50 protein-coding genes and 1 tRNA gene (1 of these 51 cut by a window edge) are annotated in these 56082 nt (G+C 62.8%); 34 read left to right on the plus strand and 17 right to left on the minus strand.

The genetic code is table 11. The features are described 5' to 3' along the window. The 3 genes from OIS53_RS09360 to OIS53_RS09370 form a co-directional block, all read right to left on the minus strand. A protein-coding gene (locus OIS53_RS09360; RefSeq protein WP_264682137.1) for a phosphatase PAP2 family protein crosses the window boundary here: on the minus strand, nucleotides 1–332 show its beginning. It extends 343 nt beyond the left edge of the window; only the first 332 of its 675 coding nucleotides appear in the window; the start codon lies at nucleotides 330–332; its stop codon lies beyond the left edge, outside the window. 123 nt (nucleotides 333–455) lie between these two features. Then, a tRNA-Leu gene (locus tag OIS53_RS09365) sits at nucleotides 456–537 on the minus strand. A 132-nt stretch (nucleotides 538–669) separates the two neighbouring features. Then, a complete protein-coding gene (locus OIS53_RS09370; protein WP_264682138.1) occupies nucleotides 670–1386 on the minus strand; it encodes a phosphatase PAP2 family protein in 717 nt (238 codons plus the stop codon). Between the two features lie 275 nt (nucleotides 1387–1661). On the opposite strand from OIS53_RS09370, the gene OIS53_RS09375 reads away from it, so the two are divergent. From OIS53_RS09375 to OIS53_RS09385, 3 genes are all read left to right on the plus strand, one after another. Further along, nucleotides 1662–2345: a class I SAM-dependent methyltransferase gene (locus OIS53_RS09375; RefSeq protein ID WP_264682139.1), complete on the plus strand. Its 684-nt coding sequence runs from the start codon at nucleotides 1662–1664 to the stop codon at nucleotides 2343–2345. 53 nt (nucleotides 2346–2398) lie between these two features. Beyond that, entirely contained in the window at nucleotides 2399–3592 is a 1194-nt protein-coding gene (locus OIS53_RS09380) for a porin family protein (protein WP_264682140.1), read from the plus strand. A 78-nt stretch (nucleotides 3593–3670) separates the two neighbouring features. Next, nucleotides 3671–5503, plus strand: coding sequence for a M61 family metallopeptidase (locus OIS53_RS09385; RefSeq protein WP_264682141.1), 1833 nt, complete (start codon nucleotides 3671–3673; stop codon nucleotides 5501–5503). Nucleotides 5504–5630: 127 nt separating this feature from the next. On the opposite strand, the gene OIS53_RS09390 is transcribed toward OIS53_RS09385, so the two are convergent. After that, a complete protein-coding gene (locus OIS53_RS09390) occupies nucleotides 5631–6362 on the minus strand; it encodes a Bax inhibitor-1/YccA family protein (protein WP_413775184.1) in 732 nt (243 codons plus the stop codon). Between the two features lie 272 nt (nucleotides 6363–6634). Between OIS53_RS09390 and OIS53_RS09395 the strand changes: the two genes are divergently transcribed. Further along, complete coding sequence (locus OIS53_RS09395) at nucleotides 6635–7849, plus strand: MFS transporter (RefSeq protein WP_264682142.1); 1215 nt, start codon at nucleotides 6635–6637, stop codon at nucleotides 7847–7849. Nucleotides 7850–8055: 206 nt separating this feature from the next. On the opposite strand, the gene OIS53_RS09400 is transcribed toward OIS53_RS09395, so the two are convergent. Beyond that, on the minus strand, nucleotides 8056–8724 hold the full coding sequence (locus OIS53_RS09400) for a hypothetical protein (protein WP_264682143.1): 669 nt from the start codon (nucleotides 8722–8724) through the stop codon (nucleotides 8056–8058). Between the two features lie 157 nt (nucleotides 8725–8881). On the opposite strand from OIS53_RS09400, the gene OIS53_RS09405 reads away from it, so the two are divergent. After that, nucleotides 8882–9436: a hypothetical protein gene (locus OIS53_RS09405; RefSeq protein WP_264682144.1), complete on the plus strand. Its 555-nt coding sequence runs from the start codon at nucleotides 8882–8884 to the stop codon at nucleotides 9434–9436. Nucleotides 9437–9535: 99 nt separating this feature from the next. Here OIS53_RS09405 and OIS53_RS09410 read toward each other — a convergent pair whose 3' ends face one another. Next, nucleotides 9536–10711: a glucose-1-phosphate adenylyltransferase family protein gene (locus OIS53_RS09410; RefSeq protein WP_264682145.1), complete on the minus strand. Its 1176-nt coding sequence runs from the start codon at nucleotides 10709–10711 to the stop codon at nucleotides 9536–9538. A gap of 214 nt (nucleotides 10712–10925) precedes the next feature. Continuing rightward, nucleotides 10926–11963 carry a cyanophycinase gene (locus OIS53_RS09415; RefSeq protein ID WP_264682146.1) on the minus strand — a complete coding sequence of 346 codons (1038 nt, stop codon included), beginning with the start codon at nucleotides 11961–11963 and terminating at the stop codon, nucleotides 10926–10928. A 227-nt stretch (nucleotides 11964–12190) separates the two neighbouring features. Between OIS53_RS09415 and OIS53_RS09420 the strand changes: the two genes are divergently transcribed. The 9 genes from OIS53_RS09420 (at nucleotide 12191) to OIS53_RS09460 (ending at nucleotide 23622) form a co-directional block, all read left to right on the plus strand. Continuing rightward, nucleotides 12191–13207 carry an MBL fold metallo-hydrolase gene (locus OIS53_RS09420; protein WP_264682147.1) on the plus strand — a complete coding sequence of 339 codons (1017 nt, stop codon included), beginning with the start codon at nucleotides 12191–12193 and terminating at the stop codon, nucleotides 13205–13207. 174 nt (nucleotides 13208–13381) lie between these two features. Then, nucleotides 13382–14884: a sodium:solute symporter gene (locus tag OIS53_RS09425; RefSeq protein WP_264682148.1), complete on the plus strand. Its 1503-nt coding sequence runs from the start codon at nucleotides 13382–13384 to the stop codon at nucleotides 14882–14884. A 120-nt stretch (nucleotides 14885–15004) separates the two neighbouring features. Then, the gene (locus tag OIS53_RS09430) at nucleotides 15005–15487 is read left to right on the plus strand and encodes an energy transducer TonB (protein WP_264682149.1); all 483 of its coding nucleotides are present in this window, start codon (nucleotides 15005–15007) and stop codon (nucleotides 15485–15487) included. 112 nt (nucleotides 15488–15599) lie between these two features. Next, nucleotides 15600–17435: an ABC transporter ATP-binding protein gene (locus tag OIS53_RS09435; RefSeq protein ID WP_264682150.1), complete on the plus strand. Its 1836-nt coding sequence runs from the start codon at nucleotides 15600–15602 to the stop codon at nucleotides 17433–17435. A gap of 94 nt (nucleotides 17436–17529) precedes the next feature. Continuing rightward, the gene (locus OIS53_RS09440) at nucleotides 17530–18024 is read left to right on the plus strand and encodes a hypothetical protein (RefSeq protein ID WP_264682151.1); all 495 of its coding nucleotides are present in this window, start codon (nucleotides 17530–17532) and stop codon (nucleotides 18022–18024) included. Between the two features lie 3 nt (nucleotides 18025–18027). Beyond that, nucleotides 18028–18543, plus strand: coding sequence for a YcxB family protein (locus tag OIS53_RS09445; protein ID WP_264682152.1), 516 nt, complete (start codon nucleotides 18028–18030; stop codon nucleotides 18541–18543). 114 nt (nucleotides 18544–18657) lie between these two features. Further along, complete coding sequence (locus tag OIS53_RS09450) at nucleotides 18658–19131, plus strand: hypothetical protein (RefSeq protein ID WP_264682153.1); 474 nt, start codon at nucleotides 18658–18660, stop codon at nucleotides 19129–19131. A gap of 679 nt (nucleotides 19132–19810) precedes the next feature. Further along, entirely contained in the window at nucleotides 19811–22567 is a 2757-nt protein-coding gene (locus OIS53_RS09455) for a TonB-dependent receptor (protein ID WP_264682154.1), read from the plus strand. 161 nt (nucleotides 22568–22728) lie between these two features. Continuing rightward, complete coding sequence (locus tag OIS53_RS09460; protein WP_264682155.1) at nucleotides 22729–23622, plus strand: DUF2911 domain-containing protein; 894 nt, start codon at nucleotides 22729–22731, stop codon at nucleotides 23620–23622. A 281-nt stretch (nucleotides 23623–23903) separates the two neighbouring features. Here the strand turns inward: OIS53_RS09460 and OIS53_RS09465 are convergent, their stop codons facing one another. The 3 genes from OIS53_RS09465 to OIS53_RS09475 form a co-directional block, all read right to left on the minus strand. Beyond that, nucleotides 23904–25589: a sodium:solute symporter family protein gene (locus OIS53_RS09465; protein WP_264682156.1), complete on the minus strand. Its 1686-nt coding sequence runs from the start codon at nucleotides 25587–25589 to the stop codon at nucleotides 23904–23906. A 204-nt stretch (nucleotides 25590–25793) separates the two neighbouring features. Next, nucleotides 25794–26501, minus strand: coding sequence for a phosphatase PAP2 family protein (locus tag OIS53_RS09470; protein WP_264682157.1), 708 nt, complete (start codon nucleotides 26499–26501; stop codon nucleotides 25794–25796). Nucleotides 26502–26773: 272 nt separating this feature from the next. Continuing rightward, complete coding sequence (locus OIS53_RS09475) at nucleotides 26774–29416, minus strand: PIG-L family deacetylase (RefSeq protein ID WP_264682158.1); 2643 nt, start codon at nucleotides 29414–29416, stop codon at nucleotides 26774–26776. Between the two features lie 391 nt (nucleotides 29417–29807). On the opposite strand from OIS53_RS09475, the gene OIS53_RS09480 reads away from it, so the two are divergent. Beyond that, complete coding sequence (locus OIS53_RS09480) at nucleotides 29808–31445, plus strand: S8 family peptidase (RefSeq protein WP_264682159.1); 1638 nt, start codon at nucleotides 29808–29810, stop codon at nucleotides 31443–31445. A 141-nt stretch (nucleotides 31446–31586) separates the two neighbouring features. On the opposite strand, the gene OIS53_RS09485 is transcribed toward OIS53_RS09480, so the two are convergent. After that, on the minus strand, nucleotides 31587–31952 hold the full coding sequence (locus OIS53_RS09485) for a DUF805 domain-containing protein (protein WP_264682160.1): 366 nt from the start codon (nucleotides 31950–31952) through the stop codon (nucleotides 31587–31589). A gap of 242 nt (nucleotides 31953–32194) precedes the next feature. Between OIS53_RS09485 and OIS53_RS09490 the strand changes: the two genes are divergently transcribed. From OIS53_RS09490 to OIS53_RS09500, 3 genes are all read left to right on the plus strand, one after another. Then, a complete protein-coding gene (locus OIS53_RS09490; RefSeq protein WP_264682161.1) occupies nucleotides 32195–33022 on the plus strand; it encodes an MOSC domain-containing protein in 828 nt (275 codons plus the stop codon). Between the two features lie 250 nt (nucleotides 33023–33272). Then, the gene (locus OIS53_RS09495; RefSeq protein WP_264682162.1) at nucleotides 33273–34073 is read left to right on the plus strand and encodes a DUF547 domain-containing protein; all 801 of its coding nucleotides are present in this window, start codon (nucleotides 33273–33275) and stop codon (nucleotides 34071–34073) included. 109 nt (nucleotides 34074–34182) lie between these two features. Then, entirely contained in the window at nucleotides 34183–34860 is a 678-nt protein-coding gene (locus OIS53_RS09500) for a DUF2461 domain-containing protein (RefSeq protein WP_264682163.1), read from the plus strand. 189 nt (nucleotides 34861–35049) lie between these two features. Here the strand turns inward: OIS53_RS09500 and OIS53_RS09505 are convergent, their stop codons facing one another. Continuing rightward, nucleotides 35050–35673: a deoxynucleoside kinase gene (locus OIS53_RS09505; protein WP_264682164.1), complete on the minus strand. Its 624-nt coding sequence runs from the start codon at nucleotides 35671–35673 to the stop codon at nucleotides 35050–35052. A 146-nt stretch (nucleotides 35674–35819) separates the two neighbouring features. Between OIS53_RS09505 and OIS53_RS09510 the strand changes: the two genes are divergently transcribed. Continuing rightward, nucleotides 35820–36290, plus strand: a complete 471-nt coding sequence (locus tag OIS53_RS09510) for a hypothetical protein (RefSeq protein WP_264682165.1) — start codon at nucleotides 35820–35822, stop codon at nucleotides 36288–36290. A 114-nt stretch (nucleotides 36291–36404) separates the two neighbouring features. Here the strand turns inward: OIS53_RS09510 and OIS53_RS09515 are convergent, their stop codons facing one another. Beyond that, nucleotides 36405–37058 (minus strand): DUF6565 domain-containing protein, encoded by a 654-nt coding sequence (locus OIS53_RS09515; RefSeq protein ID WP_264682166.1) that lies wholly within the window; start codon nucleotides 37056–37058, stop codon nucleotides 36405–36407. Between the two features lie 140 nt (nucleotides 37059–37198). On the opposite strand from OIS53_RS09515, the gene OIS53_RS09520 reads away from it, so the two are divergent. Beyond that, nucleotides 37199–37723: a GNAT family N-acetyltransferase gene (locus tag OIS53_RS09520; RefSeq protein WP_264682167.1), complete on the plus strand. Its 525-nt coding sequence runs from the start codon at nucleotides 37199–37201 to the stop codon at nucleotides 37721–37723. Nucleotides 37724–37961: 238 nt separating this feature from the next. After that, nucleotides 37962–38252, plus strand: coding sequence for a CDGSH iron-sulfur domain-containing protein (locus OIS53_RS09525; RefSeq protein ID WP_264682168.1), 291 nt, complete (start codon nucleotides 37962–37964; stop codon nucleotides 38250–38252). Nucleotides 38253–38524: 272 nt separating this feature from the next. Here OIS53_RS09525 and OIS53_RS09530 read toward each other — a convergent pair whose 3' ends face one another. Further along, nucleotides 38525–38785, minus strand: a complete 261-nt coding sequence (locus OIS53_RS09530; protein ID WP_264682169.1) for an acyl-CoA-binding protein — start codon at nucleotides 38783–38785, stop codon at nucleotides 38525–38527. A 164-nt stretch (nucleotides 38786–38949) separates the two neighbouring features. On the opposite strand from OIS53_RS09530, the gene OIS53_RS09535 reads away from it, so the two are divergent. The 4 genes from OIS53_RS09535 (at nucleotide 38950) to OIS53_RS09550 (ending at nucleotide 43084) form a co-directional block, all read left to right on the plus strand. Next, complete coding sequence (locus OIS53_RS09535; protein WP_264682170.1) at nucleotides 38950–40248, plus strand: amidohydrolase family protein; 1299 nt, start codon at nucleotides 38950–38952, stop codon at nucleotides 40246–40248. Nucleotides 40249–40436: 188 nt separating this feature from the next. Beyond that, the gene (locus OIS53_RS09540) at nucleotides 40437–41693 is read left to right on the plus strand and encodes an APC family permease (RefSeq protein ID WP_264682171.1); all 1257 of its coding nucleotides are present in this window, start codon (nucleotides 40437–40439) and stop codon (nucleotides 41691–41693) included. Between the two features lie 123 nt (nucleotides 41694–41816). Then, entirely contained in the window at nucleotides 41817–42485 is a 669-nt protein-coding gene (locus tag OIS53_RS09545; RefSeq protein WP_264682172.1) for a hypothetical protein, read from the plus strand. A gap of 95 nt (nucleotides 42486–42580) precedes the next feature. Beyond that, nucleotides 42581–43084 carry a CinA family protein gene (locus OIS53_RS09550; RefSeq protein WP_264682173.1) on the plus strand — a complete coding sequence of 168 codons (504 nt, stop codon included), beginning with the start codon at nucleotides 42581–42583 and terminating at the stop codon, nucleotides 43082–43084. Nucleotides 43085–43351: 267 nt separating this feature from the next. Here OIS53_RS09550 and OIS53_RS09555 read toward each other — a convergent pair whose 3' ends face one another. Continuing rightward, nucleotides 43352–44383: a hypothetical protein gene (locus OIS53_RS09555; protein ID WP_264682174.1), complete on the minus strand. Its 1032-nt coding sequence runs from the start codon at nucleotides 44381–44383 to the stop codon at nucleotides 43352–43354. Between the two features lie 473 nt (nucleotides 44384–44856). On the opposite strand from OIS53_RS09555, the gene OIS53_RS09560 reads away from it, so the two are divergent. The 3 genes from OIS53_RS09560 to OIS53_RS09570 all read left to right on the plus strand — a co-directional run bounded on the left by OIS53_RS09560 (nucleotide 44857) and on the right by OIS53_RS09570 (nucleotide 48382). After that, a complete protein-coding gene (locus OIS53_RS09560) occupies nucleotides 44857–46128 on the plus strand; it encodes a zinc dependent phospholipase C family protein (RefSeq protein WP_264682175.1) in 1272 nt (423 codons plus the stop codon). A 359-nt stretch (nucleotides 46129–46487) separates the two neighbouring features. Further along, complete coding sequence (locus OIS53_RS09565) at nucleotides 46488–47393, plus strand: manganese catalase family protein (RefSeq protein ID WP_264682176.1); 906 nt, start codon at nucleotides 46488–46490, stop codon at nucleotides 47391–47393. A 236-nt stretch (nucleotides 47394–47629) separates the two neighbouring features. Continuing rightward, nucleotides 47630–48382, plus strand: a complete 753-nt coding sequence (locus tag OIS53_RS09570) for a peptidylprolyl isomerase (RefSeq protein ID WP_264682177.1) — start codon at nucleotides 47630–47632, stop codon at nucleotides 48380–48382. Between the two features lie 112 nt (nucleotides 48383–48494). Here OIS53_RS09570 and OIS53_RS09575 read toward each other — a convergent pair whose 3' ends face one another. Together OIS53_RS09575 and OIS53_RS09580 are read right to left on the minus strand one after the other, a co-directional pair. After that, entirely contained in the window at nucleotides 48495–48848 is a 354-nt protein-coding gene (locus OIS53_RS09575; protein ID WP_264682178.1) for a hypothetical protein, read from the minus strand. A gap of 130 nt (nucleotides 48849–48978) precedes the next feature. Beyond that, the gene (locus tag OIS53_RS09580; protein ID WP_264682179.1) at nucleotides 48979–51090 is read right to left on the minus strand and encodes a M13 family metallopeptidase; all 2112 of its coding nucleotides are present in this window, start codon (nucleotides 51088–51090) and stop codon (nucleotides 48979–48981) included. 400 nt (nucleotides 51091–51490) lie between these two features. Between OIS53_RS09580 and xseA the strand changes: the two genes are divergently transcribed. From xseA to OIS53_RS09610, 6 genes are all read left to right on the plus strand, one after another. Beyond that, nucleotides 51491–52975: an exodeoxyribonuclease VII large subunit gene (gene xseA / locus OIS53_RS09585; protein WP_264682180.1), complete on the plus strand. Its 1485-nt coding sequence runs from the start codon at nucleotides 51491–51493 to the stop codon at nucleotides 52973–52975. 23 nt (nucleotides 52976–52998) lie between these two features. Beyond that, nucleotides 52999–53229 (plus strand): exodeoxyribonuclease VII small subunit, encoded by a 231-nt coding sequence (gene xseB / locus OIS53_RS09590; protein WP_264682181.1) that lies wholly within the window; start codon nucleotides 52999–53001, stop codon nucleotides 53227–53229. A gap of 165 nt (nucleotides 53230–53394) precedes the next feature. Continuing rightward, the gene (locus OIS53_RS09595; RefSeq protein WP_264682182.1) at nucleotides 53395–53787 is read left to right on the plus strand and encodes a hypothetical protein; all 393 of its coding nucleotides are present in this window, start codon (nucleotides 53395–53397) and stop codon (nucleotides 53785–53787) included. An 11-nt stretch (nucleotides 53788–53798) separates the two neighbouring features. Beyond that, on the plus strand, nucleotides 53799–54482 hold the full coding sequence (locus tag OIS53_RS09600; protein WP_264682183.1) for a hypothetical protein: 684 nt from the start codon (nucleotides 53799–53801) through the stop codon (nucleotides 54480–54482). A 278-nt stretch (nucleotides 54483–54760) separates the two neighbouring features. Further along, a complete protein-coding gene (locus OIS53_RS09605; protein ID WP_264682184.1) occupies nucleotides 54761–55573 on the plus strand; it encodes a sensor histidine kinase in 813 nt (270 codons plus the stop codon). Continuing rightward, nucleotides 55570–55998 (plus strand): response regulator, encoded by a 429-nt coding sequence (locus OIS53_RS09610; protein WP_264682185.1) that lies wholly within the window; start codon nucleotides 55570–55572, stop codon nucleotides 55996–55998. Before OIS53_RS09605 ends, OIS53_RS09610 begins: the two co-directional genes overlap by 4 nt. The last annotated feature ends 84 nt before the right edge of the window (nucleotides 55999–56082 follow it).

Here is a 56082-nt window from a genome sequence, read left to right on the forward strand (position 1 = left end):
CCGGCCACGGCCAGGAATACGGCCAGCGCGGCGCGGGCCGCGCCACGCCGCCGCAACCACCACGGCAGCACCAGCGCTGCCACAACCAAAAAGGGCAGGGAGGCAAAAAACGTTACTGCCTGCATTACGGCCGTGAGGCCGGGTACTGCGCGGCGCAGCGCATCCATCTGGGCAAAGGCCCAGGTGTCGAAAGCCACGGTGGGGGCGCCGAACACCACCCGCACCAAGTAGAAAAACAGGGCAAACGAGGCCAGAAACACACCGCCCAGCAGCAGGGCCTCCAAACTCAGCAGCTTCAGCGCCGCCACCACGCGGGCGGTTAGTTTTTTCATGAGACAACGAGGGCGCCGAGTTACGAAAGCTCGGCTTCGGCTTGTACGGCCCAGCTGAAGCAAGAGCAGCACCATACCGCACAACAAAAAAGCCGGTCCATTGCTGGACCGGCTTTTTTGTTGTGCGCTCGGAGAGACTCGAACTCTCACACCTTTCGGAACTGCCGCCTGAAGACAGCGCGTCTACCAATTTCGCCACAAGCGCATCTTATGTGTATCGCCTGACGCCGTAGTGAGTGTCGTTTGATGCTGCAAAGATAGACGCCTTTTCCGACGTATGTCAAGCTTTCAGGCAAAAAAACCCGCAAAAAGATTAGCATCGGAGGCCGAATGCGCGCTATACGGGCTGTTTTTCAGCTGCTTGCAGCTGGTCTTTGAAACGGTTTCTGACGCGCGTTTCCAGCTGCCGCAGCAGCGGAATGGCCACCAGCAGCCACACGGCCCCGGCCATGAAGCCGGCTAGCACGTCGGTGGCGTAGTGCACCCGCAGGTACACCCGCGTGAGGCCGATGAGTAGTATCAGCACGGCCAAGCTGGCCGTGAGTGCGTAGCGCAGGGCCGGCCGCTGCACGTGGGTCCAGGCCAGGTACATGAGCAGGCCGTAGAACGAGGCCGATATCATGGCGTGGCCGCTGGGGAAGCTCAGGCCGCTGGCCGAGGTGAGCGGCAGCAGTGGGCGGGGCCGCTGGTAGAACTGCTTCAGCAGCAGGTTGAGCGTGATGCTGCCCAGGGCCACCACCGGTACCAGCAGCGAGTACCAGCGGTGGCGGCGCCGGAGCAGAAAAACCAGGCTCAGCCCCAGTCCGGCGGCCGTAATAAAGTAGCGCGAGGCCAGAAACGTCAGGGCCTCTACCCATTGCTGCCGGCCGGGCCCCAGCAGCCGGCGCACCCAGCGAAAAGCTCCGGCGTCAAAGGAAGCGGCATCCTGGTCGAACACCTCCCGGCCCAGCGCCAGAAACGCCACTACGCCCAGCGTACCGAGCACCAGCGTAATGGCAAACTCCGTGGCAAAAAGGGTGAGGCCGGCCAGCAGCCGCCGAAACGTGGTGGTCATGTGGGCAATGCAACAGACGAAGGCAACGGGTGCCCCGCGAGGTAGCCTGTACGGGAAATAAGCCAGGCCGATGAAAGGGAAGCTGGCCGTGACGAGTATAAAGCAATATGCAGGAAAATAGCCGGTCCTGCTGCGCTAACCGAGGCATCCTTACCGCGTCATCAGAGCTGTTCGATGAAACGCTAAAACTGCTTTGGCTAGTGCAGCAGGACGTTCTGGCCGTAGAAAATTTCTGGGCAGCTTCAAAGACAATGTTTGATGTTACACCCCCGCTTATGAACGGCACCCATTCCCGGCCAAGCCCCCGGCAGCCTGCCGCCTTGGGCCGCGACGCAGGCTTTGATGCAGTAGCTGGCTGGTACGATGCGCTGGCGGCGCTGGTGTTTGGCCGGAGCCTGCGCCGGGCTCAGCAGACGGCGCTGGACGCAGGCTTGCCGGCCGGGGCGCCGCGGGTGCTGATTATCGGAGGCGGCACGGGCTGGGTGCTGGGCCAGGTGCTGCGCCGGCACCCGGCGGCCCGCATTCTGTATCTGGAAGCTTCGGCCGGTATGCTGGGGCGGAGCCGGGCCTGGCTCCGCCGCCACCTGCCGCAGCACGAAGCGCAGGTAGAGTTTCGGCTGGGGACGGAGCAGGACCTGGCAGGCTACGGGCAGTTTGATGCGGTAGTGGCTTTTTTCTTTTTTGACTTGTTTACCGCCGCCCGGCTGCGCCAGCTGCTGGCGCAGCTGCACGCCACGCTGCTGCCCGGCGCGGCCTGGCTAGTAGCCGATTTTGGCACGCCCGGCCGCTGGTGGCACCGGTGGCTGTTGGCGCTGATGTACTGGTTTTTCCGCCACACCGCCGGTATCGAGGCCCGGCGGCGCCCTCCCATCGAAGCCGGGCTGTTACGCCTGGGCCTGCGGCCCGCTCCGGCAGGCACCTTTTTTGGGGGCCTGGTAGAGGCCGTGGTGTGGCGGTAGTGCAGCCATCTGCCGGGCTTATCTTGCGGCGCCTTTTCACTTTTTCCATTAGTATGTCTCGAACGTTTACGGTCTTCTTTTTACTGCTTGGTGGCTTATTGGTAGGTGGTTCGCGGGCTGGACTAGCGCAGTACCGCTGGCAGCCGGCCCGCCTCGTACTTCGGGCGGCGCCCACCGATACGCTAGCGGCCTGGGCCCGCTACTACGCCGGGCAGGTAGAGGTGCTGCCGGCCGCCGGCGGCTCCCGGCGCTCCGTGCTGCTTCCGGACCTGGTATTGTGGCAGACAGCGGCCGGGGCCGTGTACGAACCCACTCCGGCCCGGCTGGCTCGCCATACCCCGGCGCCGGTTGTGCAAAAGCTGGTCGGCGGCCCGGCTTCGCTGTTTATCGACGAAAGCAGCTCTCAGCAGCGCTACCTGGTGCTGACGGCTGACTCCGGCTACGCGCTGCCGCGCAACAACTACTTGCAGCAGCTGCACTACGCTTTACCCGGCTGTCCGGCTACTTCGCCCGACTCCCTGGAGGCTGGGGCCCGGCGCCTCCGCTACACCGGCCGCAGCCTTGCGCCCCTGGTAGCCCGCTACGGAAAATGCCGCCCGCCCGCCAGCCCGGTGCAGGTGCTGGAGCCGCGCAGCGGCGCCCGGCTTCAGCTGGGCCTTTGGGCTGGGGCGCAGCACATTCAGCTACGGTACGCCTACTCGGGTCTGCTGCAAGACACCCGATTTGCCAACCGCACCGGGCCCACGGCGGGCCTGCTGGCCCGGCTGACGTTCAATGAGCGGCTTTATTTTCAACCGGAGCTTACCTACGTTTCCCTGCAAGGCCAGGGCAGCTCCGCTCTGCCAACGGGCACCACGGCGTTCAGCCGCACCACTACTTCGGCGCTGAAGCGCCAGATGCTGCTAGGCAACCTGCTGGCGCGCTTTCACTTCGGGGTGCCGGCGGGCCGCAGGGTGCGCCCGGTGCTGCTGGCTGGTGCCGCCGCCGGCTACGCCCTGGCGTCTCACCTCACCATCAGCACCACCACGCGGTTTGCCGATGGGCGCTCCGTGGAAGTCAGTGAGCCAGCCACTGCCGCGCCGTGGGCTGGCGGCTACGTGCTGGGCACAGGCGTTGAGCTGCCCCTGCTTCGGCGCCGCCCCACGCTGGAGCTGCGCTACCAGGCTGTTACGGTAGCCACCAGCGGCTTGGTGGAGCGGCCACTCCAGGCGCGCTTGCTGCAGTTTCAGGCCAGCTGGTACTGGTAGCAGCCTTCGTGCAGTCGGCCCGCGAATTTGCCGTAGGTTAGGGCCTTCGTATCGAAATCCACTTCCTGCTTTTCCTCTATGAACCTGCGGAACTCCGCTGCTTCCCTCCTGCTGGCGTTGCCGCTGGCGTTTAGCCAGCCGGCCCAGGGCCAGGCGCCCGTGCGCTACCAGGTGGCTTTTCCCAATGCCGTGCACCACGAGGCGCGCATTACCGTCACGTTTGCCGACCTGCCAGCCGGGCCCCTGCGCGTGCGCATGGCTCGCTCCTCGCCCGGCCGCTACGCCCTGCACGAGTTTGCCAAAAACGTGTACGATGTGCAAGCCACCAACTCGAAAGGCCAGCCGCTGACTGTGAGCCGCCCCGACCCCTACGGCTGGGACGTGCCCCGCCACGACGGCACCGTGCGCTTCAGCTACACCCTGTTCGGCGACCGGACCGATGGCACCTACGCCGGTATCGACGCCCGCCACGCCCACCTGAACATCCCGGCCACGCTGGCCTACGCCGAAGGCCTGGAACAGCGCCCGGCCGAGGTGAAGTTTGACTTACCCGCGGGCTGGTCGGCCGCTACCCAGCTGCAACCCGCCGCGGGCGGCACCTACACCGCCCCACACCTGCAGTACCTCATGGACTCGCCTACTTCGCTGGGCCCGCAGCAGGTACGCACCTGGCAGCAGGATGGGCAAACCATTGAGCTGGCCGTGCTCCACGACGGCACCCTGGCCCAGCTGGACGCCTACGCCGAGCAAGCCAAGAAAGTGGTGCGCGAAGCCGCCGCCATCTTCGAGGGCCTGCCGAAGTTCGACTTCGGGCGCTACACTTTTGTGGCCAATTACCTGCCCCAGACCAGCGGCGACGGTATGGAGCACCGCAACTCCACCAGCCTCACCAGCAACCGCCCCCTGGGTGGCTCCGGCGCCCTCGACAACCTGGGCACCGTGGCCCACGAGTTCTTCCACGCCTACAACGTGGAGCGCATTCGTCCGCGCGACCTGGAACCGTTTGATTTTCAGCGGGCCAACATGAGCAACAGCTTGTGGTTTGCAGAAGGCTTCACGCAGTACTACGGCGACTTGCTGCTGCGCCGCTCGGGCGCCTACACCGACGCGCAGTACTGCCAGGAGGCCGTGGGGCCGCTGGTAAATGCCCTGCTCAACTCGCCGGGAGCTGCGCGCTACTCGCCGGTGCACATGAGCCAGCAGGCACCCTTCGTGGATGCCGCCGCCGCCATTGACCCCAGCAACCGCGCCAACACCTACCTCAGCTACTATTACATCGGCGGGGCCAACGCCCTGGCCCTGGACCTGCTGCTCCGCCAGCAGTTCAAGACCACCCTGGATGCCTACATGCGGGCCGTGTGGCAGCAGCACGGGCAGGCCCAGCAGAACTACGCCCCCGCCCGCCCCTACACCCTGCCCGACTTGCAGCACGTGCTGGGCGAAGTAGTCAAGGACACGGCCTTTGCGGGGCGCTTCTTCCGCAACCATATCTACGGCCACCAGCTGCCCAAATTTGAGGAGCTGCTACGCCCGGCCGGCTTGGTGGTGCGCCGCGCCCGCGCCGAGCAGGCCAGTCTGGTAGCCCGCCTCTCCTTCAACCCCGACGGCTCGGCCACGCTGGGCAGCACCCTCATCGGCAGCCCGCTCTACCAGGCCGGCCTCGACCGAGAAGACGTGCTGCTCAAACTCGGCGGCAAGCCGCTCAAGGATGCCAAGGAGCTGGAGAAGCTACTGGCCAAGCGCAAGCCCGGCGAGGTGGTGCCCATAGAGTTTCGCACCCGCGACGGGGTACGCACCGTGCCCGTTACGCTACAGGAAGACCCTACCCTGGAAGTAGTGCCCGCCCCAACGGCCACCCCGGAGCAGCTAGCTTTCCGCAAGGCCTGGCTGGATAGTAAGGCCGGGCAGTAGCACCGTAGAGACGCATTATTGCGTCTTGTTGCCGGATGGTTTATTACGGCGGCTGTACCAACCACATGAAGCCAAACGCCCCGCTCAACAGCTGTTGAGCGGGGCGTTTGGCTGTTGGGGTATCGTTCTACCGCCGGCGGCCGAAGAAGCGGAGCAGGTAGAGGAACAGATTAATGAAGTCGAGGTAGAGGGTGAGGGCGCCCAGCACGGCGGCTTTGCGGTCGGTGCTTTCGTCTTCGAGACCGAGGAAGGCCAGGGTTTTCACCTTCTGGGTGTCGTAGGCGGTGAGGGCCACGAACAGCAGCACGCCCACAAATGACGTAATCCAGTACAGAGTGGAGCTAGCCAAAAACATATTCACCACCGAGGCCAGGATTAGGCCAATCACCCCCATAAAGAGCAGGTTGCCCCAGCGCGACAAGTCGGTGCCGGTGAAGTAACCATAAAGGCTCATTACTCCAAACGTGCCGGCGGTGATGAAGAAGGTGGAGGCAATGGACTCGGCCGTGTACAGCAGGAAGATGATGCCCAGCGTGAGGCCGTTGAGCAGGGCATAGCCCATGAAGACGCCAGTGGTGGTTCCGGCCGACCACTCCAGGCCTTTGCCGGAGAGGAAACCCACCGTTACTACCTGCGCCAGCAGCAGCCCCAGAAACACCCAGCGGCTGCCGAATAGCAGCTCCTGCATCGTAGCGGAGCTGCCCACCCACAAGGCTACGGCCCCGCTCAGGGCCAGAGCGGCAGCCATCCAACCGTACACGCGCGTCATAAACCGTCCCGTCACCCGCGAGGCTTCTTCGGGCGTGAGCGTCAGCTGGGGTTGTTGGTACGGGGTTTCTTCAGAGGTAAATTGTTCCATGATGGATGAAAATAGGAAGTGAAATGTGCAGGCAAAATACTGCTTTGCGGCAGTTTACGCATGGGCACCAGTAAGGTGTTTCCAGCCCCACCCCAACCCCTCTCCTGTTGGGAGGGGCTCTAACTTTTAGCTGACGTTCTATGGTTTATCAACCACCCCTAACCCCTTCTCAGATGAGGAGGGGAATTAGCCTCTAGTTCTAAAAACTAGTTCCCCCTCTCTTTTGGAGAGGGGGCTAGGGGGTGAGGTCCGGCACTGTACCTTTACACCCCATGCCGAAAGACCGACGCCTGCTGCTGATTTACACGATTATTCTGCTTGACGTGCTGGTGGGCTCGGCGGTGGGGCCAGTGATGCCGGAGTTTGTGCGGGGGCTGGCGCAGCCCCAGCTGTGGCTGTCAGTGGGGGCGGGCGTGTTTCTGGGGGTGCAGCTGTTTTCGGCGCCGGTGCTGGGCAAGCTGTCGGACGGCTACGGGCGGCGGCCCATCCTAATTTTTTCGGCCGTGGGCACGCTGCTGGCCAACGTGCTGCTGCTGCCAGTGCGGGCCAGTCTGTACTTCGTCAACCGGGTATCGGATGGGCTGACCAACGGCATGTACGCCACCATGCGCTCGGCCATCACCGACTTGTCGCCCAAGGACGAGCTGTTCAAGAACCTGGGCATCGAAGGCGCCATCATTTCGCTGGCTTTCGTGCTGGGCCCGATGGCGGCCGGGGTGCTGCTCACGGTGCTCGACGTGCCCCCGGCTCAGCAGGCCTCCTACGTGGTAGGGCTGGGCGTGACGCTGGCCGCCCTCAACGTGGGGCTGAGCATGCTCTTGCGCGAAACCCACACCCAGCCTACCGGAGTGCGCGGGGCCGAGCTGCGGGCCGAGCTGGGCCGCGCCCTCAACCTGTTGACGCTCTGGGCCCGCCTGCGCGCCAAAGACGGGCCCGGCCGAGGCCTGCGCGGCATCGTGCTCACGCAGGTGGCCCTTACGCTCAGCACCGGCTACTACTTCTACTTCGTGCCCTTCGTGAGCGTGGGTGAGCTGGGCATGGACGCCCGCGCCATTTCCTACTTCTTTATGTACTTCGGGGCCCTGAGCGTGGGGCTCAACTACGTGTTCTACACCTATTTGGCCGACCGAATCAACCAGCGCCGGGCTATTGTGTGGCTGGCAGCCCTGGGCGTGCCAGTGCTGGCCGCCTACGGCCTGATTGGCTCCTCCCGCCCCGCCCTCTACGTGCTCGTCACCCTCGACTGCTTCACGCTTTCCCTTATCCAGGGTCTGCTGGAAGGCCTGCTGGCCCAGCGCACCACCGAGGAAGACCGGGGTGAGATTTTCGGGCTCAACCAGGCATTTCAGGGCCTGGCCAGCTTCATCAGCACCCTCGTGTTTGGGGTTTTGTCGATTATTGATCTGCGCCTGCCCTGGGCGTGGTTTGCCCTGTGTCTGGCCGCGGTGGCGTGGCTGGCCGGGCGGAACGATGAGGTGATGGGGTGACTGGTAAGGAGGTGAGACGGACGGGGTTGCGGAGCTTGGTCACGCGTTGCAATGCTCGGCTTAGCGGGGCAGTTCCTGGAGTGGCACCGGAAACGACGTGAACAGGCCCGCCCGCAGCGGGTGCACCTGGCTTGTCCTGCTTGCGTAGCTCTTTGGCGCTGGTGTTTCACTGGTTGGCCTTTGTCCTGCTGGCTCAGCACGCGCCGCTACAGCGTGCCCGCCAGCCGCGCGTACAGCCGCCAGCCCAGCCACAGCAGCCCGCACCCGATGCCCAGACCCAGCATGCGGCGGCCGTGGCGGCGGTCCTCCTCCGCAAAGCTGGGTACGCGGCGGCCGTCGGGCAGGGTTTTGTGGTGGGAGCTGAGGTGCCAGCCAATCAGAATGCCCAGCACCCCGCCCAGCAAAGCCAGGACGTAGCCGATGCTCACCCACACCCGCTGCCGGGGCTCGGGGCGGGCTAGCTCGCGCAGGCGCTGCTGGTGCAGCAGGGCCAGCACCCCATCCGACACGTCGTGGCCGCGCTGGTGGAGCAGCTCCTGGCCAAGGGCTACATCGAAGGCGCTCCACTCGTCGGGACGAGCCAGCACGTCGAGCAGCTCGTTATCGGTGAACGTGCGCAGGTAGTGGTCGGGCGGGGCGGCGGCCGTGAGCTGGCGGCTGGCTTCTTCCTCCAGGGCCCGCGCTTTTTCAAAATCGTCGGGCCGCACCAGCACCAGGAAGCGGCGGCTAGTGGGGTTGTGGGCAAACGTTACGTCGAAGTCAGGCCGCTCCCAGCGGGCCTCGTGTGGAATTTGGTGCTGGTCCAGCAGCTCCCGCAGTGGCTGCGCCACGGCGGGGTCGGGAAACGTCTGGTAGGCAAGGTAGTCGTCGGGCATAGAAGTAAAAGTAAGTGGAACGCCCTGGCCGACTACTGGCCCACGGATGACACGGGGCACTGCCCCGCGCCATCAATGGCACGGCCCGGCACTATCAGCCGGCAGCAGGGTTTGCGTATCTTGTGAACCGAACGTGGCGGCTTCGCCTTCTTACCGTATGCTTCGACTTTCTCTTGTATGCGCGGGCCTGTTGCTGGCCGGCACGGCAGCGGCGCAGGTTCCGGCTGCTCCGGCGGCGCCTTCGGGGCGCGTGGGACTTACGCCTTCGTACAGCTTGTCGGCCGGGGCGGTGTTTGCGGGGCGGCTGGGCACGGCCAGCTACGTCAGTCCCTCGGCTTCCTGGCAGCTCGGCCGCCGCTTTTCCGTGTTTGGGGGCGTTACGTACCTGCGCACCATGCCGGGCGTGGCCTTTGCATCAACCATGAGTGTAGATGTGAGGCAGACCTCCCGCGCCACCCACCATTACCTGCTCTACGGCGGCGGGCAGTACGCCGTGTCGCCGCGCCTGCTGCTGACGGGCACTGCCTGGAAGGACCTGTCTCCCGCTTCTTCGCTGCGCGTGAATCCGTACGCCGGCTTCGGCGGCAACCTGGGCTCCGGCATGAGCCTGCGCGCCGACTATCATATCACCGAAAATTTCTCCGTCTCGGGTGGGGTGCGGGTCAGCAACGGCACCCCGGCGTATCCTGACGGATACTTTCCGTGGCGTTAATTTCATGCCGACTGACGCCCTAACCAGGTTTGTTCATCCCACCTCTATCCCGGAGGATGTTGCGCATCAAGCGGCGTAGGACAGAGGTCGATTGAACAGTTATTCTTTTAGCTGCTCAGCCCCAAGCACCTCCACGCCGCGGGTGCGGAGGCGCTGGAAGTTCTTGGGCAAATCGAGGTCCTGGTCCACGATGATGCGCTTGAGCTGCACGCCGGCTGCCACGTGGGTGCGGCCCAGCAGCACGCAATCGTCGAGGGTAGCGCCGGCTTCTACGGTTACGTCGGGGCCGAGCACGCAGCGCCGCACGGTGCCGGCCACCCGGCAGCCCGGCGCCACTAGGCTGTTTTCTACCACAGCACCTCGCTCAATGCGGGCCGGGGGCCGGGGCAGGGTGAGCGTGTAGAGCGGCCAGTCGGGCTGGGCCAGGTCCACGCCGCGCCCGGCCAGCAGGTCGAGGTGGGCGTTAAGATAGGCTTCGGGCAGGCCTACGTCGCGCCAGTACCCCCGGAAGCGGTAGGCGTACGCCTGGCCTTCTTCCACCAAAGCCGGCAGCAGGTGGTGGCCGAAGTCTTCCAAGTCGTCCTGCTCCCGCTCCAGGCGTTCCAGGGTGCGCACCAGCGTGGGCACGTCGTACACGAACACCTCGGTGGTAATATCGTCGGAGACAGGTTTTTCGGGCTTGTACACAAAGTTCTTTACCCGGTCGTTGGCCTCCAGCACCACGTTGCCGAAGCGGGTGGCGTCCTCGCGCGGGGGTACGGTGGTCGTCACCATCGTAATGCTGGCCTTGCGCCGAAGGTGGGCCTCCACCACGTCGGCCAGGTTGAGGGTGTAGAGGTGGTCGGCCGACAGCACCACCAGCACATCGGGAGCGTAGTCTTTGAGGAGGGGCAGCTGCTTGTAGATGGCGTCGGCGTTGCCGCTGGCGAAGCCGCCTTCCTCGGCCTCGGGGCCGCCGGTGTAGGGCGGCAGCACCCGCAGGCCGCCGTAGGTGCGGTCCAGGTCCCAGGGCCGGCCGTTGCTCAGGTGGTCGTTGAGGGTGTGCAGCTCGTATTCTTCCAGCACCCACACATCGAAGATGCCCGAGTTGACGCAGTTCGACAAAGCAAAGTCGATGAGCTTGTAGGTGCCGGCGAAAGGCAGGGCGGGCTTGGCGCGGTGCTCCGTGAGCGGCCCCATGCGGGAGCCTTTGCCGCCGGCCAGCACCAGGGCCAGCACTTTCTTGCCAAACAGCCGCGTGCCGCGCGCCTGGGTGAGGGTGGGTGTTCTATCCATGCGTAGTCTGGTGAGAATGCCGGGCCCGTTGCACAGCAACAGCCAGGAATGCCACTTCTACGGCAGAAAATCCCAGAACGATTAGGAGGAGCTATGCGCGGCGCCTAGGCGCTGTAAACAACAAACACAAAGGCCGTCCTTCGGTTCGACTACGGCTCCGCCTTCGCTCAGCAGGACGGCCTTTTTAGGCGATTTTACCAACTGCCCACGCACCCTAGTACGAAATGCCCAGCGCGCCCCGGTCTACGTAGTAAAACTGGCTGCTGCCGCCGCTGCCGCCCGTCCAGGTGCTCAGGTTGAAGGTGCCCGTGCCGGCGGTGGTACCCGGAATTTTGTAGACCCGCACGGCCTGGCGGCTGCGGTACCAGTCGAGGCTTCGGCCACTGACGCAGGTTTCGGGGGTGCTGGCGCTGCCGTTCTGGGTCAGGAAAAACGCCGTGCCGCTGCCGAACACCTTGCCCGTGCCGTTGGGCTCGATGCACACGGCCGTGGCCTCATCTACCCCAATGCCCCGGCCCACTACGCCGTGGTCCTTGCTCAGGCGGGCCAGAAACGTGGTGATGCGCCCGCGCCGGTCGGGGTTGTTGAAGTGGGTGTCCGTCACCACGTTGGTGAGGTAGGGGTTGCTCAGGAAGTCGTTGCGGCCCAGGGTGAGCTTGCTGTTGTAGGGGTTGCGCAGGGCCTCGTCGGAGGTAATGGTGCCGTTGACGGCCGAGAAGTACACGGCGCCCTGAATAGCGCAGCCCGCCGAGGTGCCCCCGATGGGCGCCTGCTTGGTGTTGCGCAGGTAGTTGAGGGCATCTTCTACCTTGGTGTCCTTCCAGAAGTTGACGTAGTTAGCTTGGTCGCCGCCGGCAATGAACACGGCCTCGGCCCCACGGATTTTGGCTTCCACCTGCGGGTCGTTGGCCAGGGTGCGGGAGTTGATGAGCAGGGTTTCGCAGGAGTTGACCCCACCCAGCCCGTAGATGTAGGCGTTGTAGGCATCGGTGCCGGAGGCGCGCAGCACCAGGAAGTCGCCCCCGCCCGACTTGGCTATCATCCAGCGGATGGCTTCGTCTACGTCGGGGCCGCCGCCCATGAGCACGGTGCCACCGGCCGTGGTGCGGGCCACGTCGGCCGCGTCTCCCGCCAGGCCCAGGGAGCCGGTGGCGTTTTGGGTCTGGGTGGCGCGGGGCGCAGGGGCGCTGTTTTCTTGTTGGCAGGCGGCTAGGGCGACGACCAGAGCCAGAAAGTAGGGTTTGGTAGACATGTGATTGTGGTAGGAAGTGTGCTGGAAGATAAGTAGATGTGGCCTGACCTTGGGCGGGGCCGTGCTTTGGGTATTCTACTGTCAGGTTCCCGCAGAGGACGCAGAAGGGTACGCAGAAGACGCAGAACGTTCAGCGCCCTCCGCGCAGCCTTCTGCGTCCTCTGCGGGAACCAACGCCAGCACGGCCCAAACTAAAGCTCAGGCCACATTCCGTACTTTGCCTTTCTATGCCGACCACGCCCCACTTCGCCCGCAATCCGCAACTCTCCACCATCAAACCTAAGTACCCCGGCAACAAGATGATAGGCCGGGAGTACTGCAATGGCGAAGAGCTGTATGAGCCCACGTTCAAGACGGTCATCAAGTGGCAGCTGAGTGAGAATCCGCAGAAGAAAGAGAAGAAGGCCGACACCTGGGCTCCGGCCGTGGTGGACTGCACCGAGTTCCTGCAAAGCCAGGAAGACGGCTTGGTGTGGCTGGGGCACGCCTCGTTTCTGCTGCGGGTAGCCGGCGTCACCATCCTCACCGACCCGGTGCTGTTCTCATCGGTGGGTTTGCGCCACCGCCACGCCCTGCCCTGCCGCCCCCAGGACCTCACCGGCCTCGACCTGCTCCTGCTCAGCCACGGCCACCGCGACCATCTCGACGAGCAGTCCGTCCGGCTGCTGGCCCGCCATAATCCGCAGCTGCGGGCGTTTGGGCCCCTGGGCATGGCCGGGCTGGTGCGCGGCTGGGCCCCTACCCTGCCGGTGCAGGAGGCCGGCTGGTGGCAGCAGTTCGACCTGGGCCCCGACGCGCCGTTTGAGCTGTTCTTCCTGCCTGCCTCGCACTGGCACCGCCGCGGCCTCCGCGACCTGAACACCGTGCTCTGGGGCTCCTTCCTGCTGCGCCTGCCCGACGGCCGCACCCTCTACTTCGCCGGCGACACGTCCATGGCCGACCATTTCGAGCTGATTGAGCAGCAATTCGGCCCGTTGGATATCGTGCTCATGCCCATCGGGGCCTACAAGCCGGCGTTTATGATGCAGCTCAGCCACGTGAACCCCCACGAAGCGGCTAAAGCGGCCAATATCCTGCGCGCCGGCCACGTGATACCCATGCACTACGGCACCTTCGACCTTTCGGACGAGCCGGCCTCGGAGCCCCTGCGGGAGCTGGAAATGGTAGCCCACGGCGGTATGCTGCGCGGCGAGCTGCACGCCCCCGCCGTGGGTGAGGTGCTGCGCTGGCAGGACTGGGAGTAGGTGCTGGTTTTTGGTGGGTGGTTTATGGTTTTTGGTTGGTGGTGGGTGGCTGGTAGTGCGGTGGGGTAGTCGTAGATTTGACCTTTCATCATTCCGGATACTGGCCGCTGCCCCCTTTTACATAACCACCCGCCAAAAACCGATAACCAAGAACCACCCATCAACAACCAGTACATGTCTCCCACCCTCGTGCTTAGCCTGATTGCGGGCTACTTCGTCGTTCTTATCATTATTGCCCTGCTTACCTCGCGCAAGGCTACCAGCGAGTCGTTCTTTGTGGCCAACCGCAATGCCCCATGGTATATGGTGGCGTTTGCCATGATTGGCACCTCGTTGTCGGGAGTCACGTTTGTGTCGGTGCCGGGGCAGGTACTTACGGGGCAGTGGAGCTACCTGGCGCTGGTGTTCGGGTACGTGGCCGGCTACGCCGTCATTGGCACGGTGCTGCTGCCCTTGTACTACCGGCTCAATCTGGTCAGCATCTACACGTATCTGGAGCAGCGCTTCGGGTTTTGGAGCTACAAAACGGGGGCTGCTTTCTTTCTGCTGAGCCGGGCCATCGGGGCGGCGTTCCGGCTGTTTCTGGTGGCGGGCGTGTTGCAGCTGCTGGTGTTCGAGAAAATGGGCGTGCCGTTTGCCGTTACCGTCACGGTCAGCATCCTGCTCATCTACCTCTACACCTTCCGCGGGGGGCTGAAAACCATTCTCTGGACCGACACCTTCCAAACCCTGGCCATGCTCTTGTGCGTGGTGGTCAGCATCGGGCTGATTGGGCGGGAGCTGAACCTGGGCTGGGCCGGGCTGGTGCAGACCGTGCGCGACAGTCCCCTGTCCGAAACGTTCTTTTTCGACGACCCCAACAGCAAAAAGTACTTCTGGAAGCAGTTTGCGGCCGGCATGTTCATTACCATCACCATGACCGGCCTTGACCAGGACCTCATGCAGAAAAACCTGAGCTGCCGCAGCCTCCGGGATGCCCAGAAAAATATGTTCTGGTTTACGCTCACGCTGGTTTTCGTCAACATCCTGTTTCTGAGCCTGGGCGTGCTGCTCTACAAGTACGCCGACGTAAAAGGCCTGGCCCTGGACCAGCTGCCGGAGCTGCTCAACCTCAAGGGCAAGCTCGATACCGACAAGGTGTTTCCCTACCTGGCTACCAGTCACTTCAGCTTGTTTGCGGGCGTGGTGTTTGTGCTGGGTATCATTGCCGTCACGTACGCCTCCGCCGACTCGGCCCTCACGGCCCTCACCACCTCCTTCTGCGTCGATTTTCTGGGCATTTCGCGCTACCCGGAGGCCCAGCAGAAATCCATGCGCCAGCTCACCCACCTGGCCTTTACGGCGGTGCTCATCGTTATCATCCTCATCTTCCGGGCCCTCAACGACCAGAACGTGGTGTCGGCCGTGTTCGATGCGGCGGGCTACACCTACGGGCCGTTGCTGGGCCTCTACGCCTTCGGCCTCTACACCCAGCGCCGCCCCGAAGACCGGTGGGTACCCATCGTCTGCGTATTGTCGCCGGTGCTGACCTGGGTGCTGGTACGCAACGCCGGCGTGTGGTTCAACGGCTACGAAATCGGCTTTGAGAAGCTGATCTACAACGGCTTGCTGACGTTCCTGGGGCTGTGGGCGGTTTCGCAGCGCGTCCCCAAGCCGGAATTGAACCCCGTGGCGTAAGGGTTGTTAAGGGGAAGTCGGCGTACATTTGCCGCCGCGCACCGTACCGCTGACTGTAGCTGCGCTGGCCTTCGGTTGTAGTTGGCGGCGCTATAGTCAGCGCTACTTCTTCCCCACCCTATGAAACAGCTTTTCTCCCTCCTCATCCTCAGCATTCTGGCCTCGGCAGCCTACGCCCAGCAGGCCGGTACGCCCGCCGCTAAGGCGCCCATCGAGCTACAGCCCGGCCGTATGCAGGCCCAGGCCCGCCCCGCCGCCAACCGCCCCGATGCGCCCCCGCAGTTTCCGGGCGGCGCCGCGGCTCTGAGCAGCTTTTTGCAGCAGCAGCTAAAGTATCCGGAGGCGGCGCGCGTCAAGCAAATCAGCGGCGACGTGGTGATGACCTTCACGGTGGAAGCCGACGGCCACCTCACCAACCCCTCGGTGGTGCAGCCCCTCTCGCCGGAGTGCGACACCGAGGCCCTGCGGGTGCTGGGCCTGATGCCGGCCTGGAAACCCGCCACCCGCAAAGGCCAGCCCGTGGCCGTGCAGGTGCGCCTGCCCATTCCCTTCGGCAACTCCCAAAGCCTGAAAGTAGAACAGGGCAAGCCGAAGTTTGAGTGATTTTTTAGACATGAGACAGTGAGAAGTAAGAGGTGAGACTACGTTCTAGCGGCGCTGGCGTCAGAACATAGTCTCACCTCTCACCTCTCACTGTCTCACTTCTACCCCTAGAATGGCCCGAAGTGGACTGAATACTCGGGGCCCCGTCGCAACGCCGGAGCCCGCCAAAAAACGATTAACCAAAGAGGATTTTCGGCGCGGGCTGAGGATTTTTCGCTACGTGCTGCCCTACCGGGGCAAGTTTGTGGTGGGCCTGCTGCTGCTGGCCCTCAGCAGCGCCACGTTTATGGCGTTTCCGTGGATTGCGGGCAAGCTCGTGGACGTGGCCAACGGCACGCCAGTGCGCCTGCCCGGCAGCGGGGCGCTCAGCATCAACCAGATTGCCCTGGCCCTGTTCGGGGTGATTGTGCTGCAAGGGCTGTTTTCCTTCGGCCGCATCTGGTTTTTCACCCAGGTCAGCGAGTTTACGGTCCGCGACATCCGGCGCGACTTATACCGGCAGTTTGTGCAGCTGCCCATTCCCTTCTTCGAGAAAAACCGCGTGGGCGAAATCACCTCCCGCATCACCTCCGACGTGGGCCAGATTCAGGATACGTTTTCGCTGACCCTGGCCGAGCTGTTCCGGCAGGTGGTGACGCTGCTGGCCAGCGTGGTGTTTATCATGGTGGCCTCCGTGAAGCTGTCCTTGTTTATGCTGGCCACGTTTCCGGGCCTGGTCATTCTGGCCCTCATCTTCGGGAAGCGCATCCGGAAGGCCGCCCGCACCACCCAGGACGAGCTAGCCCGCACCAACGTCATCGTGGAGGAAACCTTGCAGGCCATCAACAACGTGAAGGCCTTCACCAACGAGCTGTTTGAGGTGGCCCGCTACAACGACGGCCTCACGCGCACGGTGCAGGCGGCCTTGCGCAGCAACCTCTACCGCGGGGCCTTCGTGTCGTTTCTGATTATCGGGCTGTTTGGGGGCATTATCCTGGTGCTATGGCGCGGGGCTACACTGGTGCAGCTCGGCGACCTGACCATCGGGCAGTTCATGTCGTTTATCCTGTACACCACCTTCATCGGGGCTTCGGTGGCGGGCCTGGGCGAGATGTACAGCAAAGTGCAAAGCACCCTGGGCGCGTCGGAGCGGATTCTGGAGATTCTGGAGGAGCCTACCGAGCCCACGCACCGTCCCCGCCTGGCGGGCCGGGCGCCCCTGCACGTGCGCGGCGACATCGACTACCGCCACGTGGCCTTCCGCTACCCCACCCGCCCCGACCTGGCCGTGCTCCAGGACATTACCTTCGACATTCAGGCCGGCGAGAAAATTGCGCTGGTAGGGCCGTCGGGGGCCGGTAAAAGCACCATCGTGCAGCTGCTCATGCAGTATTATGAGCTGAGCGGCGGGCAGATTCTGGTGGATGGTCACCAGATTCAGCAGTACGACTTGACGGAGCTGCGCCGCCACATCGGCATTGTGCCGCAGGAAACCATTCTGTTTGGGGGCACCATCCGCGAGAATATTGCCTACGGCAAAACCGACGCCACCGACGAGGAAATCACGCAGGCGGCCCGCAAGGCCAACGCCTGGCAGTTCATCAGCTCCTTCCCCGAGGGCCTCGGCACGGTGGTGGGTGAGCGGGGCATCAAGCTCTCAGGCGGGCAGCGCCAGCGCGTGGCCATTGCCCGCGCCATCCTGAAAAACCCCGCCATCCTCATCCTCGACGAAGCCACGTCTTCCCTCGACTCCGAAAGCGAAAAGCTGGTGCAGCAGGCCATGGACGAACTGATGGAAGGCCGCACCAGCATCATCATTGCCCACCGCCTCAGCACCATCCGCAAAGCCGACAAAATCCTGGTCATCGACGGGGGCCGCATCGTGGAACAAGGCACCCACGAGGAGCTAGCCCACAACGACAACGGCCTGTACGCCAATCTGCTGCGGTTGCAGTTTGAGTTGAGTTAAGAGTGTAAGCCTTTGATGCGCGAAAGGGCGAAGCGCGGTGCTTTGCCCTTTTTTATCAGCTACTACAAGGCTCGAAATCTGTATTATTGCGGCTATGCAGCCAATTATACTTTCAGACGTTCACCTCTCTCTGCAAGAATTTCAACAACTTAACCAGCAGGCTATACTACGGCGACGGTGGTGGGTATTTCTACTACCTGTTGTGTATCCGGTTTATAATTTTTGGGCTGAAATTGACTTTTCAGATTTATCCTCAATAATTCCATTGGTTATCCTCATTCTGATTTATGCGGTGATAGTAGTTATCGTACTACGTAGGCAGTCTAAACGTCAGTATACAGCTACACCGCTTTTCCAACAGTCTACCACCTACACGCTTGCTGACGCTGGAGTGACAGTAATTAATTCATTACAGCATTCTACTCTGGCCTGGAGTGTGTTCAAGGGTGTTCGGAGAATGGGTCGTTGGTATATTTTGGTTAGCGAAAATCAACAAGGGCTTCTTCTGGATTCTGCGCGCATACAATTGCCTGCAACTGAAGCCGATTTATTAAATGCTTTTCAACAGCGTGGACTTCGTTTATTATAAACTATGACGGTCATCAAAATACCTCTGGTACAAATATCTTTTAGCCAGTATTTATTGACTTCGCTACGGTTTGTGTTTCGAGTGCAGCCCTTATTGCTGATTGGCCTGTTCCCTTTTTTCTCGGTGACTGGCACAGTGGTAGTTGGTTTGTTAGGGGGCTCCGTTTCAGTAACCACTATGTTTCGCGAAGCGCCCTTTCAATTAGTTGCGGCGGCTTTTTTTGCCTTAATTCCAGTTCTAATGGTGTGGAGCATGTGGCGCCAGTACCGCGCCAGCACATTTCTGCACGAAGCACCTACTTACACACTAAGCTCCGAAGGTATTGCTGTTCAGTCAGCCTCTTACTCAACAGAGCTGGCATGGCCAGCTGTAACCCGCGCCCATCGGTTTGGCGCTTGGCTACTTCTTCAGACTTCACAGAACACGGCCTTTTTCCTGGACCTGCGCCGGGTTGAGGCTCCAGCTACTGCCGAGGACGTACTAACTTTATTGCAGCGAGAAGCAGTTCAAGTAGTCTAAGCCTCAAGCTTCATGAGCTGCTTCTGTTGCCTCACTGATTTTTGAATTATTGAGCTTCCTGCTTTGCCTGCCTCCCTCCGCCTCCCCCAAGTCCAGCTTACCCTCCATGACTACATGGTGCTGAATTACCGTTTGTGGCAGGCGCGGCCCGGCACGCGGCGCACCTTTTGGCTGCTGGGGGCGGCGGGCCTGCTGCTGGCTGTGAGCGTGGGGCTGGATGTGGCCCGGCACGGCAGCATCCGCAACTGGAGCACCGTGGCGTTTCTGGGCGTGGCGGCGCTGTACGCGTTGTTTCGGCAGCAGCTGACGCGCTACCTGCTGCGGCGGGGCTTCACCGCCCATCAGCCCATCGACTACACCCTGACTGCCACAGAAATTGGGTTGCAAAGCACCCAAGGGCAGGTGCGTACGCCGTGGGCCCGAGTAGCGCGGGCCGTGTGGGTAGCGCCGGATTGGCTGCTGCTATTTCCGCAGGCCCCGGCCGGCGCCTGCTACTACCTCGACCTGCGCCGCCTGGAGGCCCCAGCCACTGCCGCGGCGGTAGAGCAGTTAGTGAGCCAGCACGAGGTGCCGCAGCAGCGACTGTAGCGGGCTGTTTCCCTGTTTTCGAGCCGATGTGTTGCTTGCTACTGGCTTTGTGGCGGCTGGTGGCGGCAACATCGGGCCGCTCACATCACTGAGGAAGCAAAAGGTGCGGCAGGCGCGGCGCCGGCCCGCTGGGCGTTGGTGCTTAGTAGGCTTTCGGGCAGCAGGCTACGTGGCCTACAACGCCTCTGGCTTCCCGGACTTTTTCTGTCAGGCCGGGTAGCCGTAGCCCTTGCCTCTAGCCGGCGGGAAACGGCCATGAGACCGGAGAAAAAAATAGGTGGCAGCGCGTGCCGGTTTACGCTGGAAACTTTACGCTTCACGGGTGGCGGTACGCTCTACCGAAAGCACCGAGTTACGGGGTAACTTCGCCACGCCGCTGGCATAGTTGGGCGAAAGTGGTGGCTGATTTATTATAAAGCTATGTACTTTCACCTTCTCAACAGACCCAATCTGAACCAGACGCACCGGCAGCCACCCCTGACAACGCCCTCCTGAGATGCCGATTTTCTCACAACAGGACTGTCTTGCCGGATATGATACGGGTGGTAGAAAGCAGTTGCGGCGGATTGTTCCCGTTTCGGTGTTTTGAGCCTCCGTGGCGGCAAACAAATGGCAGTACAGGTTATCTGGCAGATTTCTTTTTTTCTTCTTCCGCTTCCCACTCTTCCCCACTATTTACATGAGACACAGCTACTTACTAGCTATTTTCTTCCTATTGCTGAATCTGGTGCCATTGCCTGGCCGAGGTCAAACCCCGGAAGCCGGGTCCCAGGTGGTGTCGGGCACGGTGCTCACCGATGACGATGAGCCGCTGCCGGGTGCTACCATCTTTCTGGAAGGCACCTTTATTGGCACCAGTACCGACCAGAACGGCCGCTTTTCGCTTACCGTGCCGCAGTTCAGCCCGCCCGTTACGGTGGTGGTGTCGTTTGTGGGATACAGCACCCGCGAAGTGACGCTCCAGGCCCCGCAAACCGACCTACAGGTGGTGCTGGAGCCCAGCCCGGCCCAGCTCAACGAAGTGGTGGTGGCGGCCTCGCGCATCGAGGAAACCATTCTGCGGGCCCCCGTCACGATTGAGAAGATTTCGGCCCAGCAGATTCAGAAGATTGCCACGCCCGAAATCCTGGGCGGTCTGGGCCAGTACAAGGGCATCGACGTGAATTCGGCCTCCATGCTGTTCACCAGCATCAGCACGCGCGGCTTCAATACAGCCAAGTCGGAGCGCGTGATTCAGCTCTACGACTACGCCGACATGCAGCTGCCCTCGCTGAGCCTGAGCCCCGGCAACATGGTGGGCATCCCGGAGCTGGACATGGAAAGTATTGAGGTAGTGCACGGCCCGTCGTCGGCTTTGTACGGTTCCAACGCCCTGAACGGGGTCATTCTGTTCAACTCCAAAGACCCGTTCACCTACACCGGCCTGTCGGCGCGGGTGCGGGGCGGGCAGCGCAGCTACCTCGACGCGCAGGTGCGCTACGCCCAGCAGCTGGGCCCGCGGATAGCCTTCAAAGTCATCGGCTCCTACCTCACGGCCCGCGAGTGGATTGCCCAGGACTACGGCAGCGTCAGCTCCTCAGCCAACCAGCGCGGCTCCCTACTGGGCTACAATGCTGTGAACCGCTACGGCGAGCAGAGCGTTGGTCTTCCTGGTCCGCCCCGGTTTCCGCAGCTACCCATTACGGGCAAACGTCTTTACGTGCCCGGTTACACTGAAGCCGAGCTGCTGGCCGACGACGACCATACCACCTTGTACCGCCTGATGGGCACGATGGCGTTTCTGCTGCGCAACGACCTGAAGCTAAGCCTCGATGCTAAGCGGGCCGTGGGCTCGGCCACCTACCAGAACCTGAGCCGCTTCCGCATGCACGATTTCGGCACCAACCAGTATAAGGTGGAGCTGAAGAGCAGCCGGGGCTTTCTGCGGGCTTACTCCACGCAGGATTTCAGCGGTGACACCTACGAGCTGGAGTCGCTGGGTAAGTGGATTCAGACGGCCAACGCTGGGCTGGGCGGCAACCAAAGCACCCAGACCTACGCCGATTACTACGCCAATACCTGGTACAATACTTACCGCACCCAATATCAGCAGAACGGGGGCTCCGACGTCAGTGCCCAGGACGCGGCGTACCGGGCGGCCCAGGCCGTGCACCTACCGGCTTCGGACCCCAGGTTTCGGGAGCTGCGCGCCAAATTCATCCAGGACGACAACCTGCGCCAAGGCTCCCGCATCCGCTTCAACTCTATTCTGAACGACGCCAGCGGGCAGTATGAGGCGCGGCTACTGCCGGGCTCCAGCCTGGTGCTGGGCGGGGCGTACCGCGAGTACCGCCTGGGCTCCGGAGGCAAGTACTTCGCCGACCAGGATAAGCGCCTGCGCAACTACGAGGTGGGCGGCTACGCCCAGCTCAGCCAAACCCTGCTGGAAGAGCGCCTGAAGCTGGCCGTGGCCGGCCGCCTCGACCTGTTTCAGAATTTCGACGCGGCGTTTTCGCCCCGCGCCTCGGCGGTGTACTCGGCCGGCCGCAGCAAGCAGCACAACTTTCGTGCTTCCTTTGGGCGTGCCTACCGCCAGCCGGCCCAGCCCGAGCAGTACTTCGGCGCCGACCTGGGCAACTACTACGTGTCGGGCAACGTGGGCAAGGGCTTTGCCGGCTACAACTTCTTCTACAACGGCCGGCCGCTGACGGAGCGCAATTTCTTCGACCCCAACCGCATCCAGCTAAGCGCCAACGCCGCCAACCACGCGGTGGAGGTGAAGCCCTTGCAGCTGGAGCGGGTGCGCACCTGGGAGGTAGGCTACCGCGGCCTGGTACTGCCCAAGCTCTACCTCGACGTTAACGCGTTTATGAGCCGCTACCAGGACTTTATCGGGTCTACCTCGCTGCTGAGCAACCTGGATGGCACGCGCCCCAGCCCCGAGCAGCTCACCAACCTCGACAACTTCAACAGTGGCTACCGCCTGGCCGGCGCCCAGACCCGCTTCGTGTACCTGTGGACCAACAGCACCCAGCCCGTCGAGACGCGTGGCGCGGCCTTGGGCCTGAACTACTACCTGACCAAGCCGGTTGCCCTGAGCTTCAACTACAGCTACAACGAGCTGGACCGGAAAGGGCTGCCCGACAACTTCCGCACGTTCTTCAACACGCCCAAGCACAAGTACAACCTGGGAGCCAGCGGCACGCCCATGCGCAACCTGAGCTACGCCGTCAACTACCGCTGGGTGCAGGGCCACTTCCAGGAAATGCCCTTTGCTGCCGGCGACGTGCCCACCTACTCCACCTTCGACGCCCAGGTAGATTACCAGGTGCCTTCCCTGTATACCACCTTTCAGGCCGGGGTGTCCAATCTGTTCAATTCCAACAACGTGCAGGTGTACGGCGGCCCCCGCATCGGCCGGCTGGCCTTTGTGGGCGTGCAGGTCGATTTGCAGTAGCCCTTCTTTTGGATGCCGCCAGCCCGGACGGCGTGCTTAACGCCCGATACTAAAGCTATTGGCAGAGGAGCCCGTAAAAGAAAACTGCCGCTGTGCGGCAGTTTTCGCTATTTTTACCCAACAATAACCCCTTCCACACCCTTTCTTCCTCTTGTATGAGTATGACGATTTCTTCGCTGTCGTTGCCGGGCCGCCTGGCCGGGGCTACCCTGCTGGTAAGCGGCCTGCTGCTGGCCACGGCAGCCCAGGCCCAGATAACAACGCCCCAGCCCAGCCCCAAAAGCACCGTAACCCAGCGCGTAGGCCTCACCGACGTCACCGTTACTTACTCACGCCCCAGCGCCAAGGGCCGGGCTGTATTTGGCACGCTGGTGCCGTTTGGCAAGCGGTGGCGCACCGGCGCCAACGCCACCACCACCATCAAGTTTTCGGACGATGTGACCGTGGAAGGCAAAAAGGTGCCGGCCGGCGAATACGGCCTCTACACCATCCCTAACAAGGCCGAATGGACCGTGGTGTTGAACAAGAACACCAAGCAGGGTGCCAACGTGGACGGCTTCAAGGACGACGAAGACGTGGCCCGCTTCACCATCAAGCCCTACAAGCTGCCGGCCAAGATGGAAACCTTCACCATCGGCTTCACCGACCTGACGCCCGCCACTGCCGCCGTAGACATGCAGTGGGAAACCACCGGCGCCAAGTTCAAGGTGACATCGGACGTGGAGCCCAAGGTGATGGCGCAGATTGAGGAGAAGGTTATCAAAAACGCCAATCCTGCTCCCAACGACCTGGCCGCCGCCGCCGTCTACTACCTCGACAACAACAAGGATATGAAGCAGGCCCTGGAGTGGATGCAGAAGGCCAATGCCACCGACCCTAAGTTCTGGAACGTGCACACCGAGGCTAAAATCCGCATGAAGATGAAGGACTACGCCGGTGCCACCAAAGCCGCGGAACAGTCGCGCACCTTGGCCCTGGCTGCCAAAAACGCCGACTACGTGAAAATGAATGAAGACTTGCTGACCGAGGCCAAGAAGGCCAACGGCGGCAAGTAAGCTCCCATTCAGCGTACCCATGAAAAGCCCCTGCCGGTTGCGACAGGGGCTTTTTTGTATCCTCCATCCACCTAACCAGCAACACAACAGCCCCGGAGGGGCAGTATGTCGGCAGGAAACGACGTCAATAAGATATGTTCAAAAGCCCCAGCGGGGCGACACCCTGGCGTCAGCAGACGGTGGTGTCGCCCCGCCGGGGCTTCATATTTACAACCATGTTGATTTCTACCGACATGCCGCCCCGCTGGGGCTGGCTCCTCTCACTTCTCACTTCTCACTTCTCACCTCTCACCTCTAGAAAGCACCCAGCTTCCCAGCATCACCAGGCCGCAGCCGATGATGTTGAACCAGAGGTAGCCGATATCGGTGCGCCAGAACAGGACCAGCACCAGCACCTGAGCTGCCACGGCCGACCAGAGCACGGCCCGGCCACCCACGCGCGGCAGGAAAAACGCCACCATAAAAATGCCCAGGATAGAGCCATAGAACAAGGAGCCCAGGATGTTGACAGCCTGAATCAGGTTTTCGAGGCGGGCGGCGAAGGTAGCAAAGCCGATGCCCAGCAGCCCCCACCCCACGGCCGCCCAGCGCGAGGCGCCCACGTAGTGCCGCTCCGGCTGTCCCGGCCGCGCCGGCTGGTACAGGTCCACGACGGTGGTGGAAGCCAGGGCGTTGAGGCCGGCGGCGGCCGAGCCCATGGCCGCACTCAGCACCACGGCAATGAGCAGCCCCACCAGGCCCTGGGGCAAGTAGCGCAGCACGAAAGTCAGGAATACGTAGTCGGTGTCCTTGGCTTCGGCCGTGGGTACGGCCCGCTTCAGCAGGGCCTGGGTTTCCTGGCGCAGACCGGCGGTGGCGGCGGTGGTGGCTTGCAGGCGGGTTTGGGCAGCGGCTATGGCTTCCGCGTTGTTGGGCTGGTGCAGGGCCTGCACCAGCTGGCCCGCGGCTTGGCGCCGGGCTTCAAACAGGGTGGCGTGCTGCTGCTCCAGCTGGCGCAGGGCCGGGGCGTGCTCGGGGGAGCCGGCCACCCGTTCCAGCACGGGACGGTTGAAGCTGAGCGGGGGCGGGTTGAACTGGTAGAACACGAACAGCAGTACCCCAATCAAGAGAATACCGAACTGCATGGGCACCTTGAGCAGGCCGTTCATGAGCAGGCCTAGGCGGCTTTCGCGCACGTCGCGGCCGGCCAGGTAGCGCTGCACCTGGCTCTGGTCGGTGCCGAAGTAGGACAGGGCCAGAAACAAGCCCCCGGTCATACCCGACCAGAAGTTGTACCGGTCGTTGGGGTCGAAGTGAAAATCTACCAGGTTGAGCCGGCCCTGGTGCCCGGCCACCAGCAGAGCGTCCTGGAAGCCTACCTCGGCCGGCAGGTAGTGCACCAGCAGGTAGCCGGCCACCACCATGCCCGTGAAGATGACGGCCACCTGGCCCTGCTGGGTGACAGCCACGGCGCGGGTGCCGCCCGCCACGGTGTAGGCAATCATCAGCCCGCCAATCAGCCACACCGTCAGCTGAATATTCCAGCCCAGAATGGCCGACAGCACCAGGGCCGGGGCGTACAGCGAGAGGCCGTTGCTGAGCCCCCGCTGCACCAGAAACAGCAGGGCCGTGAAGGTGCGGGTGCGCCTATCGAAGCGGCCTTCCAGGTACTCGTAGGCCGTAAACACCTGGAGGCGGTGGTAGATGGGCACGGCAAACACCGCAATCAGCACCATGGCCACGGGCAGGCCGAAGTAGAACTGAATAAAGCGCATGCCGTCGTCGTAGGCCTGGCCCGGCGTGCTTAGAAACGTAATGGCCGAGGCCTGGGTAGCCATGATGCTCAGCCCGATGCCCCACCACGACGCCTGCCGCCCGCCCAGCAGGTAGCCGTCCAGCGACTGGCCGGCCCGGCGCGTGCGCCAGGTGCCGTAGCCCACGATAAACAGCAGCGTGCCGCCCAGCACCAGCCAGTCGAGAATACTCATGCCGAAAACGCGCGGGTGAGGTAGGTAAACAGAACGATTTCGGCGGCCAGGGCCCCCAGCACCAGCCAGTACCAGTGGCGCCAGTTGGTGGTGTCGGGAACCTCACCCCCTAGCCCCCTGTCGTTCGCCTCACCCCCCCGGCCTCCCTCTCCGAAAAGGGAGAGGGGGGGGCCTGATGGTTTATTGTGCTCTGTAGGAGTACTGTTATTCATGGAATGGACTAAAATTAGAGCTAGTTTCTAGTTCCCCCTCTCTTCTGGAGAGGGGGCTAGGGGGTGCGGGCCGCAGCCAGCCGGTCAATACTTCAAAAACGCAGGTCAACACCAGCGCCACATACACGGCGGCTACTACGTCGCTGAGCCAGTGCATTTCCAGCGCCACCCGGCCCGCGGCTACCAGGCCCACAAAACCTAGCAGCCACGGCCGGGCCGGCGGAAACCGAAGCGCCAGCGGCAGCAATAGTCCTGCCACCCAGGCCGTGTGCCCGGACGGAAATGCGTCGAACCGCCCGGCCGTTTGCCAAAAGCCTGCGTCCGGTGCCATACCGCTCAGCACCTCCAGCGGGCGAGGCCGGTTGAAATACGGTTTTAGCAGCTTCGTCGCCGCTTCGCTGCCCACCAGCGTCAGCAGGGTCACAAGCCAGACGGTGCTATGCGGCCGGCGCAGCAGGCGGAGCACCAGAAACAAGAGCAGCAAAGCCAGCCAGCCGACGGGCAGACCATGGTAGAAAAGCAGCTGCTGCAGCGCTTCAGACACCCACATAACGCCCGCAAAAAACGGTTTCAGCAGCGCCCCATGCTCGTGCACGAAGCGGGCCAGCGGCTCATCAACGCCGTCGATACTCAGCAGAAGCAGAGGTAACGTAAGCAGCGTGGCCCGGAGCAGCAGGCGTAGATAATGGCGAGTGGGCATTTGTTGTAGTAAGTCGGCGCACGAGCAGCGCAGGTAGACACGTGTGACGCAACTGATAGTAGAGTAGTAGAGACTGGCGCGAGTTTAGCGCAGCGTAACTCGTGCCGATAATGCCAGGAGGCTGCGCCTCCCCACGCCAGAACGACCGACGCCTGCTCCTGGTGGCCTGGTACCGGCTTGCCGCTGGCGCGGCAGTGGAGGCCCAGCCTCCACGTTATTGTCGGCACGAGTTACGCTGCGCTAAACTCGCGCCAGCGGTGCTTAACTCAGCGTTACTTGCCCAGCGACACCAGGTTGGTGAACAGGCGGTAGGCGCCGGGCACGCCGGCGGGCAGCTCGCGGAAGAAGCTCAGGCCGGTGTAGATGTAGTGGCCCTTGCCGTAGGGCGCCACCAGGATGGCGCTTTCCTTGGGCGTTTCGCCGGGGTCCTGGGAGCTGATGACGGTCTGGTACTTCGGGTCCCACTGACTGGGGTAGTACAAGCCTTGCTCCTGCACCCAGCCGTCAAAATCCCTGGTGCTGATGCGGTTGGGGCCCGCCAGCACTGGGTGCTGAGGATTTAGCAGTTTCACCGGAGCATTTTCCACCGTCACGCGGTCCGAGGACAGCTTCAACGGGTAGGGGCCGATTTCGGGCAGCACCACCCCGCGGTTCGTGACGTACTGCACCACCAGGTTGCCGCCGTTTTCGACGTAGCGTAACAGGGTGGGTTGCAGGGTTTTGAGGCGGTCCACGGTGTTATAGGCCCTTACCCCCAGCACCACGGCGTCGAAGCGGCGCAGGTTCTGGTCGGTCAGGTCTTCGGGCTTGAGCAGGGTCACGGTGTAGCCGATTTGGCGCAGGGCGTCGGGCACCTCGTCGCCGGCCCCCATCAGGTAGCCGATTTCCTGACCGCGGCGCTTCAGGTCCAGCTTCACCAGCGGGGCCACGGCTTCGGGGAAGAGAATCTGGGTGGGAATATGGTTGTACTCGATGGCTTGGTAGCCGCGCGAATACGCCTGCCCATCCACCGTAGCCACGGCCCGCAGCTCGGCGCGGCCCTCGGCGGCTCCCGCCCCTGGTTGCACCCGGAACTGCACAGTCTGCTCGGCGTCTTTGGCCCCCAGCTCAAATGGAATGCTGGCTGGCTCGGCTTTCCACCCGGCCGGCAGCGTGAGGGCCAGCGTGCCTTTTACGCCTGCCTTGCCGGCCCGCAAGGTCACGGGAATGGTCTTGGGCTGGGCGTCGGCAAACACGTAGGCCCGGCCGGCAATGTTCACCATCACGGGCGGCACCACGGCCAGCGGGCGGTACTTCTCCCCTTCTACTGGGTCGGTGCTTTTGTATTGAACGGGAACGGTAATCGGCGTCAGCTCGTCACTTTTCAAAAAAATACCAAGCTCAGCTACGAGTGGGTTCTCAGGCAAGCCAATTAATTCCCGTTGCGGCACATCTTGCTTGCCGTTGAGGACCTTTGTTTTCTTTTTTTCCACAAAAAGCTCAGGTACCCGCAGAACCGACAATGGCGGGTAAATGGTGAACCCCTGATAGCCTATTGCATACTTATTGGGCAGCTTGTACATGCCGGTGGTGCCCACCTCACGCAACCAATATGGTTGTGTGCTGGTGATAAAAGAAAATATGTTGCCGCGCACATTAACTCGCGCAGCTTTGCCAACCTCAATTTTGAGGGGGCCATTCATAATAGTATCTGCATTCAGGCCGCCGATTGACAACAGGGCGGTAATCTCTATTGGCTTAGCAGACCTGTTCGTTACTTCCAGCGTCATGCGCATCGGCTGGCCTGACACAACAGAAGCTTCCGAGGCAACAACTTCGGCATAAATGCTCCGGCACGCCCAAATAAGGCTCTCCACCTCAGTGTATTTTTCTGCTGGCCAAAAATCTGTTTTCGCCGGCTCTGTTGGTTTTTGCTGAAGCGCCTCCCGCACCTTTAGCAGCCCCGCCACACTCGCCGCCGGGTCGTTAGGGTCGTACTTCCGAATCACCTCGTCTATCATCTTCCCAATGGCCGCACCGCCGGGCACCCGGTTCCAGGTCAGGTCCACGCCGTCGAACAAATCCGTCTTGGCCGGCTCGCCTTTCAGCAGCTGTAGATACTCCAGGGCCTCGCCGCGCTGGGCGCTGCTCCCGAAGCCCTGGCTTTTGTGCTGGGAGCGGCTGCGGGCGGCTATTTCGCCGTAGCTCTGGCCTAGCAGCGGGTTGTAGCCACCGGCGTCGAGCTTGAGGTAGCCGCTCAGGTCCTCACCGGGCTTCACGAAAAAGGAGCCGGTGTTCCAGAACAGGCGCTTGGGCTGCCAGGGCTGCACGTATTGCAGCTGCTCGGGAAAGCGCTTCGGGTCGCCGGCCGCCGAGAAAGCCTCGATGGCCAGCAGGCAGGAGGCGGTGTGGTGGCCGTGGCCGGCGCGGGCGTCGGGCGGGAAGCGAGTAATGAGCACGTCGGGGCGGCGCTGCCGAATGGTCCACACCATATCGGCCAGCACCTGCTCCTTGTCCCAGATGGTGAAGGTTTCCTCGGCGGTTTTGGAGAAGCCGAAGTCGTTGGCGCGGGTAAAGAACTGCCGGCCCCCATCAATGCGGCGGGCTGCCAGCAGCTCCTGGGTCCGAATCACGCCCAGCCCCTCGCGCAGCTCCGGGCCGATGAGGTTCTGGCCCCCGTCGCCGCGGGTGAGGCTGAGGTAGCCGGTTTCTACCAGGCGGCCGTTGGCGAGGTAGGCAATCAGGCGGGTGTTTTCGTCGTCGGGGTGGGCGGCAATGTAAAGGGCCGAGCCCAGCACGTTCAGCTTTTTTAGCCCCAGCAGAATGTCACTGGACGACCAGACCTTGGGCGCCTGGGCAGCGGCGGTGAATGCGTGAATAAGCGAATGAGTGAGTATAGCCGCCAGCAGAGCGGCGCGAAGCAGACGAAGGCGCATTCGGAGCAGAAAATGAGGCAGGGTGGTAAAGATACTGTGGCGCAGCGGTGTAGTGCGAATTATAGCTACCTCAAGTTGCAGAGCAGCTAAGACTAGAGCTAGGGCTAGTTCCCCTCCTTGGAAAGGAGGGGCTAGGGGTGGTTGATGGGCGTCTGAGTTTCTGGATCTAGTTGCCTCACCCTCACCTTCTCTCCGCAAAAGGCAGTGGTTCTAGTTTCTAATGTTCGTTCTACTGGTAATCAACCACCCCTAGCCCCTCCTTTCCAAGGAGGGGAACTAGCCCTAGCTCTAGTCTTAGCTGTAGGTAGCTACGAAGTTCGCGCTATAGCCTTGCCCGCTTTTCGCCAACTTGCGTACATCCTGCTTTCTGTCTGCGTTTGTTCTCGATTTGATGTCGTTTCCTCTTCGCACCCTGGGCCTGGCCTTGCTGCTGCCCACGCTGGCCCTGGCCCAGCAACCTACCTCCCCTCCCGCACCTGCTGCCACCTCTTCCCAATGGTATCTGCTCGACCCCGAGCAAGATAAAGCCATGGGCATCAGTGCCCGCCGCGCTTACCAGGAGCTACTGGCCGGCCGGCCCAGCCAGCCCGTGCTGGTGGCTGTCATCGACGGGGGCATCGACAGCACCCACCAGGACCTGAAGCGGGTGCTGTGGCGCAACCCGCGCGAGGTGCCCGGCAACGGCCAGGACGACGACCGAAACGGCTACCCCGACGACGTGCGCGGCTGGAACTTCCTGGGCGGCCCCGACGGCCGCAGCATCGACGTGGAAACCCTGGAAGACACCCGCCTGCTGGCCCGCCTCCAGCCTCTGTACGCCGGCAAAACCCGCACTGCCGTGCCGACGGCCAAGCGCGCCGAGTACGACTTGTACCTCAAGGTGAAGAAAAGCTACGAGGCCAAGGTGAAGGAAAACACCGACCGCCTCAAGGAAATGCAGCAGGCCTACGACGACACCCGCCAGGGCGCCGAAGGGCTGCGGCAGGTGCTGGGCGTAGCCCGCCTCGACACGGCCACCCTGCGCCGCCCTCCCTCCCAGGACCCGGCCCTGCTGCGGGCCACCTCGGGCCTCTACGCCAACCTGCGCCAGGCCGGCTACGGTGCCCTGGAAGATGTGCTGGAAGAAATTCAAGACGGCATTAAGGAGACGAAAAACCTGCTCGACTACGGCCTCAACCCTAAGTATACCCCCCGCGCCGAGGTGGTGCAGGACCGCCCCGACGACGTGCAGCAGCGCACCTACGGTAACCCCGACTCCCACGGCCCCGACCCCGGCCACGGCACCCACGTGGCCGGCATCATCGGCGCCGACCGAGAAAACGGCCTGGGCATCGACGGCGTAGCCGGTAACGTGCGGCTGCTAGCCGTGCGGGCCGTGCCCAACGGCGACGAGCGGGACAAAGACGTGGCCAACGCCATTCGCTACGCCGTGGACCAGGGGGCTCAGATCATCAACATGAGCTTCGGCAAGTACTACTCGCCCCAGCGGGCAGCCGTGGAAGACGCCATCCGGTACGCGGCCAGCAAAAACGTGCTGCTGGTGCACTCGGCCGGCAACGAGTCGCAGAACCTCGACCAGCAGGTGCAGTATCCAGCGTCGGTGTACCAGAATGGGCAGCGCATTCCAAATATGATTACCGTGGGTGCCTCGGCCCGCACCAACGACGAGAACCTGGTGGCCGAATTTTCCAACTACAGCAAAACGCAGGTAGACGTGTTTGCGCCCGGCTCCCAGATTTACTCCACCCTGCCCCAGGGCCGTTTCGGCAACATGAGCGGCACCAGCATGGCCGCGCCGGTAGTGTCGGGCATGGCGGCGGTGCTCAAGTCGTACTTTCCGCAGCTCACGGCCGAGCAGCTCAAGCGCATCATCCTGGCTTCGGCCGCGCCCACCCACACCCGCGTGCGCCAGCCTGGCTCCGACAAGCTGGTGGACTTCGCGGACCTGTCGCAGACCGGCGGCGTCGTGAACCTGTACCGCGCCGTGCAGCTGGCCCAGCAGGAAAGCCAGACCACCGGCAGCCGCTAAGGGGCAACTTGCTCCCTTGTAACTCAAAAAGCTCAACGCCTCTGCTGTACAGCGGAGGCGTTGAGCTTTTTGAGTTATGCGTTTCTTCTTTACTGAAAAGCCAGCCACCACCAGCTGGCTTGCGCCCCTGCTACAGGCAGCTTAAGCGGCAGCAGCCACGCGCCAAACGGGCATCTGAATAGGAGTCGAAACCCGGCGCTGCCGAACAGCCCGGGGACGGCTGGGCAGCAGCAGCAGCGCCACCAGTAGGGCCCAGTTGAGTACCGGCGTAATCAGCAGGATGGCGTAGAAGCCGCTACGGCCTATGTCGTGCAGGCGCCGCACGGCTAGCCCGGCCACCAGCGCCGTGCTTACCAGCCACAGGCCCGAGGCCAGCAGCACCGGCGGCAGCTGGCCCGTGGGAGTCAGGGCGTAGAGCAGTACCAACGGGAGCAGCACCGGAAATATTTCCAGCGCAAACGCTACACGGCCCTGCCGCCCCCGTACCAAGGAGTAAAGTTGTATCAACCGCCACTGAGTTAGCGCCGCCGACGTTGGCGGTGGAGTTCAGCATTCAAAATTCTTGCCAGGTACGGCCAGGGTACCAGCTCCTGGCCGGGCGCTAAGCTCAAGGTGGCGTTTATTCCTGGCTACACCAGCTCAGGCCACGATGCAGCGACGTGACCCGGCGGTCGGCGGAGCCACGGGGTGCGTTGCTACACCGTGGCCTAAACTGCCACAGGTCCCCTGGGTCTTGCTACCTTCGTTTTATGGCCGATTCTCTTTTTCTCTCTGAGCTATATATCTATCCTGTGAAGTCCCTGGGCGGCATCCGGCTGACGGAGGCCGAGGTAACGCTGCGGGGCCTGCGCCACGACCGGCGCTGGCTGATTGTGAACGAGCGAAACCAGTTCATGACCCAGCGCAAAACGGCAGCCATGGCCCACCTGAAAGTGGCTCCCGCCTACAATGGCTTTCTGCTCAGCCATCAGCAGCGCCCCGATTTGCTGCCCTTGTTCGTGCCCTTCGAGGCCACGCCCGAAAAAACGGTGTTCGTGACCATCTGGGACGATATGGTATTTGCCTGGCGGGCCCGCCCCGAGTGCGACGAGTGGCTGAGCGAAGCGCTGGGCCAGTCCTGCAAGCTGGTGTACATGTCGGACATGGTGCGGCGCGACGTGGAGCCCGACTTCAACCCCGAGGGCCAGCTGGTAAGCTTCGCCGATGCCTACCCCTATCTGCTGATTGGGGAAGGCTCCTTGCAGGAGCTGAACGGGCGGCTGGCCGAGCCCGTGGGCATGGACCGGTTCCGGCCCAATCTGGTGTACCGCGGCGGCGGGCCGTTTGCCGAGGATAGCTGGGGCGAGTTTGCGGTGGGCGACGTGGCTTTCCGGGCCGTGCGGGCCTGTGGCCGGTGCGTGCTGACCACCATCAACCAGCACACGGCCCAAAAACACGCCCTCGGTGAGCCCCTGCGCACCCTGGCTAGCTACCGCACCCACGAGAGCAGCGTCCTGTTCGGGCAGCACGTCACGGCCAGCGGCCCCGGCCACATCCGCGTCGGCGACCGTATCAGCGTGCGGAGCTACAAGGCCTGAGGGCAGTTTCTGGATGCGCATGGACGGCAGGCTCGTTACGGGCTTGCCCGGTGTGCTATGCTTTCTTATGAAAGCATAATTGTGCTTTGTTTATATAAACTCAACCGCCTACATTTGAAAAATCAATCGAATCTAGGATAATCCTAAATTCGTATAAGCTGGCCCGCGGGCTTCGGGTCCGCCGTTTGGTTTGCTTTTCTGTTGTGCCGCCGCTCGGTGGCTTCTGCCTCGCACCCTAACGCTCCACCTTATGCACTTTTTGTTACGCTTCTCTTTTCTGTCCGGCTTCCTGCTGCTGTGGTGCCTGCCCACCGCCTTGCGCGCCGCCGATGATAGCCCGGCGCCGCAGCTGCACGAACCCTGGCACCAGGTGCTCGTTCGCCACGTCACCCCCGACGGGCGCCTCGACTACAGCGGCATGCGGAAAGAAGTTGACCGAGTGCGCAGCTACTTGCACAGCCTGCGCCAGGTGAAGCCCAACCCCAAAACCTGGACTCCGGACCAGAGCAAAGCCTTTTGGATTAATGCCTACAATGCTGCCGCCACCTACCTCGTGTTGCAGCATTACCCCGTCACCAGCATCAACGACATCCGCGTGAAAGGCGCGGGCGGCTCGAAGTCGCCCTGGGAAGCGCCGGTGCTGAACGTGGGCGGGCAGGCGTACTCGCTCAACCAAGTGGAGGTGCTGCTGCGCAACCAGTTCCACGACCCGCGGGTGCACTTTGCCCTGATGTACGCGGCCGTATCGTGCCCGCCCCTGCTGGCCGGGGCCTACGACGGAGCCCACCTCAACGAGCAGCTCGACGAGCAGGCCCGCCGCTTCATCAACGACCCGGCCTACAACGAGTTACAGCCCAACCAGGTGCGGTTGTCGGGGTTGTTTGAGGCTTACGCCACGGAGTTTGGGTCGGGGGCTTACCTGCTCGATTTTCTGAACCGCTACGCCCGCACCCCGGTGCTGCCCACGGCCCGTATCGAGTACCTGTCGTTTAGCTGGGCCCTGAACGACCGGACCAGCCTGAGCCGCTCCCAGGCGCTGGGCCAGCACTAGCCGCGCCCACGCCAACCTCTGCCGTAGCCGCCCCGTACCGCTTGCAGTGGTGCGGGGCGGTGCTTTTGGTGCCGGCGCCGCGCCGCAGCCTCAGCCCTCCCCCACCCGTATGCACCTTTCCCTGGTTCTGGATTTCCTGCGTGCCCTAGCCGCCGACAACAACAAAGCGTGGATGGACGCCCACCGGCCTGACTACCAGCGGGCCCGCGCCGAGTTTACCACGCTCACCACCGAGCTGCTGCGCCAAGCTCAATCCTCGCTGGCCCCCGAGCTGCGGGGCCTTAGTGCCCAGGACGTGATGTACCGCCTGCACAAAAACGACCGTTCGCAGCGCGACCCCGAAACCTACAAGCGCCACATGAGCATGGGGCTGAAGCAGGGCGGGCGCCTGAGCCCCTGGGCCGGCTATTACCTGGCCCTGGAGCCCGGCGGCGAGTCGTACGTGGGGGCGGGCCGCTGGGAGCCGGAGCCGCGGCAGCTGGCTGCCATCCGCCAGGAAATCCACTACAGCCCCGACGCCTTTCACACCCTGCGCCAGGCGCCCGACTTCGTGCAGCACTTCCCCGCCGGCCTCGACCGCATCGACATGCTGAAAACTGCCCCCAAAGGCTACGACCGCCACGACCCCGACATCGAATGGCTGCGGCTGAAGCGGTTTTTCGTGTGGGCGCCCTTCACCGATGCTGAGGTGCTGCGCCCCGACTTCCCGGCGCGGGTCCTGGCCGCCTGGCACGCCGCCCGGCCCTTCGTCCATTTCCTCAACGAAGCCATGCGCGAGGCTACCTGAGCTGCGTCGCCTGCTTTGCCAAGCCAGGCCCAACAGCTTTGGAGGCTGGCGGCCCTAGTCCTAGTCGGGTAGGCAGTCGATATTAGACCGTCCTGCTGAGCGCAGCCGAAGCATCTCTACTTCTGACGAGAGAACGAAGCGGTAGAGATACTTCGCTACGCTCAGCAGGACGGTCTAGGATCAGTTGTTTTAGAACAGGCCAAACAGGGTGCTGTTGATTTTGTCGATAATCACGCTCAGGTCCTCGGGGTTGTTGACGTAATCGAGGTGGTTGACATCGACGATGAGCAGCTTGCCGTGCTTGTACTGCCCGATCCACTCTTCGTAGTGCTCGTTCAGGTGCTTGAGGTACTCAATCTTGATATTGTTCTCGTAGTCGCGGTTGCGCTTCTCAATCTGCGACACCAGCTTAGGCAGGTCGGCTCTGAGGTAAAGCAGCAGGTCGGGTGGGTCTACCATGCTGATCATGGAGTCGAACAAACCCAGGTAGTTCTGGTAGTCCCGCTCAGTCATCAGGCTGGAGCGGTGCAGGTTGGCGGCGAAGATGTGCGCGTCCTCGTAGATGGTGCGGTCCTGAATTACGCCCTTGCTGGCCTGCTGCAACTGCTTGATTCGCTGGGTTTGGCGGAAGCGGCTATTCAGAAAATACACTTGCAAGTGGAAGGCCCACCGCGGCATGTCGTCGTAGAAATCCTTTAGGTACGGATTATGATCGACATCTTCCAGAAACACCTCCCAGTTGAAATAATGCGCCAGTTTGTTAGCCAGCGTGGTTTTGCCGGCGCCAATGTTGCCGACGATTGCAATGTGCATGAGCGAAGCGCAGAAAATTAAAACGACCCGCAAAAGTAAGGCTTGCCTCCAAACCCAATATTCTTTTCGCCGAATGGCCCGCGGGCGTAGCTGTATGGTTATATTTACTTACTCCGCTCCGCTTATCTGCTGAAAACAAACTCCGTATGCTACCGCTGACTATGCACCGCCTGGGCACCATCACCGATGCCCACGGCCACCCGGTGGTGGATGCCCACTACTCCCCCGATCATCACGTGCTGTATGTGCAGTGGTTCGGCAACCTGACGGGCCACGAGGTGGTATCGGCCACGCAAGAGCTGCTGAAGTTCCGGTCCCAGTACCGCCTGCCGCTGCTGCTCAACGACAAGAGCCAGGCCACCGGCGACTGGAGCGACGCCATCGACTGGCTCGAATACGAGTGGCTTCCCCAAGCCGTGCAGGAAGGACTGCGCGCTATTGCCTACGTGTTTTCGCCCGATGTGCACAACCAACTAGTCAGTCTGTCTTTTCTGGAGCGGATGCGCCAGTACGTGCCCATTCGGGCGTTTGGCACGGTGCCGGACGCCTGGTTGTGGCTGCGCACCCAGCCCCGCACTCACCGAGGCGCCACGTCTCTCGGTAAGCCGTCGGCATGAGGCGCTACCAGGCCCGGCCACCGGTAACCCACGTTGCCGACCAGCATCAGACGTAAATAGCCAGTTGCCCTGCCTGGCAAATAGGGAAACTGGCCCTAGCTCTATTGCTCCGGGTTACTCGCGCATCACGTCTTTCACGTCGCGGGCTTTTTCCAGGGTGCGGAACTCGCCCTGGAGGCTGCGGATGCGCAGGCGCTCTTCCAGCGGCAGCTGCTCGCGCACCTGCTCGTAGCGGGCATTAAGGCGGCTGAGCACGGCACTGGCAGCACTCCAGTCGGCCTGGGTCCAGTTTTTCCGGTCGGCGCGCATGGTTTCGAGCAGGCGCAGGTACAGGTCGGGCAGCTCGGTGGGGCGGGCGCGGCTGATGTTCACGTCCTCGTTGAGCAGGCGGCGCTGGGCCTGCTGGGCAGTTTCGGGGCGGCGGGCAGCTTGGTCGAGGCTGTCCTGGCGCGTGGCCCAGCGTTGGTAGCGGGCCTTCTGGGTAGAGTACTCGCGCTTCGACTCCGCCGTGAGGCTGTCCACGGCCCGGTCGAGGCGGCGGCTCTGGCGGTCAAACTCGGCCGTGACTTTGGGCATTTCGCGCCGGGCGCTGGCCTCGGCCCGGTCCAGCTTGTCGTTTACCCAGTCGCTGAAGATGCGCAAGTCGCGCTCCACCCCCGATGCGGTGGCTGAGCCCGGTGTCGGCCGGGGTTGCTGCTGGGCGTAAGTGGCGGGAGCCAGCAGCAGGCCGGCGGCGAGCAGGGCTCCTGAGAAAAAGGCGTGTTTCATAGGAAGGAATGTGGGCGGAACAAGTGAAACGGCGGCGAACAGCCGCCTAGTGCGCCCTGACTGGCAATTTCCGTCCCAAACTACTGCTGCGGACCGGCCCAGGTTCGGTTTTCCGCCGAAAAATGCCGTTTTTGCCAGCTATGTCAACTGCACCTCCTCCTTCACTCCACGTCCAGCCCGCTAGCCTTGCCGATATCCCGACCATCGTTGAACTGGCCGAAGCTACCTGGGAGCCCACCTACCGCTTTATCCTTTCCAAGGAGCAGATTGACTACATGTACCGCGTCATCTACACGCCGACCTCGCTGAAACGGCAGATGACCGAGCAGGGCCACTGCTTTGTGCTGCTCTACGACGAGGAGCAGGCCTGCGGCTTTGCATCTTACTCGGCCAAGGAGCCGGCCGGTACGTTTCACCTCAACAAAATCTACGTGCTGCCCTCTCACCAGGGCCGCGGCCTGGGCCAGCTGTTGCTGCGGGCCGTGGAAGCCGCCGTGCGCGCCACCGGTGGCACCATGCTGGAGCTGAACGTCAACCGCCACAACCCCGCCCAGGCCTTTTACGAACACGAAGGCTTCCAGCGCCACCGCGAAGAAGACATTCCCATCGGCCCGTACTGGATGAATGACTACGTGATGCGGAAGAAGTTGAATTTAGGGACTTAGGACCTTAGGGGCTTGGGGTCTTAGATCATGTTCGACTACAGCTGTCATCCTGAACCTAGCCAAAAGTCCTCTCCTGTCAGCCCGAGGCGTTTTTCCGGCTGTCGTTTCACTACCAATCGTCTTTGGGCCGAAGGTCCTTCGCGGCGCTGACCTTCGGCTGCGCGGACGCGGGATGACCAAAGGTCAACTCACTACTCAACATTACCACCTCACTACTCACCATTTCACCTCATCAACAATGGCAACCAAACTCACGGTACTTAGTAATGGCTCGCTCCGCGTGGAGGGCACTGATTTCGAGCTGGTAGATGCCCAGGGCCAGCCCTACGGCCTGGCGGGCCGGGAACGAATCAGTATCTGCCGCTGCGGGTTGTCGGGTAACAAACCCTTCTGCGACGGTTCGCACAAAGGCCACTTCGAGCACGACGCCACCGCCTTCGACCTGCCCGCGCCGGGCACCCCGGTGAAACCGGCAGTGCCGCCCGCCACGCCGTCGGATGCCGGCGGTATGCCGCTAGGCAGCGTATAGGCGGCATAAACTTGTAACGCGAACCATAGGAAGGCGACGGCCAAGTTCCACTTCGCGAGGCGTTAGAACATCGTCGGTAGCAAAGATCTGACGGTGCAGACGGCCCGCGAAGTGGAACTTGGCTGTCGCCTTCCTATGGTTCGCGTTACATGATATGGTGCTTTACAGCTGTCTGTGAAAAGGTTGTCTGCACGGAGTAAAGACGCGAACCGCAGGAAGGCGACAGCCGAGGGTCGTGCCTCTATTCCGTGCAGACGACCGAAACACTTATCCTAAGCCTTTGCAAACAGCTCGTTGACGAAGGCTACGTACTCCTGGCGGGCTTCTTCCTGGGATTTGCCGCGCAGGCCGGCCCAGGCGTCGTACTTGGCAATGGCTTTGAAGTCGAAGCCTCCGGGCCGGTCGCCGGAGATGTCGCCCTCGCTGCCTTGCTTGTAGAGGGCGTAGAGCTTGAGCAGGGTCATGTTGTCGGGTTTGGCGGGCAGTTCTTTGCTGCGGGCGGCAGCGGCTTCAAATTCTTCGGGCGTGGCCATGCGAGGAGCTGATGAGAAAGTGAGATTGATAGACGCAAGCTGCCGCAGAAGCAGCTTACGCGGCAAAAGATACGGTGCGCGGCCGATATAGGCGGCATGCAGCGTTTCTGGAACTCGTATCTTGGCTTTCTCGCCGGACATTCCATCTACTTTCCTTCTTTTCCATGCTGAAATCTGTACTGCCGATTACCCTGGCGCTGGGGGGCGCCTTGCTGCTGGCGCCAGCCGCCCAGGCCCAGAAAACCTACCTGCACTGCGGCCGCCTACTCGACATGCGCCAGGACCGCGCCCAAACTGAAATGACCGTGGTGGTGGAAAACGGCCGCATCGTGGCCGTGGAGCGCGGCTACACCGCACCGGCCGCGGCGCAGGATAAGGTTGTCGACCTGAAAAACCGCACCGTGCTGCCCGGCCTCATCGACTGCCACGTGCACCTGGAGGGCGAAACCAGCAAGGACAACTACCTCAAGGAATTCACCCAGAACCCCGCCGACGTGGCCTTTGGCGCCCTGGAACACGCCCGCAAAACCCTGCTGGCCGGCTTCACGACGGTGCGCGACCTGGGCGGCTCGGGCGTCAACATTGCCCTGCGCAACGCCATCAACCGGGGGCAAGTGGTGGGGCCGCGCGTGTTTACGGCCGGCAAGGCTATTTCGGGCACGGGCGGCCACATGGACCCCACCAATGGCTACCGCCTCGACCTGATGGGCATGCCCGGCCCGCCCGACGGCGTAGCCAACGGCCCCGACCAGGCCCGGCAGGCCGTGCGCGAGCAGTACAAGCGCGGGGCCGACCTCATCAAAATTGCCAGCACCGGCGGGGTGTTGTCGGTGGCCAAAGACGGCTCGGCGCCCCAGTTTACCGAAGACGAAATACGGGCGGTGGTGGAAACGGCGCGGGATTTTGGCCTGCCGGTGGCCTGCCACGCCCACGGGGCCGAGGGCATGAAGCGGGCCATCCGGGCGGGCGTGACCAGCATCGAGCACGGCACGCTGATGGACGACGAAACCATGAAGCTGATGAAGCGGTACGGCACCTGGTACGTGCCCACCATTACGGCGGGCAAGTCGGTGGCCGACTCGGCCAAGATTACGGGCTACTACCCGCCCCTGGTGACGCCCAAAGCCCTGGCCATCGGGCCCAAGCTACAGGGCACGTTTGGGCGGGCCTACAAAGCCGGGGTGAAGATTGCCTTCGGTACCGATGCCTCGGTGTTTCGGCACGGCGTGAATGCCCTGGAGTTCCGCTACATGGTGGAGGCGGGCATGCCGGCCGTGGAAGCCTTGCGCAGTGCCACCGCGGCGGCGGCCGAGCTGCTGGGCCAAACCGCCAACCTCGGCACCCTGGAGCCCGGCAAGCTGGCCGACGTGGTGGCCGTGCAGGGCGACCCAACCCAGGATATCAACGCCATGCAGCAGGTGAAGTTTGTGATGAAGCAGGGCGTGGTGTACCGGCAGGAGTAACTCGTGTAGCACATGTAAGAATAGTCATCCGCTTGTAAGCAGCCGCTGGCCCGAAGCATAATCCGCGCCATCAGATACCTACCCATCAGCCTTCACCTTCTCGCGTCGTCATCAAACCCACTGCTTCTTCACGTGCTTCTGGCTCCCGGCTGCTGCGCCTGCTGGGGCTCGGGTTTGGCCTGGCCATTGTGGTGGGCGGCACTACGGGCACGGGCATCCTGGTGACGCCCGCCGAAATAGCCGCCGCGGCCGGCTCGCCGAGCCTTACGCTGTGGTACTGGCTGATTGGGGGCGGGTTTACGCTACTGGCGGCTTTGCAGCTGGCTGAGCTGGGCGCCATGCTGCCCCAGGCCGGGGGCTGGATGGGTTACGCCGAGCGGGCTTTCGGGCGGTACGTGGGCTACGTGGTGGGCTGGAGCGACTGGGTGAGCAGCTGCGTAACCGGTGCCCTGGTGGCCCTGCTCAGCGCCGAGTTTCTGAACCAGCTGCTACCGGCGGGCTGGCCTCTCTCGCCCAAGCTGGGAGCCTTGCTGGTGGTAGCGGGCTTTGGGGCGGTGCAGTGGTGGGGCCTGCGCGCCGCCAGCCGCACCCAGGAGCTGACGTCGGTGCTGATGGGCGGGGTGCTGGCCGCCGTGCTGGTGGGCTCCTGGCTGCTGCTGCCGGCGGCTCCCGCAGCGGCCCAGCCGCCCACCTCCGACGCGCCCACGGCCGCCGCGGTGGTAGCCGCCTTTCAGGCCGTGGTGTTTGCCTACGACGGGTGGTACGCCGCCATCTACTTCGCCGAGGAAGACTACGACCCCGCCCGTGACTTGCCCCGGTCCTTGCTGCTCGGCGTGGGACTGATTCTGCTCACCTACCTGGCCCTAAACGCCGAGCTGCTGCGGGTGCTGTCGTTCGGGCAGCTCACGGCCTCGCCCCTGCCCCTGGCCGACGTAGCAGCCCGGCTGGCCGGGCCCGCGGGCCGGGTGGCCGTGCTGGGGCTGGCCTTGTGCGCCCTGGGCGGAGTGCTGAACTCGGTGCTGCTGATGGCCACGCGGGTGCTGTTTGCCCTGAGCCGGGACGGCCTGCTCAGCCCACGCCTGGCGCGGGTGTCGGCGGCGGGCACGCCCCGGCCGGCGCTGGCCGTGGCGGTGGTGGTTACGGCCGTTTTGGTGCTCAGCGGCACGGCCGAGCAGCTGCTGGCCATTACCAGCATCCTGTTTGTGGCCTACTACGCCACGGGTTTTGCGGCGGTGCTGGTGCTGCGCCGCCGGGAGCCGCACCTGCCGCGCCCCTTCCGGGCCTGGGGCTACCCGGTCACGACGGGGGTGGTACTGGCGGGAGCCGGGGCGTTTCTCGGGGCCAACATCCTGGCCGATCCGGGTAGCAGCTGGTGGGCCGGGCTGCTGGTGCTGGTCAGCTACCCCGCCTACCGCTGGGTGCGGCGGGGGCGTGAGGCGGCGTAGCCGGCGGCACCTGCCAGTGGCCTGCGCCGCCGGTGGCTGCTCACTACCTGGAAACAGGTATATGATATAGGTAGGTCTTTCTATAGATTCGCCCTCAATTCCTAGCTTTTCACGCGCTTCTCTATGCTTCGTTACTCTATCCTTGCCGCCGGCCTGCTCCTGGCTGGGCAGGTGGCGGCTCAAAACGAGCTGCCCAGCACTCCTCAGCCCGGCAATCTGCCAGGGCCCGCCACCCGTCCGGCCCCGGCGGCTCCTACTCCGGTCTTCGCGCCGGAGCGCACCAGCCTGTACTCCCGCTCCACGCTGGGCATCGACCTGGGCTGGGGCGCTCCTTACGGCTGGGGTATCAGCTACGCCTACCTGGTGGGCCCCGGCACCGACGTTACGGCTGGCCTGGGCATCGGGGTGGGCGGCAAAATAGGCATCGGGGTGCGGCACTACCTGGCGCCGCTGCACAAACTCTCGCCCTACTTCGGCCTGAACCTGGCCCGCACCGGCCGCGTCGATGAGGTGACGCTCACGCTCGACGAAGGCCTGCCTACGGAGGAAACCGTTACCTACGTGCAGCCGCCCAGTGGGGTGCTGCACCTGCGCTCCGGGCTGCGCTGGCAGCCGGGGCGGGTGGGCCTGCTGGGCACGCTGGGCTACGGTGTGCGGCTTTCCGGCGACCCAGCCACCTACGCCGCGCCCGGCTCTACCCCTTCACCACGCATGCGGCAGCTGATGCGCATCATCGGGCCGGGCGGCCTCGAAGTTTCGCTGGGCATGGCCATTGCGCTGAGTCCGCGCTAGGCAGTGGCCGGGGCCAGGGCGGGCGGGGTGTTGTATCCCTGCCCGGCCTGGTTTGCGTATGGAAGGCTTTCGTTCTGAATTTTCCTTCCGTACCTATGAAAAAAGACGTTCCGGCTACTCTGGTCAAAGAATTTATCAAGCATAAGCTTACCCTGGCCCTGGCCGAAAGCTGCACCTGCGGCATGGTTGCCTCCCAGCTGGCGCCGGCCGAGGGCGTCAGCAATGTGCTGCTGGGCTCCGTCGTAACCTACCACCCTGAGGCCAAGCAGCAGCTGCTAGGCGTGAAGAAGTCCACGCTTACCACCTACTCGGCCGAAAGCCAGCAGACCACCAACGAAATGGCCCAGGGCCTGCACCGCCAGCTGCCCCACGCCGATGTGTGCGTGGCCGTAACCGGCCTCTGCGGCCCCGGCGAGTCGGTTACGCCCGACAAGCCCGTGGGCACCGTTTTCGTTTCCATCCTCTTCCAGGGCCAGGCCCACGAGTACCGCCAGCAGTTTGAAGGCACCGGCGACCGGGTGCGCGAGCAAGCCACCGAGTTTATCTACCAAAAGCTGCAAGAGCTGCTGAACCGCCACCAAGACGCGCCGGGGGAGTGAGTTTTTAGAAGTGAGAAGATAGAGGTGAGAAGCGAGAAGTGAGAAGTGAGACAGGAGAATAGTAGCCCCAGCGGGGCGGCACATCGGTAGAAATTAGCATCTAATGCATGTTCAAAGCCCCAGCGGGGCGACACCTACGCGTTGTGGGTGTCGCCCCGCTGGGGCTTAGTGGTTCTTCTGCTTTAACCTTTGCTACCGATATGCCGCCCCGCTGGGGCTACACATCTACCTTCACTCATTTACTCACTTACTCATCCACTCATTCGCTCATTTTCCCCTCCTCACCAGCATGAGCTTGAGGTTGAGCCGAACTACGTCGCCCATGGTGCGGCAGGAGGTGAACTGCTGGGTGGCGTGGTGGCGGTTTAGCTCGACTTTCAGCTGCTCCACTTTGGCGGGCGGCGACACCTCATCCTGGCGCAGGCAGTCGATGAGGTCTTTGAGGCGGTACCGCTCGGAGCGGGCCCGGCGGGCCATCAGGGTACGTTCCTCGGCCTGGTACTGCCGGATGGAGTCGGCGGTGAGTAGCTGGCTGCACAGCTGCACCACGGGTCGGTTGTCCTTGAAAAACTGCGGCAGGTACATGGTTTTCTTGCCCTCGTAGCACTGCTGGTCGAAGTCGATGGCCCGCACGCGGTACTGCTCGTCCTCGAAGTCGGGGGTGATGTCGACCACGTAGTTGTAGGCCCGCATGTCGCCGAGCAGGCGGGCAAAGCACCGCTCGTTGAACTTGACAAACTCCTTGGCGATGCGCACCTGGTTGAGGTGGGGCCGCGGCAGATGCTGGCGGATAAAGTCGTCGCCGGGGATGCCGGCAATGTGCTCCTCAATCAGCGTATCGCCGCTTACTAGGTAGTTCATGGAGTTGGGCGATAATACGTGTTCCAGCTCCAGGCCGTACACGCGGGAGGCATCGGCTCGCTTCACGTAGAAGTAGTCGTAGTTGTCGTTGAGCTGGTTGACGATGCGCACCCGAAACGGGTTGGAGTTGCCGAAGCGGCAGTAGTCGATACGGTCGGCCAGCAGGTGGTCGGTAAACGACAGGTCGCCGGCCGTTTTCAGCAGGGCATACACCTGGGCCAGGCCCTCGCTCAGCTCACGCAGCATGTGGGGCTCGTAGAACACAGTTTCCCACAGGGTATCGCGCCCCTGGCGGTCGAGCAGCGGAAACGCCCCGGAGATGCGCGTCAGGTCGGCGTAGGTTACAGGCAGGCTGGTTTCCCGGTCGTAGCGGTGCAGGTACTCGCGCAGCGGCCTCGTAATGGCGTAGCTGATTTTCTTCTTGGAAATGGCAGTCAAAGGGCGATGGTGGTGATGAAGTGATGGGACGATGAAACTGGCGGCCGACTTCTGGCCTATGGCGAGGCGTCGGCCCGCCGGTGGATGGGGTCAGTTTTCCGACTGATAGTCACCGAAGGCAGTCAGCAGGCACTGCGCCGTATATCCTGGTAGTGGGCCAGAAAGATGTAACGCGAAGTTGTACTTCGCGACGTGTTAGAACAAAATCGTGTGGTAACGCGCTAACGCGTCGCGAAGTACAACTTTGCGTTACAGTCTTCTAGCGCAGGCAACTGCCTCACGTGGCTTCTACGGCCGATAACCGCCTTCAGCGGCTGCCAGCCGGGAAACTGGCCCCAGCCACTGGCGGGCTGACGCCTCGCCACAGACGGGAAGTCGGCCGCCAGTTTGTCGCCAGCTCATCAATCATCTTGTCGCTCATTCTTTAAAACGTCTAACTTCGCGGAGCTACATCTTTTACTTTGCGCCGCGCTATGAAAAAACTGCTGCTCACGAGCTTTCTACTTCTCTTGTGTCCGGTATTGTCGCCGGGCTGGGGCTTTTTTGCGCACCGCACCATCACGCAGCTGGCCGTGTACTCGCTGCCGGCTCCCATGCGCGGCTTCTACTACCGCCATATGCCGGAGCTGGTACACCTGAGCACTGCCGCCGATGAGCGCCGCGACGCCGAGCCCACGGAGGCCAGCAAGCACTTTATTTACATGGACCACTACGGCGACGACCCGTTTGGGCTCATGCCCAAAAGCTGGGACAAGGCCACGGCCAAGTACACCGCCGACACCTTGCAGAAGTACGGCACCATGCCCTGGGCCATCCTGGGCGTGAAGGAAAAGCTGACGGAAGCCTTCCGCCAGCGCGACACGGCCGCCATTGTGCGCCTCTCTGCCGACCTGAGCCACTACGTCGGGGATGCGTATGCCCCGCTGCATACCACCATCAACTACGACGGGCAGCTAACCAAGCAGGAAGGCATTCAGACCCTGTGGGAGCATAAACTGCCCGAGCGCCACATTGCCGAGTATAAGCTCGACAACGAGCCGGCCAAGTACGTGAAAGACCCGTTGTCGGCCATTTGGCAAGTGGTGCAGGAGTCGTACGGCTTCCTGGGGGCCACCTTTGACTTTGAAGAGCAAGTTACCCGCAAGTTCACGCCCGAAACCAAATACGTTTTCAGCCATAAATACGGCAAAACCCGCCGCGCCTACTCCGATGCTTTTGCCGATGCCTACCACGAAAAGCAGGTGGGCGGCATGATAGCCTTCCGGCTGCGGCTGGCTCCCACGCTGGTCGGCTCCCTGTGGCTGACGGCCTGGAAAGACGCCGGCAGCCCCGACCTTAACGGCCTGCTCGCCAAGAAACCCACCAAGGAGGAAAATGAAAAGCTGGATGAGGAGCTGAAAGCTTGGAAAGACAACCAGCTGGTTTCCCAGCAGATCCTGGCGGCGCTGAAAAAGGAAAAAGCCCGGGAGCGGCCCGACCTCATCAATGCGGCCAAGGACATGCCGCCCCCTCCCACCGAGGAAGCTGCCGCTCCGGCGGCTACGCCGGCCGCCGCGCCGGCCGCGGGAGCCCCGCCCGTGCCCGGCGCCCCCACCCCGCCCGCGGGCACCGAGAAAGTGAAGGTGAAAGCCAAGCCCGCCGACGGCCCCGCCCAAAAAGCCAAAACCAAAGCCGCCGACAAACCCGCCAAAAAGAAAAAGCCAGCCGCCGACGGCTGGGATACCCCGGCTGGCTCCGGCTGGTAAGGGCCACATCGGAAGACGGCAGCGGAGCGACGAAAGCGCCAAAACGGCTGCATCTTTTCTTTTGCGCGAGTATTTCTCGGGCCTCCACGCACCCACAAGGGCTTGCCAGCTGGCAGGCCCTTGCTGGTTTATGCCGGATGAGCTTTGCCGCTAACTGCCGTGCAGCCAGCCAGATGCAGAAAAAACCACGGTTGAGCTAAAGTAAACCTACCATCGTTAATAGGTATAATACACTGTAAATCAGAGCTATATAATCAGACAAAAGCCCGAATTCTGTACCGCTGCCCGTGGGTGCCAGCCGTACTGCTACCTGAGCTTACTGGCTTCGTGCTCTTTTTTTCAACCAACTCACTCACGCTATGATCCTACGCTATGACCGGCTGGCCGTAGAGCTGCCCAAACCCAAAAATCCGTCGCCCAATGACGCGGCGGCGGTGCAGGAACTGCTCGGCGGTAAGTACGGCGAGATGTCGACGCTGATGAACTACACGTTCCAGTCGTTCAATTTCCGCGGCCGCAACCGCCTGCGGCCCTTCTACGACCTGACCTGTAGCATTGCGGCCGAAGAGTACAGCCACATCGAGGCCGTAAGCTACGCCATCAACCTGCTGCTCAATGGCCAGACGCCCCGCGGCAAAGACCCGGTGCCCGGTCCGCTCAAGGAAATGGCCGACGCCCGCAACTCTTACCACTTCCTGAGCAGCGCCCAGGCAGCCGTGCCCTTCGACTCGATGGGCAACCCCTGGACCGGGCAGTACGTGCACGCCAGCGGCAACCTGAAGCTGGACCTCTTGCACAACTTCTTTTTGGAGTGCGGGGCCCGCGCCAACAAGATGCGGGTGTACGAGATGGTGACGGACCCCTGCGCCCGCACCATGATAGGCTACCTGCTGGTACGCGGCGGCCTGCACGTGGTGGCTTATGCCAAAGCCCTGGAGAAACTGACCGGGGTGGAAGTAAGCAAGCTGGTGCCCGTACCCGACCTGAGCAACGACGCCTTCCCGGAAGCCAAGAAGCTCCAGGACCAGCAGAAGCTGCACCTCAAGCTCTACACCTTCAGCCCCGACGACTACGGGCAGGTAGGTCAAATCTGGAACGGCCAGCACCCCGAAGATGGTCAGCCCCTGCAAGTGCTGCAAGGCGGCCTGATGGGCGTGCCTTACCCCGAGCTGGATGAGGAGCCCCAGCTCAGCTCGCCCGGCGCCGACGACTACGACCCCGAAATGTTCAAGGACATAGCCAAAAAGATGGGCGTGAAGCTGTAAGTTCTATCTGCTGCGGCAGCTACAACCCGTAGACACCCAACTCGTCAGCCGCACTAGTGGCGGGCGGGTTGGGTGTTTTTTTGGCAGCGTGGTAGAAGTCCCACGTGTCAGCTACCAAAAACGGATTACAATTTTTTAATCCTCTCGTCATCCACACGCGCAGTGTCTGGTGCCGAGTGCCAGTTCTGCGTAGCTTCGGCCCGTTGAAGATTCATTCCACGCTTACACGCTCTGGTATGGCTGGCTCTGTCTTGCTGCGTACTTCCCTGCTCCTGGCCGTATCGGTGGCTGCGCTGCCGGCCTGCAATCAGTCGCCGCCCGCGGCCGAAAAGCCGGACGCTCCGGCGGGGACGCCGCAGGTGCCCGGCCCCGACCTTACGGCCCTTACCGACTCCAACGCCGCGGCCCTGCTCACGGCCTACTGGCAGCAGCACCCGGCCCGGGAGGTGCTGCTCCAGACCCGGCACGGCAACATGCGCATCCGCCTCTACGACGACACGCCCATCCACACGGCCAACTTCCTGCTGCTCAGCCGCAAAGGGGTGTTTAACGAAACTGTGTTCAACCGCGTGGTGAACGGCTTTGCCATTCAGGGCGGCACCTCCGACCACCGCACCATTCGCATCCGGGAGTACCGCCTGCCGCCCGAAATCCGGCCCCAGCACTTCCACAAGCGCGGGGCCGTGGGCATGGCCCGCTACGACGGCAAAGAAAACCCCGGCAAGCTGTCCTCCAACAACGACTTCTACATCGTGCAGGGGCAGAAGCTGACGCCCGCCCAGGCCCAGGCCGCCGCCGGCCGCAAGCTCACTCCGGAGCAGCTCCAAGCCTACGCCACCATAGGCGGCACCCCCAGCCTCGACGGCCAGTACACGGTGTTCGGCGAGGTGGTCGAAGGCCTCGACGTCATCGACAAAATTGCCGCTGAGCCCGTGGATACTGACAAGTGGCCGAAAAAGGACGTGGACATCAAGGTGAAAGTATTGTAGGGGCGCGTTGCACGCGCCGGCCAGGCTGTGTAGTGTAGCTGCACTTGAAGCTGCTTAGCACTCCATTCGGGCCAGAGCACTTGCCCTACCGACGGGCGCGTGCGACGCGCCCCTACCGCCGTATTTGCACCAGCTGGGTTTTGAGCCTGTCGCCGGGCTGGAGCTGAAGCAGCTCGCGCAGCTCGGCGCGGGTGTAGCCAATGGTCACGGCGCTGGGCCGGAAGTCGGGTTGGGTGAGGTCGGCGTCGGCGGACGGGGCTTCCTTACTGGCCGGGTGCAGGTAGGCACTGTCGGGCGTGACGCGGAACAGGTGGTAGAAGAAGTAGCGCGTGGCGGTGGTATCGTCCTGGGGGCGGAAACGCACCACGTACACGTCGCCCACTTGCGGGTTGGCTACTTGTTCTTCGAGATTCTCGGCGCGGGAACAGCCGGCCAGCAGTAGGGCCAGGCACAAGGTCTTTTTCATGCGGGCAAGGTACGCAAGCCGGGGTGGCAGAAGCACCCGCCGGCCCCAACCGCCCACAAAAAAGCGGCCCGCAGAATCTGCGGGCCGCTGTAGCTGCGCCTATAGCTGGAGAAGTATTCGAGCACCAAGTCTACCACACTTTGGCGCGGTCGGCCTGGGCGCGCACCATTTTGGCGTCTTCCTTGCAGCCGAAGGCTTCGTAGAACTGGGGCATGTTCATCAGGGGGCCGCTGGTGCGGTACTGGGCCGGGGAGTGCGGGTCGGTCAGGACTTGCTGGCGCAGATACTCGGGGCGGGCGTTAGTGCGCCAAATCTGGGCCCAGGCCAGGAAGAAGCGCTGCTCCGGCGTGAAACCATCGTACTTGGGGCGCGGAGCCGCGCCGTATTTCTTTTGCAGCTGCTTTTGCAGGGCCGAGTAGGCAATGCTCAGGCCACCGAGGTCGGCCAGGTTTTCGCCCATGGTCAGCTTGCCGTTCACGTACACCGAGTCCAGGGGCGAAAAGGCCGAGTATTGCTTGCCCACCATGTCGGCCCGCTGCTCAAACTTCTGAGCGTCTTCCTTGGTCCACCAGTCGCGCAGGTTGCCCTGGGCGTCGTACTGCCGGCCCTGGTCGTCGAAGCCATGGGTGATTTCGTGGCCGATGACGGCGCCCATGCCGCCGTAGTTTACCGCGTCGTCGGCCTTGGGGTCGAAGAAGGGGGGCTGCATGATGCCGGCCGGAAACACGATTTCGTTCATGCTGGGGTTGTAGTAGGCATTCACCGTGGGCGGGGTCATGCCCCACTCCTGCCGGTCAATCGGCTTGCCCAGCTTGCTGATATTGTCACGATACGCCCATTCGCGGGCGGCCAGCACGTTTTTCAGGTAGGACTCCCGCGAAATCTGCAAGGCCGAGTAGTCTTTCCACTTGTCGGGGTAGCCTATTTTTACCGTGAAGGCGTTCAGCTTCTTCATGGCCTCCTGCTTGGTGGCGTCGCTCATCCAGTCGAGTTGCTGGATATGCTCGCCCATAGCCTCCTTGATGTTGGCCACCATCTCCAGGGCCTTCTGCTTAGCCTCGGGCGTGAAGGCTTTTTCCACGTACACCTGCCCGAAGGCCTCGCCCAGGGCCGCGTCCGTCGAGCGCAGCATGCGCTTCCAGCGGGGCTGCTGCTTTTTGGCACCGGTCAGTACCTGCGAGAAGCGAAAGGCCTCGTCGCCGAACGCCTTGGGCAGGGCCTGCGTCACCGACGACACTGTGTGCCAGCGCAGATAGGTTTTCTGGTCGGCCAGGGGCTCCGTCTTGAACATGGTGTTCACTTCCTTCAGGAACTCCGGCTGGCCCACAATAACGGTGGTAGCCTGGCCCAGCCCGGCCTGCTTCAGCCCTTGCGGCAAGCCAAGGTTGGGGTAGTTCTTACCCAGCTGAGCCACGGTAATCTTGTTGTAGTTGGCGTTGGGGTCGCGCAAGGCCACGCGGGTACGGCTGGCTTTGGCCAGGCGGGTTTCCAGGCGCAGCACCGTGGCGGCGTTCTTCTGGGCCGCGGCCTCCGAGTCGCCGAGCAGCTTGAAGGTGTTCACCAGGTAGGTTTGGTAGGCTGCCCGGATGGCTTTGGAGCGCGGGTCGTCCTTGAGGTAGTAGTCCCGGTCGGGCAGGCTCAGGCCGCCCTGGAACATCTGCACGGCGTATTCGTCGCTCTTCTTATCGTCCTGGCCCACGTACATGCCAAACCAGGAGCCGCCGGTGTGGGCTTTGGGGTCGAATTGCAGACGCTGCAGGTCGGCCAGGGTTTTGGCCGCCGCAATCCGGTCCAGATACGGCTTCACGTACTTCAGGCCCGCCGCCTCAATGGCCGCCGAGTCCATGGCCGAGGCGTAGAAGTCGCCCACCTTTTGCAGGTTGGAGCCTTTGGCAGCCGAGGTGTTGGCGGCGGCTTCGTCCAGAATCTGCCGCATTACGGCGTTGTTCTTGTCGCCCAGCTCGTTGAACGAGCCCCAACGCACCTCGGCGGCCGGCACGGGGTTGTTCTTCAGCCAGTTGCCGCTGGCATAGTGAAAAAAGTCGTCGCACGGATTAACGGACAGGTCAACGTTGGCTACGTTCAGCCCCACGCCCTTAGGGTCGGCGGCCGGGGCCGGAGTGGCGGCGGGGGCCGTGGTGGTACTGGCCGCCGTGGTAGCCGGGGTGCTGCTGGCACAGCCAGCCAGGGCCAAGCCCGTAGCTGCTACCGCCAGCAACGTCAAGTGGTTGCGTTTTTTCATAATGTAAGGAAAAGGGTGGGTTAGCGAATGTCTGAAACAAGGTAGCCATTCCTGGCCACGCGGTTTGCGGAACGCAAAGACGAGCTGCCGCCGTTGGGCGTTGCATGTGGTGATGGGGTGACAGGTAACAAGTGACAGGGGACAGGAGGAACGTCATGCTGAGCGGAGGAGCAGGCGTAGTCGAAGCATTTCTCCCGCTTCGTTGTGGTGCTATCGTCATGCTGAGCTGGCCGAAGCATCTCTGCCGCTTCGTTTACACGATTGAGATTAGCCTGCAGTAGAGATGCTTCGACTGCGGCTGCGCCTTCGCTCAGCATGACGTTCCTCCTGTCACCTGTCACTTGTCACCTGTTACCTGTCACCCCATCACCATTTCCTCTCTGCGTACCTTGCGCTTTGTATGCCGCCTCTCTACAACCGCCGCCCCGATGTAGGCCTTCGCGCCCAGCTGCCGCCGGCCGCGCTGCCACTCAGCGAGCTGCTGGCCCGCGTGCGCCAGAGCCTCACGGAGCGGTTTCCGGACTCCTACTGGGTGGTGGCTGAAATTGCCGACCTCACGCTGCCCCGCACCATCGGGGCCCACTGCTACCTCACCCTCACCGACCAGCACACCACCGGGCGCGGGGCCCAGCTGAAAGCCCAGGCGCGGGCCACCATTTGGAGCCAGCGGTACCAGCAGCTGGCGGCAGCTTTTGCCGAGCACACCGGCCTGGAGCTGCGCGCGGGGCTGAAAGTGATGCTGCGCGTGCAGGTGAAGTTTCACGAGCAGTTTGGCCTGAGCCTCGACGTGCTGGCCCTCGACCCCACCTACACCGTGGGCGACCTGGCCCGCCTGCGCCTGGAAACCCTGCGCCAGTTAGCCGCTCAGGACCTGCTGGAGCGCCAGAAACGCCTGACGTTGCCCATCGGGGTGCAGCGGGTGGCCGTTATTTCCTCGCCCACCGCCGCCGGCTGGCAGGACTTCGTGCAGCAGCTGCGCGAGGCGCCCTACGACTTCTCCCTCACCCTGTTTCCGGCCCTGATGCAGGGCGACGATGCCCCGGCCAGCATTCGGGCGGCCCTGGATGCCATCCGGCCCCGGCGCGGGGAGTTTGATGCCGTGGTCATTATCCGGGGCGGGGGTGCCAAAACCGACTTGCTGGCCTTCGACGACTACGGGCTGGCGGCGGCCGTGGGCTCGTTTCCGGTGCCCGTGCTAACCGGCATTGGGCACGAGCGGGACGAGGCCGTGGTGGACCTCACGGCCCACACAGCCCTGAAAACCCCGACGGCCGTGGCGGCTTTCCTGATTGAGCGCCTGGCCCGGCTGGAAGCGGCGCTGGAAGGTTACGGGGGCCGCATCCGGGAGCTGGCCCAGGTCCGCGTGCAGCACGAGGCCGCCCAGCTGCGCCGCCTGCTGCGGCGGGCCCACCTTTCGGCTCGGGAGCAACTCGATGTGGCTCGTGGCCTGCTGCACCAGCGCATTCGGGCGGCGGCGGCAGCGCCGCGCGGCCAGCTTCGCCAGCAGCAGCAGCAGCTCACGCGCCGCCGCCACCAGCTGCACCGGGCCGCCCGCACTGCCGTGCGGCACCACGAGCAGCAGCTGCGCCTGCGGGGCCGGGCCCTGGCCCGCCGCTTCCGGCGCCTGCACCGCCGCCGCCGCGAGCAGCTGCTGCGCCAGCGGTTTGCCTTGCAGCTGGCCGCCACTCGCCTGCTGCACCGCGCCGAGCTGCGCCTGGCCCGGCTGCCGGCCTCGCCCGCGCCCGGCACCGTGCGCCTGCTCACACCCAAGGGCCAACCCTTCGCCGTTGGGTCGCTGCGGCCGGGCCAGGAGGTGCTGCTGCGCCTGCCCGACGCCCTGGTGCCGGCCCGTATCGGCGGGCAATTGCCGCTGTTTATTCGCTAGCTTGTTTTTCTTCTCTACTGTTTATGCCACCCCAACACCTCACCTACCGCCAAGCCATCGAGGAGCTGGAAACCATTTTGCGCGCCCTCGAAACCGACGCCGTAGACGTGGACGACCTCACGGCCCGCGTGCAGCGCTCGGCTGAGCTGATTCGCCTCTGCAAGCAGAAGCTGCGCTCCGCTGAGTCGGCCATCGACCAGGTGTTTGACAATCTGGAGGAGGAAGAAGACGCCGATTTTGACGCTGAGGAGTAGCCAGCTACGCCTACCCCCGGAGGAAATCAGTCTTCTGGCCGTACATATTCTATTTCTATATCCCAGATTAGCCAGCAGCACGATGGCGGGTGAGCTAAGGCTTTGCGCTCTGTCGGGAGGTATGTTTATATTTGAAGATATCCATTCACTTCGTTTATATACCTCATGCCGCAGTCCTTATTCTCCACCTCATCGTTTGACCTGGCCCAGGCCAGCGACTGGACCCGTCGCTTTCGGGCCCAGAGTGACCATGACGTGAAAGGCCACGTGTTTAGCCGGGCCGACCTGGAAGCGGTGCTGGCTCAACCCGGCGCCGAAGGCATTCGTTTCTACTACGGCCGCGACGAGCAAAACCAGCCCCGCCTCGTGATGGTGGGCGTCGACGGCACCGACAACGACATTCTGCCGGCTCCTACGGTGTCAGCGGCCTCCATGGCCCTCGTGCCCACCTTGGGTTTCCAAAGCTTGCAGGACGACAGCCAGGACCCAGGCGGCATTGTGGGCCCCGGCAAAACCTGCCCGCCATTCTGTAGCTCTGATAACGTACTCAATAGCTAATCACCCTTCCCATGGGCTCGTCGTCTTGGCTGCTGATTGCTGATTACGTGGAGATAGCAGCCTATGGAAGCCTAAGCATTCCAACCCTGGTAGCACTAAGCCACTGGCGCCAGTTGTCGGCGCCGCTGCGGATGCTGGCCTGTGTGCCAGCGTACATGCTGCTGCTGTTTGTCCTGATGCGCCTTACCGCATACTTGGGCCAGCACAACATCTGGCTGGCGCATTTTTCGGCCATCGGCGAGTCGTTGCTTTACATTGGTACGTTTGCGCTGGCCCTGCCGCATTTGCGCCGGTGGGTGCCGCTTCTTATTGCCGGCTTTCTGGCCGCCGCCGCCCTCGACTCCTTTGTGCTGGAGGGCACTCACCAGTTGAACTCCTACACCATTGCGCTGGAAAGCTTCCTGGGGATTTTGCTGGTGCTGCTGTACTTCGAGCGGGAAATCAACACTCCCTCACGTGTTCTTCTGCTCGAGCGGCCCTTGATTGTGGCCAGCATCGGGATTGTGTTGTATCTGGCTGGTACAGTTACGGTTTACCTAATCAGCAACTCCTTTGTACTCGCTAATGACATCATGGGCATGACGTTGCTGTACTCCGTGAATAGCGTGCTGCTGCTGTTGCTGTCGGGCTTGTTCACGTATGCATTTCGGTTGGCTTCTCTAGCCCGGCCCTACTCTGCTTTTCCGGGCAAGTAAAATTTTGGGTATTTATAGCAGCTGCTCTATTCACTTAACACAACTATCTTGCTTATCTTATATATTTGACCAAACGTTCAGCCGAGCCCCGTTACAGTACATCGTTCCTACTTGCTCTTTGCGTCATGCGGCGGGCGGCAGTACCTGCCAGCTTCCGCCGAAACCCTCGGCAAAAGGTGCACACTCATATTGGTAGGCTCGCCCGGAGCTGTGTCGCGGCAGCTAGCCGACCGACTTTATTGATTGCCTGAGCTGGCCCGCTGGCTTTTTTGATTTCCATGCCCGACGCCCTGATCCCACTTATTCTGGTTACGCCCATCCTGCTCCTGCTGGCTCTGGGCATTGTGGCCTTTGTGGTGCGCTACCAGCGGCGCCTGCTCCAGCAGCAGCAGGAAATGCAGGCCATGCACGAGGCCGCCCAGCAGCAGGCTCTGGAAGCTGCCCTGCTGGCCCAGGAAGAGGAGCGCCGCCGCATTGCCGGCGACCTGCACGACGGCGTGGGCACCACCCTGGCCATCGTTAAGCTTCACCTCAACACCCTGGACCAGCCCACCCTCACTCAGGAAGCCACCGCCCTGCTCGACCAGGCCATCAGCGAAGTGCGGCGCATCTCCCGCAACTTGCTGCCCGCGGCCTTGCAGAAGTTCGGTTTGCCCTTCGCCCTGGAGGCCTTGTCGCGTACCATGCCCGACGACGGGCCCACGCAGGTAACCCTGACCCAGCACGGCAACCCCCGCCGCCTCGACCCGCAGTATGAGCTGATTGTGTACCGCGTAGTGCAAGAGTTGCTCGGCAACGGCCTGCGCCATGCCCACGCCACGCACATCAGCATTGAGGTAGAGTTTGGGCCCGACTATCTGGCCCTGCAATACACCGACGACGGCGTAGGCTTCGACCCCACACTTTCGGAGCAGCAGCCGGCGCCGGGGGTGCGTACCGGTCTAGGCCTGACCAACTTACGCAGCCGCGTTGGCGTACTACGGGGCACGCTGAGACATGAATCGGCGCCGGGCCAGGGCACTCAGGTTTGGATTTCGCTCCCCATCCCGTACTTAACCAAGCATCACCCCGTTGCCGCTCCCACACTATGACCAACACACCCACTATTCGCCTGGCCGTCGTCGATGACCATATCCTATTTCGCAAAGGGTTGCGTGCCCTAATCAGCGGCTTCTCCGGAATGGAAGCCCTCTTTGAGGCCGGCGACGGCCAGGAGCTGCTGGAGCACCTCGACCAGGGCCGTGTGCCCGATGTGGTGCTGATGGACTTGCAGATGCCCGTGCTCGACGGCCTGCAAACCGTGCGGCTGCTGCGGGCCCAGTACCCGCACGTGCGCGTCATTATCATTTCGATGCACGACGAGCCCGAACTGATTGACTCGCTACGGGCCGAGGGCGCCCACGGCTACCTGCTCAAAAACGCCAGCCCCGAAGAAGTGCGCGGCGCCATCCTAACCGTCATGAACCAGCACCCGCCAACTTCGCGGCCGCCGCTGACGGTTTCGTTCTACCTTTAGCCTCCTTTCCAATCCCCGTTCCCTTGCCCGCGCCAGCCTTGTGTCGTTACCGACGCAGGGCTGGTTTTTTTGGGTGGGCATCGG

The organism is Hymenobacter sp. YIM 151500-1 (assembly GCF_025979885.1).
In the GTDB taxonomy this organism is placed as follows: Bacteria; Bacteroidota; Bacteroidia; order Cytophagales; family Hymenobacteraceae; genus Hymenobacter.

Excerpts from the sequence above, each read along its gene's own strand:
- OIS53_RS09460 (WP_264682155.1), top strand. The coding sequence starts at position 22,729 with ATGACGATTTCTTCGCTGTCGTTGCCGGGCCGCCTGGCCGGGGCTACC.
- OIS53_RS09550 (WP_264682173.1), top strand. The coding sequence starts at position 42,581 with ATGAAAAAAGACGTTCCGGCTACTCTGGTCAAAGAATTTATCAAGCAT.
- OIS53_RS09580 (WP_264682179.1), bottom strand. The coding sequence starts at position 51,090 with ATGAAAAAACGCAACCACTTGACGTTGCTGGCGGTAGCAGCTACGGGC.
- OIS53_RS09535 (WP_264682170.1), top strand. The coding sequence starts at position 38,950 with ATGCTGAAATCTGTACTGCCGATTACCCTGGCGCTGGGGGGCGCCTTG.
- OIS53_RS09400 (WP_264682143.1), bottom strand. The coding sequence starts at position 8,724 with ATGCCCGACGACTACCTTGCCTACCAGACGTTTCCCGACCCCGCCGTG.
- OIS53_RS09475 (WP_264682158.1), bottom strand. The coding sequence starts at position 29,416 with ATGCGCCTTCGTCTGCTTCGCGCCGCTCTGCTGGCGGCTATACTCACT.
- OIS53_RS09565 (WP_264682176.1), top strand. The coding sequence starts at position 46,488 with ATGATCCTACGCTATGACCGGCTGGCCGTAGAGCTGCCCAAACCCAAA.
- OIS53_RS09600 (WP_264682183.1), top strand. The coding sequence starts at position 53,799 with ATGGGCTCGTCGTCTTGGCTGCTGATTGCTGATTACGTGGAGATAGCA.
- OIS53_RS09405 (WP_264682144.1), top strand. The coding sequence starts at position 8,882 with ATGCTTCGACTTTCTCTTGTATGCGCGGGCCTGTTGCTGGCCGGCACG.
- OIS53_RS09480 (WP_264682159.1), top strand. The coding sequence starts at position 29,808 with ATGTCGTTTCCTCTTCGCACCCTGGGCCTGGCCTTGCTGCTGCCCACG.
- OIS53_RS09410 (WP_264682145.1), bottom strand. The coding sequence starts at position 10,711 with ATGGATAGAACACCCACCCTCACCCAGGCGCGCGGCACGCGGCTGTTT.
- OIS53_RS09610 (WP_264682185.1), top strand. The coding sequence starts at position 55,570 with ATGACCAACACACCCACTATTCGCCTGGCCGTCGTCGATGACCATATC.
- OIS53_RS09395 (WP_264682142.1), top strand. The coding sequence starts at position 6,635 with ATGCCGAAAGACCGACGCCTGCTGCTGATTTACACGATTATTCTGCTT.
- OIS53_RS09575 (WP_264682178.1), bottom strand. The coding sequence starts at position 48,848 with ATGAAAAAGACCTTGTGCCTGGCCCTACTGCTGGCCGGCTGTTCCCGC.
- OIS53_RS09605 (WP_264682184.1), top strand. The coding sequence starts at position 54,761 with ATGCCCGACGCCCTGATCCCACTTATTCTGGTTACGCCCATCCTGCTC.
- xseB (WP_264682181.1), top strand. The coding sequence starts at position 52,999 with ATGCCACCCCAACACCTCACCTACCGCCAAGCCATCGAGGAGCTGGAA.
- OIS53_RS09415 (WP_264682146.1), bottom strand. The coding sequence starts at position 11,963 with ATGTCTACCAAACCCTACTTTCTGGCTCTGGTCGTCGCCCTAGCCGCC.
- OIS53_RS09495 (WP_264682162.1), top strand. The coding sequence starts at position 33,273 with ATGCACTTTTTGTTACGCTTCTCTTTTCTGTCCGGCTTCCTGCTGCTG.
- OIS53_RS09385 (WP_264682141.1), top strand. The coding sequence starts at position 3,671 with ATGAACCTGCGGAACTCCGCTGCTTCCCTCCTGCTGGCGTTGCCGCTG.
- OIS53_RS09390 (WP_413775184.1), bottom strand. The coding sequence starts at position 6,362 with ATGGAACAATTTACCTCTGAAGAAACCCCGTACCAACAACCCCAGCTG.
- OIS53_RS09450 (WP_264682153.1), top strand. The coding sequence starts at position 18,658 with ATGGTGCTGAATTACCGTTTGTGGCAGGCGCGGCCCGGCACGCGGCGC.
- xseA (WP_264682180.1), top strand. The coding sequence starts at position 51,491 with ATGCCGCCTCTCTACAACCGCCGCCCCGATGTAGGCCTTCGCGCCCAG.
- OIS53_RS09510 (WP_264682165.1), top strand. The coding sequence starts at position 35,820 with ATGCTACCGCTGACTATGCACCGCCTGGGCACCATCACCGATGCCCAC.
- OIS53_RS09520 (WP_264682167.1), top strand. The coding sequence starts at position 37,199 with ATGTCAACTGCACCTCCTCCTTCACTCCACGTCCAGCCCGCTAGCCTT.
- OIS53_RS09380 (WP_264682140.1), top strand. The coding sequence starts at position 2,399 with ATGTCTCGAACGTTTACGGTCTTCTTTTTACTGCTTGGTGGCTTATTG.
- OIS53_RS09425 (WP_264682148.1), top strand. The coding sequence starts at position 13,382 with ATGTCTCCCACCCTCGTGCTTAGCCTGATTGCGGGCTACTTCGTCGTT.
- OIS53_RS09370 (WP_264682138.1), bottom strand. The coding sequence starts at position 1,386 with ATGACCACCACGTTTCGGCGGCTGCTGGCCGGCCTCACCCTTTTTGCC.
- OIS53_RS09420 (WP_264682147.1), top strand. The coding sequence starts at position 12,191 with ATGCCGACCACGCCCCACTTCGCCCGCAATCCGCAACTCTCCACCATC.
- OIS53_RS09525 (WP_264682168.1), top strand. The coding sequence starts at position 37,962 with ATGGCAACCAAACTCACGGTACTTAGTAATGGCTCGCTCCGCGTGGAG.
- OIS53_RS09560 (WP_264682175.1), top strand. The coding sequence starts at position 44,857 with ATGAAAAAACTGCTGCTCACGAGCTTTCTACTTCTCTTGTGTCCGGTA.
- OIS53_RS09435 (WP_264682150.1), top strand. The coding sequence starts at position 15,600 with ATGGCCCGAAGTGGACTGAATACTCGGGGCCCCGTCGCAACGCCGGAG.
- OIS53_RS09465 (WP_264682156.1), bottom strand. The coding sequence starts at position 25,589 with ATGAGTATTCTCGACTGGCTGGTGCTGGGCGGCACGCTGCTGTTTATC.
- OIS53_RS09500 (WP_264682163.1), top strand. The coding sequence starts at position 34,183 with ATGCACCTTTCCCTGGTTCTGGATTTCCTGCGTGCCCTAGCCGCCGAC.
- OIS53_RS09445 (WP_264682152.1), top strand. The coding sequence starts at position 18,028 with ATGACGGTCATCAAAATACCTCTGGTACAAATATCTTTTAGCCAGTAT.
- OIS53_RS09470 (WP_264682157.1), bottom strand. The coding sequence starts at position 26,501 with ATGCCCACTCGCCATTATCTACGCCTGCTGCTCCGGGCCACGCTGCTT.
- OIS53_RS09490 (WP_264682161.1), top strand. The coding sequence starts at position 32,195 with ATGGCCGATTCTCTTTTTCTCTCTGAGCTATATATCTATCCTGTGAAG.
- OIS53_RS09570 (WP_264682177.1), top strand. The coding sequence starts at position 47,630 with ATGGCTGGCTCTGTCTTGCTGCGTACTTCCCTGCTCCTGGCCGTATCG.
- OIS53_RS09545 (WP_264682172.1), top strand. The coding sequence starts at position 41,817 with ATGCTTCGTTACTCTATCCTTGCCGCCGGCCTGCTCCTGGCTGGGCAG.
- OIS53_RS09375 (WP_264682139.1), top strand. The coding sequence starts at position 1,662 with ATGAACGGCACCCATTCCCGGCCAAGCCCCCGGCAGCCTGCCGCCTTG.
- OIS53_RS09440 (WP_264682151.1), top strand. The coding sequence starts at position 17,530 with ATGCAGCCAATTATACTTTCAGACGTTCACCTCTCTCTGCAAGAATTT.
- OIS53_RS09455 (WP_264682154.1), top strand. The coding sequence starts at position 19,811 with ATGAGACACAGCTACTTACTAGCTATTTTCTTCCTATTGCTGAATCTG.
- OIS53_RS09505 (WP_264682164.1), bottom strand. The coding sequence starts at position 35,673 with ATGCACATTGCAATCGTCGGCAACATTGGCGCCGGCAAAACCACGCTG.
- OIS53_RS09530 (WP_264682169.1), bottom strand. The coding sequence starts at position 38,785 with ATGGCCACGCCCGAAGAATTTGAAGCCGCTGCCGCCCGCAGCAAAGAA.
- OIS53_RS09515 (WP_264682166.1), bottom strand. The coding sequence starts at position 37,058 with ATGAAACACGCCTTTTTCTCAGGAGCCCTGCTCGCCGCCGGCCTGCTG.
- OIS53_RS09595 (WP_264682182.1), top strand. The coding sequence starts at position 53,395 with ATGCCGCAGTCCTTATTCTCCACCTCATCGTTTGACCTGGCCCAGGCC.
- OIS53_RS09430 (WP_264682149.1), top strand. The coding sequence starts at position 15,005 with ATGAAACAGCTTTTCTCCCTCCTCATCCTCAGCATTCTGGCCTCGGCA.